The following is a 55,685-nucleotide window of genomic DNA, read 5'->3' as shown; positions in this document are numbered from 1 at the left end:
TAACTGACCCATTAATCAGTCCAATTCACGGTGACTTTAACGGTCTTGCGAAGATCACTCATTTTATTGGAACACATGATATTTTATATCCAGATGCACTAAAGCTTGATGAAAAGCTAGCAGAACAAGGAATTGATATGAAGACCTTTGTTTATCCAGAAATGCTGCATGTATTTATCGTCATGCCAATCCCTGAGGCACAAGACGCTCAGGAAAAAATCATTCAGGTGATAAATAGTTAGATTCTCTTTTCACATATCAAAATGCTCCGACTTGAATATTTGAAAGCTTTGCGAAATGGGCTGCTTACTGAAAGCAGTCTTTTTCCATTCAACATGACATACATTTAGAATGTCAATCCGCCTCAGATTAAATATTCCTTAAATTCCAATTTTTGTTTACAACGTGCAGATTTCTTATTAATATGATACATATTTGGTTCTTCACCGGTTCATAAAGGAGAGTGACATGATGAGTGCTTTTTTTCTACATCCCATGGCGCTGATCTTATTTACATTGCCTTTGTTATCTTTGATATGGGGGATTGTTGGCTACTGCATCTTTAAGCGAGTTTACATCGTTCTTATCATCACATTTGCAGTCTCCACTATTTTCATATTTGCCTATACTGGGTTTGACATGTCAAATATGTATTGGGTCGTGGTGATGACCTTTTTATGCATGTGTACCTCTGTCATCACAAAAATCATTCGATATATGTATGGCCGCTATAAAAGAGCATAACGAAAAAGCTGATGGTCACAAAAATCAGCTTTTTTGTATCCATTCATTTCACCTTCAAGAACGCCCATTATCTGAAGTTTGGTTATATTCAAAACGAGCATAGAAGGGCGAAGGGGACACAATGCACACATTTAATCTTACTCCAAAAGATGTAGAGTTAATAGACGAAGCAAAAAAGAAGATTACGAGCCTTTATGAAGAAGATAAACACCATGTAGGAGCCGCTATCCGCATGAAAACAGGAGAAATGATCTCGGCTGTCCATATAGAAGCCTATATCGGACGGGTAACGGTTTGTGCAGAAGCCATTGCAATTGGCAGCGCTTTATCGAATGGCTATAAAGATTTTGATACCATTGTCGCTGTCCGACATCCATATTCAGATGAAGTTGATATACGACCTAGACTTAGCAGGCAGAGGGATGCATCAGGCATCAAGCGTTCTCTTTATAGCATTCCAAATAACTGAAAAATTGCTCCACAAAAACAGCCCCATGTATGTTCTCCATATGCGCCGTGTTAAAAATATATTGTTCCATATGCTCAAGCTTGCGCAGTCTGCGTACCAGTACTTTGCGATCCTCGTCAGAAAGATGACGGTCATTATTTATCTTCGTCAATGCAGATTTGACACGCGCGGAGATTTCTTCAACATATAGATGGTTTTTGGATGCTGGCGGAATACATTGCGATAGGTCACAGCCTTTAAAACAAACACCATCAAGGGTGCAGTTTTCAAAATTGGCAATCAGCTTTTGTTTACCATTTCCCTCAAACGTTATATCACCAGCTTACCGGTAAAGGTACAATTTACGATATTCGCTGCTTGTAAAATGCGGTCATTAAACCTGCATTTATAAAATGTACAGTTGATAAACGCAGCATTTTCCAATGTCATTCCTCTCATATCACAGGAGGAGAATTCGCAATTCGTAAAAACAGCCTCTTCTCTAGCAATCCCAACAGAGCGCAAATCAGAACGAATAAACGTACAATGCTCAATCGTACTACCTGCAAAAAATCTCGCATTCGTCAGATCACACGTATCAAATATAAGATGACGCAGGTGACAGCTCCAAAATATAGGTGAATGAACATTCGAGTTGTTGATCGTCGTTCCGCTTATTGTTTCATGTTCATACCTGACAATATCAGAAAATATTTCGTTGTCTACTGACATTCCAGACTCAAGCCTTTTCATGGTGATCACCTATCATTTCTTCAGAATCTTTTCCAATTCAGTTTCACTAAGCGGTTGGCACTGACAAGTTATTATATCATAAAGCTAGAAACATAAAGAGAGCGGTCATCGTTTTGAAAAGCGCTTATATCACAATGTGTATTTCACATTCATTTTAAATCATGAAGGGGGAACAAAAGAATGAAAAGGTATGACGCATTCCCAGAACCAATCGGCGGCTATACTGCCGGACGCACACAGATGGATTTTGAGTACACGGCATCTGATCACTCAAAAAGAGAACTGACCGCATTTGTATACTATCCGTCTGATAGCAATGAAGGGAAGACCCCATCAACGTACATGTTTCCTGAAGTATACGAAATGCTGCATGACCAGCCGCTTGTCACTAAGTATATGAAGGAAAAGGATTTTTTCTCTATCGATATCCAAACGTATTGTTACGACGACCTGGCTCTTTCCGGGAAGGAAAAACGCTATCCAGTATTATTTTATGTTTGCGGCGGGGGCGGTTCTCCAGAATGGGGGACAGTGATCTGTACAGACCTTGCAAGCATGGGGTACGTTGTCGTCAGTATCGGTCATCAGAATAGCACGATGTATAAGTGTAAAGATGGGCGTCTGTTTAATGTATCAAAGGATTTTTCAGATGCCATTATGGCGTTTTCTGAAGATCCAGAAATGATGGCGCTGGCTGGTCAGATGACGATGCGGCCTGACGATGAAACTGCCATTGAGACATGCCGTAACGTCCTTACACTGCCAATACTTCATCAGTTAACTAAATATAGTGAATTACAGGCAGAGGATGTAAGGTATGCAGCCAATTATCTTTACAAACTAGACTCCGGGGAACTTAATTCCATCTTTAATGGCAGATTGCAGCTTGACGCCGGCATGGGCATAGTCGGACATTCTTACGGAGGGCCTACGACAGCAATTGTTTGCCGGGATGACGACCGATTCGCCTGCGGGATTGGCTTCGATAGCGGTGCATTCGGTCTTCTTGACAGCGACCTAAAAAAACCCTTTTTGCTGCTGTTTTCTGAGCCTAACTATCATATGAATGCGATCATTGGCGCTAACAATAGCATGGAAACCTATTATTTCTCTGTTGACCATGCTGCACATTTAGATTATTGCGACATCCTGTTTACCGGTGTAAACGAAGAACTGAGAGGCGAACGCGATGCGATGGAGATGAGGAATCTTGTCACAGACTATACGGGGACCTTTTTTGATCATTACATTCTGCAAAAGCCTGTACATGTGGAAAGTCTGTCATACGATGGCGTGGACTTGATTAAGAAAACGAGCAGAAAGTGATGACCTGATGGTCTCATGTCTATTGCATGGCTGACAGGTTCTCCATGGTAGAAACTAAGAAGGATGATTTTTTATTTGTTTCTATCTCATTTTTCTCAGGATTCTCCGTCCATATTTTCCATATGAATCCGTCTTCCTCATTTATACTTTTCGCTAAATCAGAAAACTCTTTTGCCATTTCATCACCGAAAGGACCCTTCATCTTAAAATCTATCTGTAATAAATATGCCATCGTCATTCTTCTTATGTTGAAGTTGTTCCCCGAGCACTTCTTTCCTTTGATATTGCTCTCGCGGAAGTTCCTTCTCCATAAAAAACCGTACATCTGATGGGTCAACTTGCAGGATTAATTGGACTTGTTGTTCTAATGGCGGATTGTGTTTAGGTTTTTTAGCGATTGAATTGCTTTCGAAGAACTAGGCATGAGACAGCGAATACTGCGAAAGCGCCCGCTGATCCAGCAGTAAACACCAGCTCAAATTGTTCTGGTTTGGACTTGAATAACAAAGGGACAGAAAGAATGAGAGCAGCACCACTAAAGCCCAATCCTAATATCAACGTTGCCAATAATTTATTCATAGAAACACCTCTTACACTCAGAATTAGAACAATGGAAACGACTGATTTCAAGAATCATCGTTAGGATTCGACATCCTTTCACATTCCTAGTTGGAGTGTATCATATGATGGCGGACGATTGGTTTCTTTTCATTAAAACGCACAATCGTGAAATAAACTTTTTAAACGAACGGTGTTCGTTATAATATAAATGTGATGTGGCTTTAAACGATTTCCATAAGAAGAGGAGATGCATACGATGATCGCATTCCTTTCATCCATAGCCTGAAAGAAGAAATGTTTGCAGGTGATACCGTATCAATGGAACGGTTCAGGTGGGGAATTGAAGTCATTTTGTATGGAATCCAGCAAGAAATCAATTAGAAAGGAGCACAAGCAAAAAGCAGTCAATGGCTGCTTTTTTTATATTTTCTCAACTTTTTCAACATGTATAAAAAAATCTATATATTGTTTTTATATATAAAAAATTATATAATCTAGTGGAATAAACAAATGAGGTGCTTAGGCATGGAAAATACGAAGAATTTATTAGAGAGCTATATTCCTTTAGCAAAATCTACTGCAAAAATGTTTGGACCAAATTGTGAAATAGTTATTCATGATTTAACGAACCCTCAAGCATCTGTCATGTTTACAGTCAATCATCATGTGACAGGAAGAAAAATCGGTCAATCATTTGATCATTTGGTAAAGACTGTTTTACAATCCGAAGATTTTAAAGAAGATTACCTTGCTGGGTATACATTTAAAACCGAAGACAACCGTACCATTCGTTCTTCGACTTCATTAATTCGTGATTCGAAGCAAAAGGTGATCGGGGCATTCTGTATCAATTTTGATGTTGAAGCATTGAATCAAATGCAGCAATTTATGGATACTTTTCTTTCTACAAAAGTTGAAGTTCAAGAGAATGAAACCACATCAAATGATGATCTTGAAAATGTGGAAGGAATAGTAGATCAATTGATTCAACAGATCATTCAAAATAGTGTTCACCCAGTCATGAAACGCCATGAAAAAATTGAATTAATAAGGTTCATGGATGAAAAGGGAATCTTTTTAATGAAAGGTTCAGTTGAGAAGGTCGCATCTATGTTAGGTATTTCTAAAGTCACCGTCTATAGCTATTTGGATGAAATCAAACATAAATCGAATGAAGGGGAAACGAAATGAAAAACATCCTTGAGGTAGGGAATCTAAAATCCAACGGACATTATGCATTCGCAACCATTCATCAAAACACGGTCTATGTTTCAGGACAATTTGCCATCAATCCCGAAACGAGAGAAAAAGAATTCGGCCCCATTGAAGAAGAGACATTACAAGCGCTTAAGAATGTGGAGATGATTGTAGAAGCAGCCGGAAGTAAAAAAGAAAAGATTTTGCGTATGACATTATACATTTCTGATATTGAACTATGGGATAAAGTAGATGCGGTTTACACTGAATTTTTCGGTGAACATAAGCCAGCACGTACTGTTGTACCAACGAATGAATTAAATTTTGGTTTCAAAATTGAAATTGATGCTATTTCTTATATTTAGAATATTTTTTTGCCCACGATATATAAAAAAGTATATTTCATATAAAAAATTATTCAAGGGGGCTGATGATTGATGAATCAATTGATTTGTAACCATTGCGGGAAAAGGTATGAGATAACACCAACTTTATGGAAATGTGATTGTAACGGCGTATTAAACCTGGTGAAAGATACCCCTAAAATAAATATTGCGGCTTGGGATCACTACCCAAACTCATTATGGCGTTATGTTGAAACCATGCCATTTTCAAAAGGTTCTAAGACTTGGGAATCTGTGACAATGGGTGAAGGTCAAACTCCGTTAATCGTTTTAGATCCTAATGAGCCAAACACTTATGTAAAAGTTGATTATATGATGCCTACACTCTCCTTTAAAGATCGAGGAGCTGCTGTTTTAATGACAAAGGCAAAGGAATTAGGGGTATCAAAAGTCATTGCGGATAGCAGCGGGAATGCAGGAACGGCGATTGCCGCTTATGCAGCTCGTTGCGAGATTGCATGTGACATCTATCTAAGCGATGAAACATCACCTAAAAAGATCGCTCAAATAAAAGCCCATGGAGCAACGGTTAAAGAAATTCGCGGTACACGAGAGGATATTGCAGCCGCGGCGCAAAAAGCAGTAGACGCCGAAAACGTTTTTTATGCAAGCCATGTGTATCATCCTTATTTTTTTGAAGGAACAAAAACATACGCCTATGAAATCTATGAACAAATAAAAGGAGCACCTGATGCTTTAATCATTCCGGTTGGAAATGGTACTCTCCTTCTAGGTGCGTATTACGGTTTTAAAGAGTTATTTGAAAATGGTTTGATTCATAAAATACCGAAAATCATTGCCATACAAGCGAAAAACTGTGCTCCTCTCGTGAAAGCTTATCAAAATGAAGAAGAATCAGCATCGCCTGTTACGAATACAGGGACCTTAGCAGAAGGGATAGCCATTGCTGCCCCGGCCCGCTCCAAACAAATTCTAGAAGCTGTACAAGATACCAATGGTACATTTATAGATATTGAAGAAGAGGAGATATTGAATGCACGCTCTAAACTAAGTGAGAAAGGATTTTATGTGGAAGTGACATCTGCAGTCAATTTTGCTGGCTACATGAAATATAAAAAGGAATCAAAAGAAACAATCGTCATACCTCTTTGTGGCGCAGGAATTAAATCAAAATAACCCGATATGACTAATACAACTTGAAATCGGAGGAATGTTTCATGGGATTGGATTTTACTCATTGCGAAGCACATTGGTCATACAGTGACTTCCATGATTTTAGAAAAAGATAAGTAGCTTGTATTGGTATGAATTTAGATGATATGGAGGGGTTTGGTGGGGAAATACCCTTTAAAAACTACCAGGATGACATCATTCCATTGCTGGAACAACCAGATTCTGATAGTTACTTATCACCAGATGTTTGTCAGACCGTTGCTGCGAGATTGCGTCAACTGATCCGCCATTGGCCAGATGATGATATAGATAAAATGAACGCTCTTTATCTAGCAGAGGGAATGGAACTAGCGCATCAACAAAATGAGATATTGGGATTTATATAGAAGAGGATATATGGCAGATCTTCAATATAAATATGAAGGGTATCTCAAGAGAGATGCTCTTTTTCTTGCCTAAATGTACAATCCCTTTTGCCCAAAAGTACAATTTTACTTCACTATTTCATTGCGTAGAATAAAGAGGTGAATATCATGAATTCAATGAAAAAGGAGTAAGTGAATGGCTAAATTTTTATATAACTTAGGAAACTTTGCTTTTACTAAGCCTAAACGAATGTTAATCGGTTGGTTACTTATTTTAGTAGCTGTAGTTGCAGCAACAATAGGGACAGGCGTTTCATTTAATGGAGATATGTCGATTCCAGGAACAAAATCTGAAAAAGCGATGGATCTCTTGGAAAAGAAGTTCCCAGCAGGTGATGATGAGGGAACAATTCGTCTGATATTTAAAGCACCTAAAGATGAAACATTAGAAGCAAAGAAAGTGAAAGATAAAATTAATGAGACGATAAAAGAAATTAAAAAAGATAAAGCAGTTAAGCAGGTGACCGATTTATATCAAAACTTTACGATAAGTAAAGATAAGAAGATAGGATATGCGGATATTACGTATCGAGTGAAAGCGGATAAGGTAAAGCAATCCTCAAAAGAGAAAGTATTAAATAGCATTAAGATTTCAAGAGATGCCGGCATCCAAACAGAATTAGGCGGCTCCGTCGCATTCTCTGAAATTGAAATAGGTGGGATTTCTGAAATCATAGGGATTGTCTTCGCCTTCTTGATTTTAGCCTTTACATTTGCTTCACTTTTGGTCGCAGGATTACCAATATTGACGGCTGTGATTGGGTTAGTAATAGGTGTTATGGTCATTTTAATCACCTCAAACTTTGTAGAAATGTCTGCATTTAGTCTCACATTAGCGGTGATGATTGGTCTTGCAGTAGGAATTGATTATGCACTGTTTATCATTTCAAGATATCGACAGCTGTTAGCAGAAGGCTACAATTTGAATGAGGCTGCTGCTAGAGCAGTAGGTACCGCAGGAAGTGCTGTATTATTTGCGGGCGTCACTGTTATTGTTGCATTATGTGGACTTGTATTAGTTGACATACCATTTCTAGGTATCATGGGCCTTGTGGGAGCCTTTATGGTCCTATCTGTTATGCTTGTTTCTCTCACGATTGTTCCAGCTATACTAGGGCTTCTTGGAGATAAGGTGAGTCCTTCTAGGAAAAATAAGTTATTTTCTAAATTACAGCCAAAAAAAGAGAAAAAAACAATGGGCTGGGGAAGATTTATTCAAAAGCATCCGGGTAAAATAATGATAGGTGTCATTTTATTGACAGGATTGGTAAGCTGGCCAGCACTTCATATGGAGCTTGGTCTTCCGGATAACGGTATGAAAGGCAAAGAAACAACTGAACGTAAAGGATACGATCTTTTAGCAGAAGGATTTGGCAAGGGGTTTAATGGACCACTTGTTGTTATCCTAGATGCCTCTCAAGCAGATAAAACGATGAAATCCAAGTCCATCGAGGAATCATCAAAATTGTTAGAAAAAATGGATGGTGTCAAACAAATCACGCCGGCGATACCTAATCAATCAGGTGAGTACGCCATGTTAACAATCTTACCTAGAAGTGGTCCGGAGGATAAAGAAACGAAGCAATTAGTGAAAGACATTCGAAATGAATCGAGCGTAACTGACACAAAGTTTCTTGTGACAGGTTCTACTGCCGTGAATATAGATATTTCAGATAGACTCAGTGAAGCATTACCGAAATTTGCAGGAGTCATTATTGGATTTGCTTTAGTGTTAATGATTCTTGTATTTAGATCATTCCTTGTTCCATTAAAAGCTGTACTAGGGTTTTTAATGACATTAACTGCTACATTAGGTTTTGCTGTCTTTGTTTTACAGGATGGACACCTTGCCCAATTGTTTGGAATACCTGCAGCAGGTCCTCTGTTGAACTTTATGCCTGTACTAGTAACAGGAATATTATTTGGTCTTGCAATGGATTATGAAGTATTTTTAGTTAGTAGAATGAGGGAAGAATTCCTTCTATCTCAGGATGCAAAGAAATCTGTTATTTCTGGATTACAGCATAGTGGCAGGGTTGTAACTGCAGCAGGCTTAATTATGATTTCCGTTTTCGCAAGCTTTATTTTTGCTCAAGACTTGATTATTAAAACAATGGGATTAACATTGGCATTTGGGGTTTTATTCGATGCATTTGTCATTAGAATGACCTTTATCCCTGCTTGTATGATGCTATTAGGGCGTGCAAATTGGTACTTACCTAAATGGCTGGCACGATTGCTTCCGCATATTGATATTGAAGGAGAGTCAATTGCCCAAAAAGAAAAGAAGATTATATAATTTATTCTTTTTAAAATGTTAAAATTCTAATACCGCCATTGCCTCTTTAAAAGGCGGGCGGTATTTTTCGTGTTATGATGGGATTTGGAAGGTGAGCGTTTATGGGTAAAAAACGGATAGACCCATTTAATGAAATGATATATTCCCGAATTCCCACGTTATTATGGGGCATTCTTGTTTATGCTGCAGCGATGATTTTTCAGTTTTTAACAGTATCTTTATCGCTTTCAAGTTTGTTTTTTTCTGGCCTTTTTGCAATTCATCTGATTTTTCATTGGTGGTCATATTATTGGTTCCAGAAGAAGCCTTGGATTTATTTCTTCATACAAGGAATCGTTATTCTACTTTGTGTTTTAGCCATGCCAGCTGCCTCTCCTGTGATTTTAATTGGTCTTTTACCGATCATAATTGCTCAGAGCATTGGTGTATACTATCATACATTAAAAATTATTTTGACAGGACTTTGTTTTTATGTGCTTTTTTTTCTAGCTCTTATTTTGGCTAATGATACAGATGATCTGACTGTCTACATTCCGATTTTATTTCTTATCCTTATTGTGGTCGTTGCATACTCTATCTTATTTTTTAGACAAGTAAAGGCTAGAATTCGAACTCAAACGTTCCTAAAGGAACTCGAACTCGCACATCAGCAGGTGGAAGAGTTAACCCTTGCTAATGAGCGTCAAAGAATGGCGAGAGATTTACATGATACCCTTGCGCAAGGGCTTGCAGGCATTATTATGCAATTGGAAGCTGTTCAAGCACATTTAGAGAATCAAAATACCGAGCGTGCTCAAAGCATTATCAAGGGCTCAATGAGCCAAGCGCGAAAAACATTAGGTGAGGCACGAATGGTGATTGATGACCTTCGGAAGGATCGTCATGATCAATCCGATTTAACCGAAACAGTGAAAAATGAAGTAAATCGATTTACGACAGCAACGAATATCCCAATTCGTACAAAGATCTCTGTACCTCAGAATATGTCGCCTTTTTTTATTGAACATACAGTTTACATGATAAAAGAATGCTTAACGAATGTTTCAAAACATGCCAAAGCAAGCCAAGTCGAGTTAGTAATGGTACAACAAGGTGATCACATCCATTTGGAAATAGCAGACAATGGAGTGGGATTTGATGAGAAAAAACGAGAATCCACTTTTGGACATTACGGAATCATTGGTATGTCAGAACGTGTTCGGCTGCTTGGTGGAGAGATCCATTTGAAAAGTAAAAAAAATGAAGGTACACAAGTAATAGTGAACATACCTTTGAAAAAGGAGTAAATACAGTGTCTTATCGAATTGTGATTGTTGATGATCATTATGTTGTGAGAGAAGGATTAAAATTAATTCTTGAAACAGACGAAAGATTTGAAGTAGTTGGAGAAGCAGAAGATGGGGGAAAGGGGATAGATGTCATAAAAGAAAAATCCCCAGACCTTGTATTACTTGACCTCAACATGCCTATGATGAGCGGGCTTGATATGCTTAGAGAAATGCAGACTCTTCAAATAAAAGTTCCCGTACTCATTCTCACTACTTATAATGAAGAGAAATTAATGATTCAAGGGTTACAGCTTGGTGCAAAAGGCTACCTCTTAAAGGATGCCAGCAGAGAAAACTTATTTAATACAATTGAAGCGGCCATCAGAGGAGACATTTTACTTCAATCAAATGTGGCCTCAAAGGTATTTGAATCAACCGTACACAAAGAACCTCAAGAAAAATTGAAAACAGACAACCACTTGCTTACCGAAAAAGAAATGCTCGTTTTGCAAGCAGTAGCTAGAGGGTTTCGGAGTAAGGAAATTGCATTTGATATGGGAATTTCCGAAAGAACTGTAAAAGCACATTTAACAAACATTTATCAAAAACTAAATGTGACATCAAGAGCTGAAGCAATTAAAACATCAATAGAATTAGGAATCATTCATTTTTAGAATCATTCTCTTCATAATTGAAATGATCAAAAGAAACAAAAAAGGGGCCATTAAAGTGAAGCTGTCGATAAACTCGGCAGCTTTTTTATGAGGTATTGAATAGTGAGTTCAGTGGTGATAAAAGCAGACCTGTTGAAAGTGAAGCAGCTTTTTTGAAATCTATGGATGAGCTGATGCCTATATTTGAACAAGAAGGCATCAAGTTAAACATCCAATCTCATCCTAATGATTTTATCGAACTAAACACTGAAGCCATTCGTATGATTAGAGCATTAGATAAAGACTGGATCAAATTAGTCTATTCTGTTCCCCATGCTTTTTTCTATGATGATGGGATTGGTGATGTCGCAAAACATTTAGAGGAAGCTGGAGATCTTCTTGCCCACGTATAAATGGCGGATACCCTCAATCATAAAGCAGTTTTGGATTGCGCTATATCATAAATCCACCTGATGCAAATGTAACCATTCATCAACACTTAAATCCTGGGGAAGGGGAAATTAACTTCGGCGCTTTGTATCGTAAATTAAGAGAAATGAAGTTTGATGGGATTGTCACAAATGCGGTTTTTGCTTATCCAGACCGTCCTGAATGTTCGAATGAGATTACTTTAAAATCGATTAAACAAGGTTTGCATATTTAAAGTTTTGCTGAGAGCCTATTTGAGGCTCTTTGTTTTGATGTTTGAGGAGAAAGCTGCTGAGAAAGCATTTTAAACAATCTTAGCTTTCTTCCCAGCCTAACTATTTCATTTTCATTTGTTCTTCCCCCCAATAGCAAATCGCATCTAATACAGGGATCAATGATAATCCCTTTTCCGATAAACTATATTCTACTTTTGGAGGCACTTGAGGATATTCTTTACGATGAATTAACTGATCTGCTTCAAGCTCTTTTAGTGTATTGGTTAATGTTTTAAAAGAGATTGCCCCAAGCATTCGTTTCAACTGATTATAGCGAATAGGAGCATTGTTTGCATATAAAGCATACAGTACCGTCATCTTATATTTCCCACCAATTAATGATAAAGTGTACCCAAATCCAGTTTCTTTTAGATCAACATGAGCTGTAAAGGATTCTTTGGTCATTTTACACTCTCCTTTAGGTTAGTATCGCACTTTAATTACCGTACTTGTAGTACGTTATAGCATACAATAAAATGAATGTACATCAAAATATGATGAAAATAACAAAAAAGGGTGAATGAATCATGAAAACAATTGTCTATGCACATCCTTGGGATGGAAGCTATAATCATGCCATTTTGACTTCCATTACAAAAAATCTAGAAACAAAGAGAGAACCATTTCAAGTGATCGATTTATATAAAGATGGGTTTAATCCCGTTTTTTCAGCTGAGGAATTGAAGTATTTTCATAAAGGAGAAACGCCTGATCAATTAGTTAAGGATTATCAAAAGAAATTAAGTCAGTCAACTGAATTAATATTTATATTTCCTGTCTGGTGGTGGGATTTACCTGCAATTTTAAAAGGATTTATTGATAAAGTCATGTTAAGAGGTTTCGCATTCTTGGAAGATAAAAACACTGGGGCTTTAAAAGGTTTATTGACAAATATTAAAAAAACAACCGTGATCTCAACATCTACAACAGATAAGGAGTATATAGAATCTGAAGGTGGGAATGCGATTCAAAGCGTTTTTATTAACAGAACTCTTGCTGACTTGGGAATTAAAAATGAAGACACCAAATGGATTCATTTTTCGAGAGTTAACTTAACAACAGATGAAAAGAGGAAAGTATTTTTAAACGAAATATCCCAAAGTATTTAATTTACTGTAGCAGCCAATAAGGAAAGGCACAACCTTTACGACCGATCTAATTGAGAAGGTGGTAGAGGTTGTGAAATTAAATATCGACACTCAAATATGTATTCTTATTTCTTAGTTTACATAATATATATTCTAGGAAGTTAAACTGACAATGAATTTCTTTTGTCTCATAATTGAGTATACTTATCTTATTGAGACAAAATAGAAAAAATCAAAATCCAACGTTATTCGCCAGATTTTGATTCTTCAAGATATTTAATGATTTTCGCAGGATTTCCGCCAACCACCACGTTTGCTGGAACACTTTTTGTCACAACGGCACCAGATGCAATGACAGCATTGTCGCCAATTGTGACACCTGGATTAATAATAGCACCGCCGCCAATCCATACATGGTTTCCAATGGTGACTGGTTTGCCGAATTCAATGCCTTTTGCACGTTCTATCGGATCAAGCGGGTGTCCAGCCGTATAAATATGTACATTCGGACCTAATAAACAGTGGTGTCCAATGGTAATTTTGCAAACGTCTAATAACACTGCATCAAAATTCGCAAAAAAATGCTCGCCAATCTCGATATTGTATCCGTAATCGCACTGCAGTCTTCCTTCAAAAACGACATCATTTCCGCAAGCACCTAATAATTCCTTTAAAATGGATGTTCTTTTTTCTTGCTGATTGGTTTGCTGATATGCGTATGTCAATTGTCTTGCTCTTTCACGATCTGCGATCAGTGTTTGGTCACTAGATACATAATGTTCTCCTTGGATCATTTTTTCCTTTTCACTTTTCATGTTGATCTCCTCCTCCCTTCTATTTATACCGATGCGATATGATTACATCCTACCGCTCCCTTTATGTTTATTTTACCTTCTCATCAGAAGAATTGGGAAGGACTGATTTCTTTTGACTAGAATTGACCTTGTTCCTCCAGCAAGTTATTTACGAATCAGCAAGTCTCATTTATAATCGAGTAGATTTGTTCAATAACATATATATCTTTAAATGTGAGGGATTAGATGGAATTAAAGTGGTATAAAGCAATTATTGTGATCTTTACGATGTCTGGGATCTCCATTTCTACATGGTTTTCACGAACACCGGAAGTGAGAGATTTATTACAAGCAAACACAGGAACAATGGGACTTATTTTACTCGGTTTATCGGTTGGTTCAATTGTTGGGCTCGTTCTTTCAAATGTATTCGTCCGCAAAAAAGGCGGCCGAGTGGCGATTGTGATCAGTGCTTTTTTGATGTTCCTTGGATTTACTACTCTTGCCATTGGTTCAACGCTCTCTTCTATCTTTGTCGTCACTTCTGGTCTTTTTCTTTTTGGCGCAGGCTCTGGCATGTGTAATGTGGCGATGAACTTAGAAGGAACAGAGATTGAATACAGCATCAAGAAAACCATTCTGCCTATATTGCACGCTTCCTTTAGCATTGGGACTTTAATTGGAGCAGGTGCTGGTATTCTTTTTATCCATCTAGGCATCTCTGTATTGATACACCTTCTCGCTATTGCCCTTCTGCTTTTCCTTAGCATATTGATTTGTACACGGTTTATTCCGCACGGGACAGGAAAGGATCAGCATGAGAAACAGTCCGATACAGTTGAGCCTACTCAAACGGCATGGCTGAACAAACGAACGATATCTCTTGCGATGATCGCTTTATGTCTTGCGTTTGTCGAAGGCTCGGCCAATGATTGGATTCCACTTGCAATGGTGGATGGCTACCAAGTTTCACATTCCATGAGTACAGTCATCTATGCTTTGTTTTTGTGCGGCATGATTAGCGGAAGACTGATCAGCGGACGTTTGATCGATCGCTTTGGCAGAGTGCTATTGCTAAGAGTTGCGATTTTATCAGCAGCTGCCGGCCTATTCTTAGTCATTTTGAAGATTTCACTTGTTGTATGTATGATATCGATCTTTTTATGGGGACTTGGCGCATCTTTAGGCTTTCCGCTGACCATTTCTGCAGCTGGCGATGATAGCCGGTACGCTGTCAAACGCGTTAGTATTGTGACCTTATCTGGTTACACAGCCTCCCTTTCCGGTCCTCCTATTTTAGGGCTGCTTGCCAATCAAGTTGGACTGCTTCATGCCTTTATTTTTGTTCTATTTGCCATATGTATTGCAGGAATCTTTACTAAAGCTGTAGCAAAACCACATTCATTACAAGCCACTAAAAGTGTCTGATCCTTGATCATGGCACTTTTTTTAAATTTAAAAAATAAAATTGAAACCTTTCATGAAGTGAAACAGTCCTATAGATGTCATGATGTTTATCGATTTTTTAAAGAGGGAAAGTAAAAAAATAAGACTTTTCAAATAACTGAAAACGTGGTAAGATCATGAAAATAACCAGGAAGGGGTGAGAAAAATGAAAAAAAATATGCTATTAAAATTAGGTGTTTTATGCATAGCACTTGCAAGTTTTCATTTGTTCTCAATGCCTCATTCCGTTCAGGTATACCATCATGCTAAGGTGGTTGCCGATCAAGAATCACATGAGATGAAAATCGCTCAGACAATGGGCGATGAAAAGAAACAAAAACATGTGAGCGCAGTATTTGCCGCATTTACAGCACTGCTGATTATTGGCAGTATGACAGCTGGATTTGCACGCATCACTCATACTGATCGATTTGACCGGAAAAAGAAGCATTTACTTGCAGTGTTCTATCAATCTTCTTATTTCCGACAAGCTCGTGTTTAACCCAACCATCTAAATCAAAACAAAAATTGGGAGGTTTTACACGATGTTATTTTTCTTAAGAATTTTCATTCTAGGTCTTTTCTCTGTCACTTCACTTTCTCTTTTCGTCTACCAAGGAATTGAAGTAGTGCACGCCATTACAAGCATGTTTGGCAACCACGAAAGCTAAAAGGCCCGTATATAAAAAGAAACCCCCTGCCAGTCGCAGGGGGTTTTCGTTTGCTTATTTATTATCATCTGGTGCAGGTTCAGGTGTCAGAAGGACATGAGTCACTTCTCCCTGCTCTTCTTCATCTACAATAAATGATCCATTGCTATAGCGGTCATTTGCTCTTAAAGTAGAAATATCAAGCGGAATCGTTGTACCTTTTTCGGTATCTATCTCAAGTGTATCGTGTAGCGCTGCAGCGATCACAGCCACAATACGGTGCGGGTTTTTCTTTAATTCTCTCAGCATAAGAACTCCGCGTTTTGCTCTTGATGTTTTATCAAATTCAGAGAGGTTCATTCGCTTTACAGCCCCTCTTTGTGTCGTGAGCACAAGGACATCGTTTTTCGGATCAATGATCTGGCCAGAGACTACCTCGTCCCCTTCCTTCAAGTTGATTCCTTTAACGCCGGCCGCTCTCGGTCCAACAACACTTACTTCTTCTTCATCAAACCACAAACCGTAACCATTTTTCGTTGCAATAAACAATTCCTGCTGTCCTGTTGTGACATGAACATCGACGAGTTCATCGTTACCTTTTAGGTTTAAGGCAACAAGCGGTTTCGAATAACGCTGCGCTTTATATTGAAGAAGCTCTGTTTTCTTCACCATTCCGCCTTTCGTAAAGAATAAAAGATATGATGTTTCATCAAATTCTTTTATTGGAATGGCTTTTTGGATTGATTCCTCGCGATCAATCGAAATGATATTCGTAATATGCTGCCCCATGTCTTTCCAGCGTATATCTGGCAGCTGGTGAACAGGACAATAAATGTAGCTTCCTTTATTCGTAAACAGCAGAAGAACATCCGTTGTATTCATTTCAAACTGATGAATCAAACGGTCAGTATCCTTCATGCCAAAGTCCTTACCGTTAGAGGCAGCATAGGAGCGCTGGCTTGTTCGTTTGATGTAACCATCCTTCGTGACTGTCACATAAACATCCTCTGATGCGATCATCACTTCAAGGTTAATCTTAATTTCTTCGATTTTTTCCTCAATAACGGATCTTCTCTCATCAGCATATGTCTTTTTGAGCTTTTTCAGGCTGTTTGTAATGACCTTCAGCAGCTTTTTCTCGTTCGCTAAAATGTCTTCAAGCTCTGCTATGCGCACATCTAGCTCTCTTGCTTCGTCTCTTAATTGCGTAATATCTGTATTCGTTAAACGATATAACTGGAGTGAAACAATCGCTTCTGATTGTGCTTCTGTAAAGTCATATTTCGCCATCAAGTTGTTCTTTGCATCACGCTTATCATTAGAGGAGCGGATTGTGGCAATGACTTCATCTAAGATGGAAAGTGCCTTAATTAAGCCGTCGACAATATGGTGGCGTTCCTTCGCTTTTCGAAGCTCGTACGCTGAGCGGTTCGTCACCACTTCTTTTTGATGGGCAATATATGCATCTAGTACAGTGGTGAGCGTCATTAAGGTCGGTCTTCGATTATGTATCGCTACCATATTAAAGTTATATGGGATTTGCAGATCTGAGTTTTTATATAAGAAATTCAGCACACCATTTGCATCTGCTTCTTTTTTCAGCTCTACTACGATTCGAAGCCCAGTACGGTCTGTCTCATCTCGGACCTCTGAAATGCCTTCTACTTTTCTTTCAATTCGGAACTCGTCCATCTTTTTGACAAGGTTCGCCTTATTCACTTCGTAAGGAATTTCTGTGATCACGATTTGCTGGCGTCCGCCGCGGATGGTTTCAATCTCCGCTTTGCCTCGAATCATAATCTTTCCTTTTCCTGTTTCATACGCCTTCTTAATACCGTCTACACCTTGAATGATACCGCCTGTTGGGAAATCTGGCCCTTTGATGACCGTCATTAAATCCTCAACCGTACAATGCGGCTGTTCGATTCGTTTAATAACGCCATCAATGACTTCTCCCAAGTGATGCGGCGGGATATCAGTGGCATACCCTGCTGAAATCCCTGTTGATCCATTCACGAGAAGGTTTGGGAACATCGCTGGTAATACAACGGGCTCTTTACTTGTATCATCAAAGTTTGCGACAAATTCGACCGTTTCCTTGTCTAAGTCCTTTAAAAGCTCTGAAGCAATAGCAGACAGCCTTGCTTCCGTATAACGCATGGCAGCAGGCGGATCACCATCGATACTCCCGTTATTCCCGTGCATCTCAATCAGTACATTTCGTACTTTCCACTCCTGACTCATTCTTACCATCGCTTCATAAACAGATGAGTCCCCGTGCGGGTGATAGTTACCAATCACGTTACCGACTGTTTTAGCGGCTTTACGGAAGTTTTTATCCTGCGTATTTCCTTCTGCATACATCGCATATAAAATTCTTCGTTGTACAGGTTTTAGTCCATCACGTGCATCTGGAAGCGCCCGGTCTTGGATAATATATTTACTATAGCGGCCAAAGCGGTCGCCGATTACTTCTTCTAATGGTAAATCATGAAATCGTTCTTGTTGTGCCATGTTTAAACCTCCTCAGCTAGCGACAAGTTTTCATTTTCAAGAATGTTGCTTTCCTCATCAAGTCCAAAGGCGACATTCTTCTCAATCCATTTACGGCGTGGTTCTACTTTGTCACCCATTAGAGTTGTGACGCGGCGTTCCACACGTGCAGCATCATCAATTTTGACTCTGACAAGTGTTCTCGATTCTGGATTCATTGTCGTTTCCCATAGCTGGTCGGCATTCATTTCACCTAACCCTTTGTAGCGCTGAATCGTGTACCCTTTTCCAACTTTCTTCAAAACGTCATCCATTTCTTCATCAGACCATGCGTACTCAATGATTTCTTTTTTCCCTGAGCCTTTGCTGACTTTATATAAAGGCGGGAGTGCAATAAACACTTTGCCATGCTCAATCAGCGGCTTCATATAGCGGTAGAAGAATGTTAAGAGAAGCACTTGAATATGCGCTCCATCCGTATCCGCATCTGTCATGATCACGATTTTGTCATAATTGATGTCTTCTACATTAAAATCGACACCGACGCCTCCACCAATTGCATGAATAATGGTGTTGATTTCTTCGTTTTTGAAAATATCAGCAAGCTTTGCTTTTTCTGTATTGATGACCTTTCCGCGCAGCGGCAGCACCGCCTGGAATTTACGGTCACGCCCCTGTTTTGCTGACCCGCCCGCTGAGTCACCCTCTACTAGGTATAGTTCGTTTCTTGCTGGGTTTCTAGATTGGGCAGGTGTTAATTTTCCGCTCAGCGTGGCTTCAGACTTTTTCCGTTTCTTGCCGCTCCTTGCTTCTTCACGGGCTTTTCTAGCAGCCTCTCTTGCCTGCTGCGCTTTAATCGCTTTTTTCACAAGAAGAGTGGCTGTTTCCCGGTTTTCTTCAAGGAAATACGCAAGTTTTTCAGAAATAACAGCATCAACAGCTGAACGTGCCTCACTTGTCCCAAGCTTTCCTTTTGTCTGCCCTTCAAATTGAAGCAGCTCTTCAGGAATTCTGACAGAAATAATAGCAGACAGTCCTTCGCGAATATCAGTGCCTTCTAAATTTTTGTCTTTTTCTTTTAAAAGAGCGACTTTGCGAGCATATTCGTTAAAGGCTCTCGTCATGGCCGTTTTGGCACCAGACTCATGTGTTCCGCCATCTTTTGTTCTGACGTTATTAACGAAGGAAAGGATATTTTCCGAATAGCCATCATTAAATTGAAAAGCAAAATCTACTTCAATGGACTGATGCTCTCCTTCAAATGAGACGACTTCACTCAGAACATCTTTTTCTTCATTTAAATAAGCAACAAAGGCTTCAATGCCTGTCTCATAATAAAACGTTTCTTGTACATCATGCCGTTCATCGATCAGCTCTATTTTTAACCCTTTTAATAAAAAGGCAGATTCTCTTAAACGCTCTGATAATGTATCGAAATTATAGGTCGTGACACTGAACATGGTAGGGTCCGGCTTAAAATGAATCAGTGTTCCCGTTTTTTTGGATTTTCCAATTTTTTCGAGTGATGTGACAGGTTTACCGCCGTTTTCAAACCGCTGATGATAAATAAATCCGTCACGTTCAATTGTGACAGTGAGCCATTCTGACAGCGCGTTCACAACAGATGCCCCAACTCCGTGAAGTCCACCACTTGTTTTATATCCGCCTTGACCAAATTTTCCGCCTGCGTGCAAGACCGTTAAAATGATCTCAGGTGTCGGTTTTCCAAGCTTATGCATACCAGTAGGCATTCCACGCCCTTTATCTTGGACGGAAATGCTGTTATCTTTATGTATTTTGACAATGATATGATCTCCATGGCCAGCGAGCACTTCATCGACAGAGTTGTCTACAATCTCATAGACAAGGTGATGAAGACCGCGCGAATCCGTAGATCCAATATACATCCCTGGACGTTTACGGACCGCTTCAAGCCCCTCTAGCACCTGAATAGAATCATCGTTATAATCTACTTGCTGCTTTTTAACCAAATGCTTAATCCCCTTTCACTAACAAACATAACCGGCTAATCATCAAATGATCTCTCTAGATTTTAATGATGATCATGCTGCTCATTACTGTCCACTTTAATAAGCTGCATCATCACCATGCATGTGTAATTCACCAATACATGCTCTTTTGCACAGTTATGAGAATCATTCTACATTCTGCAATCAGAACTAGAAGTCCATTATAAACAAGACTGTTTCATAAGCCAAATGCAATCATATGATGGTTTTAGCAAAACAGAACAAATGTTCTATATTGATCTTATCGCTCTTTTTCTCGATATGCAAGGCCGCCGATATGTCCCTGTCGCCTTATTTTATCGCTTTCTTTCAGAATCGCAAATATATTTCTGCAACAAAAAAGCAAAAATCCTTGAAAAACCAAGGATTTTTGACGATTTAATGAGTTTTTGTCATCGCATGAGCCACCTTGATACATAAATCCATGATGGCGACCTTGCCATTTTCCTCAATCAGCCTTTTCGCTTCTTCGTGATATATGCCTTGCTGCGCCCAAAAAACAGGTGCGTCTATTTCGAGAAATTCTTCTGCCACCTCTGGTAAAAACTCTGAACGTCTAAAGACATTGACGATATCAACAGGCTCTTTTATATCTTTTAAAGAAGCGACTGCTTTCACACCGAGTGCTTCATCGATCGTTGGATTCACTGGGATAATCTCATACCCGGCATCCTGCATTGCTTTAGACACCATATAAGACGTCCGGTGCGGCTGATCTGATAATCCAACAACAGCAATTCGTTTACTGCTTTTTAATATACGGCCGATTTCTTCTTTCGTAGGATTGTTCATCAAGACACTCCTTTTCCTCCATTTTAGCGAATTTCTGCTTAAAAACAAAGCCGAATCCATCTGCTTTCGATTTTTTCAAAAAAAGTTCCCCATGTTTTTCACAAGATCATGTTAAAATGTAAGACAAGAGGGAGAATATAAAGGAGTTATGCAGATGTTAATTGCTTTGATGTTTATTTTGGCTTATCTTCTCGGCAGTATTCCATCCGGTCTCATTGTCGGGAAAGCTGCAAAGGGTATCGATATCCGTGAACATGGCAGCGGAAACCTAGGTGCGACGAATGCATTTCGTACACTTGGCGTAAAAGCAGGGTCTATTGTGATTACTGCTGATATCCTAAAAGGGACGCTTGCTTCAGCTTTACCGTTTTTCATGCAGCTGGACATCCATCCCTTATTAGCAGGAGTTGCTGCTGTTATCGGTCACAGCTTTCCTGTCTTTGCAAAATTTAAAGGGGGAAAGGCAGTCGCTACATCAGGCGGTGTGCTGCTATTTTATGCCCCATTCCTATTTATCACGATGATCGCTGCTTTTTTCTTATTTTTATACATTAGTAAATATGTTTCACTATCATCTATGCTGACCGGGATCTATACATTCATTTACAGCATTTTCACCAAAGACCTATTCTTAATCATTGTTGTTGCCGTTCTTGCTGGCTTTGTGATCTACAGACACATCGCCAACCTCAAACGAATTCTCAACAAAACTGAACCGAAAATCAAATGGCTCTAGCCGTTTCATCCATTTAAATATGTGGTAAAAGTAAAGAAAAGCTGTTTTTGCATCCTGCATTTTAAAAACAGCATGACTTCAAAAAGGGGCGATCACATTGAAATTAACGATAAAAGAAGATGCACTCAATTGGTACAAGAATGAATTAGATTTAGAAAAAGGTGATCAAGTTCGCTTTTTTGTGAGATATGGCGGGTGCAGTAATGTACAAAAAGGCTTTTCTCTCGGCGTTGCAAAAGATGAACCTCAAAATGCCGGCGCAACCGCTGAAATAGAAGGTATTACTTTCTTTATTGAGGAAAGTGATATTTGGTACTTTGACAACCATGATCTGCATATTGATTATAACGAGTCCGTGAAAGAACCAGAATTTCATTATGAATAAACAAAAAAGATACCTCATCCCTCGGGTATCTTTTTTGTTTTACACTTCAATATACAGCCCATACTCCTGAATGTTCCCTAAAGATCGTTCCTTTTGCAGAATTCTTTTTTGCGGCTCACCAATCAAGTCAAAATGAGGAAACCCTTCGCGGTCATGAATCCATTCTTTTTTTAGTCCATGTCTTTCTCCCCACTCAGCTAACCGCTTCATATCCTGACAGGCTGCTTTTGTGACAGTATTGGCATTTGGAAAACGGTCATCGAGCCAGTAGTGTGTTAAAAAAGCAATTTTTCCTTGCTGGACAGCTGATTTCCAAGCGTTTAAATCACTTCGTTTAATACCAAAAGCCATCAATTAAACCTGCTTCTTCGACTGTTCATATACTTTATGCCAGGCAGGAAAGGCTTTTCTAAATTGAATAGGTCTAAAGGTGTCTTTATCCACACATATATGTGAAGTTGTCCCTGTAATCGCTGTTTGTCCATCAGGTTTTTGAATTTCATAGCCATACACCGTTTTGACACCATTATATTCTTCAATCCATGTATGAACGGTTGCTGTTTCACCATACAGCAATGGTTTTTTATATTGAACCTGCAAGTCTATAACAGGTGCAAGAGCACCGTCTGCTTCTAGCTGCGCATAGGAAAACCCTAATTCTTTAATCAATGCTGTTCTGCCGACTTCCATCCAAATTAAATAATTGGCATGATACACGATGCCCATTTGATCGGTTTCTGCATAACGGACTTCTATTTCTTTTTTGGATACATACACGTTTTCATCGCTCTCCTATCAAAACCTAAGGTCTGTCTCTGCCATTTTACCACATTCCAAATGGTTCTTCTAAAAAGAGGCAATAAAATAAACCAGGAATCCCTGGTTTATTCGGTATAGCCATTCTTTCTTGCCGCTTCTTCGTCCTTGATCTCAGAACGCATCGCGTCAATACTCATTTTGCGGTTTTCGTTTTTTTGTTTGATCATTTGCTTTTCTGTCTCTGTCGAAACGGACATCGCTGCCTCAGATTCATCGATATTGTCAAGTGTATTCTCGATCATATCTTGCAGCTTTTCAACATTATCAGAACGATCATCTGGATTGGATTGATAGGACTTGTCATTCATCATGATTCCCTCCTTATTCGCCCTTCGTCTGTATCACATCAGGCTGTTCATTTGATTTATTATGCATCTTTTTACCTTTATTCCGTTTGTATGCTACAGGTTTTGTCCCTAAATGGTCTGGTGTAAACTGCGCTTGTTTATCATGCTCTCTACCCATTATTCATCCCTCCCTCTTCTTTAGGATGAACGAAAACGGATAATTCATAACTTATTTCTGTCTAAATCGCTCTTCCAACTTTTCTTCAAGCTGGTTTAAAAATTCCTCATTGCTTAATAATTCTTTTTTATTTTCAAGCACAAGCTCTTCAAATGTGCGTCGTTTTCTTCTTCTCATTCCACTCACCTCCATATATGTATGATTACATTTTCGCCAAAACATTTAGAAAATAAGCAAAAGAGCTGAATCATTATAGATCCAGCTCTTTTTCAATTTCTTTTTTTGTCAGCATTTGATGCTTCACAGACATGATGCGTCCTTTTTCATCTAATATGTATGTCGTTGGGTATGAAAGCACCTGATATCTTGCTTGAATGCCTTTTTGGTCCAATAAAACAGGAAAGCTCACCTTTAATTCTTTTGTGAATGCTGCCACATGTTCCACACTCTTTTCAGTGGTCGTTAAATTCACTGCTAGTACTTCAACTTGGTCATTTTCGCTCCTAATCGCGTCTAAATCCGGCATTTCCGTCCTGCACGGCTTACACCATGTCGCCCAGAAATTGACGAGCACCTTTTTCCCTCGGTAATCAGATAACGAGGCGGTTTTGCCGTCAAGGGTTTTCAGTTCAAAATCAGGGGCTTGGTCGCCTTTTTCAAGGCCGATTGCGGGCTCTTTTGGCCCAAATAAATTCCACGCAAGTAAACCAATCAACACAAGTAAAACAGCGCTTGCCATTCCTTTTTTCCACATGATTGATCCTCCACTATTTTAAAAAAGAAGAGAAAGCTGTTGGATCGCCTTCTCTTCTTTGCTGTATTAGTTGCTTGCCAATTTTTCGCGAAGTACCATTTGAAGGATACCGCCATGACGATAGTAGTCAATTTCGACTTCACTGTCAAAGCGAACCACCACTTCAAACGTTTTCTCGTTTCCATCTGTGTCAATTGCTTTCACAGTGACGAGATCACGTGGACGAACTGTTTCGTCAACATGAACTTCAAATGTTTCTGTTCCTGTTAGACCATGAGTTTCTGCACTTTCTCCATCTTTAAACTGCAAAGGAAGTACGCCCATGAAGACTAGGTTACTTCTGTGGATACGCTCAAAGCTTTCAGCTAGAACAAATTTAATTCCAAGAAGGTTTGTTCCTTTAGCAGCCCAGTCACGTGAAGAACCCATTCCGTAGTCTTTACCTGCTAAGATCGCAAGACCTGTTCCATCCTCTTTATAACGCATGCATGCATCATAAATCGATGTCACTTCACCAGTTGGCCAGTAAGTTGTATAACCGCCTTCTGTTCCTGGTGCAATTTGGTTCTTAATACGGATGTTTGCAAAAGTACCTCTCATCATGACATGGTGGTTACCACGGCGAGATCCATATGAGTTAAAGTCTCTAGGCGATACGCCTCTTTCTTGCAAGTATTTGCCCGCCGGTGTGTCCTTACCAATCGCTCCAGCAGGAGAAATATGGTCAGTTGTGACAGAGTCACCGAACTTCGCAACGACGCGCAAGCCTTTAAGCGGTTCAACTTTACCAGGTTCAACTGATAGGTTTTCAAAGAATGGCGGGTTATCAATGTATGTGGAATTTTCATCCCATTTATACAATGCATCATCCGTCGTTTTAATTTCATTCCAGCGTTCGTTGTTGTCAAAAACAGTTTCATACTCTGAACGGAATAGCTCAGGTGTGACAGTGCTTTTAACGACGCTGTTGATTTCATCCATTGATGGCCAAATGTCATTGAAATAAACGTTCTCGCCATTTTTATCGACACCGATAGGATCTTTTGTTAAATCAATATTCACCGTACCAGCAAGTGCATAAGCCACAACTAATGGTGGAGATGCAAGGTAGTTCCCTTTCACAAGCGGATGAATACGACCTTCAAAGTTACGGTTACCTGATAAAACAGAAGTGATCAGCAGATCATTTTCAGAGACTGCATCTTCAATTTCTTTCTCAAGCGGTCCGGAGTTTCCGATACATGTTGTACAGCCATATCCAACAATGTTAAATCCGAGGTCTTTTAAATATGGAAGAAGTCCCGAATTCACAAGGTACCCTGTTACAACTTTAGAACCCGGCGCTAGTGACGTTTTCACGTAGTTTGGCACTTTCATACCGAGCTCACTTGCTTTCTTCGCAACAAGACCTGCTCCGATTAACACGTATGGGTTCGATGTATTCGTACAGCTCGTAATCGCTGCAATCGCAATCGCCCCTGTCTTCATCACAGCTTTTTCACCGTTTGCAAGGTTAAATTCGATTTGTTTATCGAGCTCTGATTTATCTAAGCCAAACCCTTGGTTACCAGCTGGGCTTTCGATGTGTTTATGGAACGTCTCTTTCATTTGAGAAAGTGGAATCAAATCTTGTGGACGTTTAGGACCAGATAAGTTTGACTCAATTTTAGAAAGATCAATTTCCACAACATCAGTAAAAATTGGTTCTTCTGCATCTGGCGTATAGAATAAGCCATTTGCACGAGAATATTCCTCAACGATATTAATTTGCTCTTCATCACGTCCAGTAAGGCGAAGGTAAGCAAGCGCTTCTTCATCTACTGGGAAGAATCCGCAAGTAGCACCGTATTCTGGCGCCATGTTCGCAATGGTTGCACGATCTGCTAACGGCAATTGTGCAACACCAGGTCCGAAGAACTCAACGAACTTGTTCACTACGCCTTTTTCACGAAGGACTTGTGTGACTTTTAATGCTAGGTCAGTTGCAGTTGTTCCGTTTGGAAGCTCTCCAACTAATTTAGCACCAATCACTTCTGGTACTGGGAAGTATGAAGGCTGACCAAGCATACCAGCTTCCGCTTCGATACCGCCAACGCCCCATCCAAGTACACCGATACCGTTAATCATCGTTGTATGAGAGTCAGTTCCAACTAATGTATCTGGGTAAGTGATGATCTCTCCATCTTCTTCAATCGCATGAACAACACTTGCAAGATACTCTAAGTTCACTTGGTGAACAATTCCTGTTGCAGGTGGGACAGCTTGATAGTTATTAAACGCTTTCTTTGCCCAGCTAAGGAAGTTATAACGCTCTGCGTTACGTTCGAATTCTAAATCCATGTTAATGTTTAATGCATCTTCAGTTCCAGCTTTATCAACTTGTACTGAGTGGTCAATAACAAGGTCAACTGGAATTTCAGGGTTGATTTTATCCGGGTCCCCGCCTACATCTGCCATAGCTTTTCTTAAAGAAGCAAGGTCAACGACTGCTGGTACACCCGTGAAGTCTTGTAAAATAACACGAGAAGGTTTAAATGGAACATCAATTTCTTTTACCTCAGCAGTTCCCCATTTTGCCAAGTTTTCAACATGTTCCTTCTTGATCACTCTACCGTCTACTTGGCGAAGCACTGATTCTAAAAGTACCTTAATGGAATAAGGCAGCTTAGAAACATTTCCGATTCCTTGTTTCTCTAGTGCTTCTAACGAATAATAGTGATATGTTTTCCCATTTGTCGAAAACGTTTTTCTAGATTGAAAAGCGTCTTGTTTAGCGACTTGCTGCTGTTTCGACATGTCCAAAATCCCCCTTTTGATGATCAAGATCAATTTCAATTCTCAGAAAAATCGTCGTATTTCACCACAATTTTCTCACAATTTCATCTTAAAACAAATTCATACATAAGTAAATAACAATGCTTTTATTAAATTCAATAAGTTTAACTTATCATTAGGAAATGATTACTCTTCATAAACGAAGCGGGGTGGGCTCATACTACAAATGAGGTGATAGAACATGACAAAACGCAAAGCTAATCATGTCATTAATGGCATGAACGCAGCCAAAAGCCAGGGGAATGGCGCAGGCTATACGGAAGATGATCAGCTCGTTTTAACAGAAGAACAGAGGCAAAACAATAAAAAACGTAAAAAGAATCAATAAGAAGGAGCCAAACCTCATGACGAATAAAAACACAGGGAAAGACATCCGTCAAAACTCTCCTAAGGAGCATCAAGGCGGTCAGCCTGAGCCGTTATCAGGCAGTAAAAAAGTGAAAAACCGCAACCATACAAGACAAAAGCACAATTCTCATCATGATATGTAATTATTCCCCTCTCATCCCGTGACCACACGGGATGTTTTAGGTCTTTCACACATTTCCATTTTCATCATATGATTTATTATGAGATGTGATGGAGGAGTGTTTATGGAGAATGAAAAGCAATCGAATTCCTCTGATTTTATTGAAATAGATGATTGGCTCAATGTTTTAATGGATGATCCATTTGCCTGGTATGATGAACACCTCCCAATTGATCTTTATGAAACAAGCCGTGATTATATTATCGAAATTGATGTCTCCACCTTATCGATTACTGATGTAAAGCTGACCTTCGCTGGACATGAGCTGACGTTAACTTACACAGTACAACATCCAAATGGTGAAGGCGAACAGCCAATTGAAAAAAGCGTGATGCTCCCTTTTTATTTAAACGACAAAGACATTGAAACAGATTATGAAAACCGAATCATATCGATAAAAATTAAAAAATGTTCCGACCATCCAAACGGTGCATTTTCCTTTCAAATCCCGCACTTCAAACATTAAGAGCCCACCTTTATATAGGTGGGCTCTCTTCCCGTTCGTTTCAAGTCAATACCTTTTGCGAACCACCATGGCCAAATAGTAGAGTCGCTATATGATAATGTATTCTTTTTCTATTAATTGGTTTGGGTCATTCTAGTAAATGGGCGGCTATCAATGAAAAAAGCCGTTTATAGAGATCATAGACATACATTTTTGTTATTTTCTTCTATCCTCTCTTCATGTAATATAAAATAGAGAGATAAGGGGTATAAGGAGTGAGAACATGTTAAGCGGCTGGTTTTTGTGGTTCATTTTATTTTGGGGTACAGTGATGATCGGATTACTCGCAATCGGTGGCTTTTTTATGTTTCGTAAATTTTTAAAACGATTGCCAAAGGAAGATGGGAAATCAGAGCTTGATTGGCAGGATGAATATATTCAAAAGAGCCTTCACCTATGGCGGGATGAGGACAAACAGCTGTTAAATGAACTCGTATTACCTGTTCCAGAGCTGTTTAGAGATGTTGCCAAGGAAAAAATAGCGGGTAAAATTGGTGAGCTGGCATTAAAAGAACAGGCTGCTAGCATTAATTTAGACTTAATCATTCGCGGCTACATTATGGCTACACCAAAGCGGGATCATAAGTTTTTACTGAAGCGCCTTCAAGAAAAAAACATTGATCACTCGCCATATGAATCGTTATTAAAATAACCTCCTTTTTAAAGGAGGTTTCAGCATGTAGACAAACCCTCGCATTCGGTCAGTTCTGCGCGCCGATGCTCACGAATGTCAAATTCGCTCCGCAAAGGTAGTTGTCCTTTCGAGACTGCAAAGGTTTTCTATCACGCTGAATAGAAGACAAAGGGCTAAAATAAAAGATCATTTTAGCCCTTTGTCAATAATATGTAACCTCCTTTTTAAAAAGGAGGTTTAATTCATTTGAATCTGCTGCGGATCTAATTGTTTAGACAGCTTTCTAAACGATAAATACATGGCAACCCGCCAAGGCACGATCATGCCAAAGGCAAGAATCCAAAACATCCCGCTTAATGAACCATAATCAATAGAAGAACTCAAGATGGTCTTCATCCCAATACGAAGGACAAGAAGTCCAATGAGAATGAACACAAAAGCTTTCGACCGTTTTAAGTAGATGTCGTTACCTCTAATTTCAAACTTCGATGTTTTGATTAAAAATATGGAAAAAAACATCCCCACTGTGATCGCTTCTAGAAATTCAGCTCCAGTTACCCGAAACATCGGAACAAAAAACATCAGTGCACCAGTGCTCATGAAAATAGGAGGTAAAATAATTTTTTTCGCAGTTGCAGGTTTTGCAGATGATTTAATGCGAATAAACATGACGGCCACCGCCATACATACCGCAATTATAGAAGAGATCAAGATCATCATATCAAATCATTCCTTTATTCTTTAAGGTCAGCCTATGTATAATATACTCCAATTGACGAAAAAAAACCATTCGCCGCGACTGTAGAAAACGATTTCAAAAGCCTGTAAAGCCGCCAAACAATGATGAGAACATGATGATAATCCATGTCAGAAGATCAAAGAACAGCAAAATCCCTACCACAATCATAATGATTCCGCCAATTCGCATGATGAGCTGCTGACGTTTTCTGATCCACGCCATTTTCGTAATGAAAAAGGAGAGAATAAAAAACGGGACGGCAAATCCGAATACATAGGCAATCATATACATAACCGCCGACTCAGGATTGTTACTCGCCAGTGTGATGACAGCAGATAAAATAGGTCCTGTACAAGGTGTCCATCCAGCGGCAAAGCCCATTCCGATGAGAATAGATCCAAAAAAACCAGCAGGACGATTTTTGAACTGGATTCTCTTTTCGCCCATGAGAAAAGACGGCTTGAATACACCAAGCGTCATAAAACCAAAGAAAATAATGAGGATGGCTCCAATTTGACGAATCGCTTGATGATAATCATTAAAAAACTTCCCGACAAACGATGTCCCAAAGCCAATCGCAATAAATATAATAGAGAACCCAACTAAAAAGAATAAAGTATGAAGCAGACTTCTTCTTCTCAGCATCACCTTCTCCGATTTCACTTCATTTATACTAACGCCCGTAATATACGATAAAAACGCTGGATAAAGCGGCAGACAGCACGGTGAAATAAAAGAAAGAAATCCTGCTCCAAATGCTAAAAAGTAATTCAAATCTGTCAAAAGAACACCCCCCTTCTTACAATATACAATAAGAGATGACAAAATCATTTCATTTTTTTTACATCACTTCAATAAAGATGGTCTATTTTCTTAAAACCTTATATAATTTAATTTGACATCAAGATAATGAATCCTTTAAATTTGAAAATAAACCTTAAAATGGATATAATAGAATCGATTCTTTTTATCAAGATTTGCATGAAAGGAACATGACTTTGGTAAAAACATCATTATTAACTCAAATCGAAGAAAAAAGAGAAGAGCTGATGAAAGTTGTCTTGCATAATGGGATGACATCAACAGTGACCATCGAACATAGCCAGCAGCTAGATCATCTCCTCTTACAATATCAACGACACTTACACTCAAACTCAGCCAACTAATCATACTTCATGATATCAATCATGCCGCACAATTATTAGAACAGTTGATATGGTGACCATAAACGAAACAAAAACCTCTGACATAGGGGTTTTTTGTTTTTTCACATGCTGCTTGACGCCATAATAAAAACCACCTTCCCTGCTTCATTCATGCAAGTACAGTGGTTTTAAGCGTCTGATGAAGGTAAATTGAATAAAGAAAGGACAACGCTTGTCCATCCTTTATAACCATGTTCCATCTATGATCATAATATCGTACGTATTATTTCGCTTGGTTGTTCATGGCTTTCATCATTTGATTGATTTTCTTCTGGGACGGTTTCATGCCCATTTGCATCATCATCATTCGAAGCATTTGTTCATTAATCGGTGGATTCTTTTTCAAATAGCTCATCATATACTTACGAGCAATAAAGAATCCGAGTGCAACTCCTGCAAGCAGTGCAACAACGCCTACAAGGATGACAACCCATAAATCCATAATTCTTCCTCCTTCATGTTGTCTCGTATAAAGTGTACTAAACAAAAGGCTATTATACAACATTTCACGTTCAATTTTATTTTTTTAAACAAAATTCCTCACTTTTACTGGATTAAGCCACCCGTGTTTTTTTGAACTAAAGTCCATCGCAAGAAAACAAGGGCTGATTTTTCTCAGCACTTCAAAAAACACCGCTTCTGCCTCATAACTTCCAGTGGCAGACATTTGGATATACCGGTCTTTTATAATAAATGCTGCAGTTCCTTTTCCATCTGGTAAGGAGGCGCTGTAAATCGAGCCTATTTGTGTATAGTGAATGTTCGTTAAGTTATTCATTAGACGCTGGTGCATATGAAAAGCAGGGATTCGTTTCGTCACATAATCCACTTGCTTCACAAGCATTACAAGCTCATCGTCAGTGCGGTTCGTCCAATGTAACGACTCAAACAAATGAAACAAAATCGATTCTCTGCCAAAATAGTGATGCGCAAATTCATCCTCAATCCAATAAATATAATAATGACGTTCCATGTCTATCCCTTCCTTTCACATTTCGTCAATCTCGTTTATTGCTTGTATTATACAAAAATGTGAAAGAAAGAATTGTCTATATATGAAGCAAGAAGAAACTAGTTTTGTCAAAAAAACAAGAAAAAAGAAAAAAGTTTGCAGAGCGGATGAAAATGCTCTGCAAACAGATAGCAAAAAAGCATGATGCTTGGAGTTCGTTTATTTATTCAGCTTCGCTTTCACACGGCTGACTACATTGCTGACAGTAAAGCCGTATTTCTCGATAATGGTTTCTCCTGGTGCAGAAGCACCAAATTTATCAATTGCAATCACGTCACCATCAAGACCAGTGTAACGCTCCCAGCCAAGTGAAGCACCCATTTCAATCGCAATACGTGCACGTACTGCTTTAGGAAGAACGGATTCTTTGTATTCGTCTGACTGCTGATCGAAGCGATCCCATGCAGGAAGGCTGACAACAGACGCGCGGATACCTTCTTTTTCAAGTGCCTTTTGTGCTTCAATGGCTAAACCAACCTCAGATCCTGAAGCGAGTAGAAGTGCTTCTGGCTGTGCATCAGCTGCTTCAACCACAACGTATCCACCTTTTTCTACTCCCTCATATGCCTTCTCTGGAGCCTGGTCAATCGTTGGAAGGTTTTGACGAGTAAGAACTAGTGCTGTCGGTTTATCCGTTGAAGATACAGCTAGTTTCCACGCTGCAGCTGTTTCATTTCCATCTGCTGGGCGGATAACGGAAAGGTTAGGCATCGCACGCAGTGAAGCAAGTTGTTCAACCGGTTCATGCGTCGGACCATCTTCACCAACAGCGATACTATCATGAGTAAAGACGTAAGTGACTGGAAGTCCCATTAAGGCAGCAAGACGAATTGCTGGTCTTAAGTAATCTGAGAAAACAAAGAACGTTCCGCCGAATACACGAAGACCGCCGTGAAGTGCCATACCATTGAGCGCTGCACCCATTGCAAACTCTCTGACACCGAACCAAATGTTTTTGCCTGCATAATTATTTTTACCGAAATCATCCGTGTTTTTAATCGTTGTTTTATTTGATCCAGCAAGGTCAGCAGACCCGCCAATAAAGAAAGGTACTTGCTTTGCAATGCCATTTAACACTTCGCCAGAAGATGCGCGGGAGGCAAGGCTTGAACCTGCTTCATAAACAGGAATCTCTTGATCCCAATTTTCAGGAAGCTTTCCTTCAATCGCAAGCTTCAGCTGTGCTGCCAGCTCTGGATATTCTTTTTCGTATTGCGCAAACAGTTCATTCCACGCTGCTTCTTTTTTCTGTCCAGCGTCTTTGACAGCTTCTTTGAAATGATCGTACACTTCAGAAGGTACATGGAAATCTTCTTCAAACGTCCAAGAGTAAGCTTCCTTCGTCAGCTTTGCTTCCTCGCTGCCAAGCGGTGCACCATGCACACCAGACGTTCCCGCACGGTTTGGCGATCCGAAACCGATCGTTGTTTTCACTTCGATTAATGTAGGTCTGTCTGTGCTTTGCTTCGCCTTTTCAATAGCAGCTGTTACTTCTTCGATGTTGTTGCCGTCTTTCACGTAAAGAACTTCCCAGTTCATCGCTTCAAAACGATTCTTCACATTTTCAGAGAATGAACGATCTAAATCGCCATCTAAAGAAATGTCATTTGAATCGTAAAGAACGATTAAACGGCCTAAGCCTAAATGACCAGCAAGTGAAGCTGCTTCAGAGGAAATTCCCTCCATTAAGTCTCCATCTCCGCAAATGCTGTATGTATAGTGGTCTACAACATGAAAGTTGTCTTTGTTATACGTTTCCGCAAGATGTCTTTCTGCAAGTGCCATTCCTACTGCCATAGCAATTCCCTGGCCTAGAGGACCTGTTGTCGCGTCTACGCCTTCTGTGTGTCCAAATTCAGGATGTCCAGGTGTTTTGCTTCCCCACTGGCGGAATTGTTTTAAATCGTCAATGCTCAGATTGTATCCGCTTAAATGAAGCATGCTGTATAGAAGCATAGAACCATGGCCTGCAGATAAAACAAAGCGGTCTCTGTTAAACCAATTTGGATTTTGCGGACTTACGTTTAAGTGATTCGTCCATAAAGCGTACGCCATTGGTGCAGCACCCATCGGCATTCCTGGGTGACCGGAATTCGCTTTTTCAATTGCGTCTATGGAGAGAGTACGTATTGTTGCAATAGATTTCAATTCAATCGTTTCCATATAAATCCCCTTCCGTATCTTGTGTACACCATTATCATAAATCTACTGTCCTTTTTTCACAACTATTTCACGCTGAAAAAGAAGGATTTTGTCACATTTAGTTTATCGATCACCTAAAAAGTTATGCAAATATGAAAAAAGACGAGAATATTCTTCCCATCTTTTCAAAATTCAAGAAATCACAGCCTTAATGAAGGTTCTGATCTTTTTCTCTTTTTAATTTTTCTGGTGTAACATCGTTTCCTTCAGGGTCCACGATTTTGACAGTTTTAAGTGTATTTTTCATAGAAGAACGAAAAGCTTTCAAATACTCTTCTCTCAACTGCTTTTGTTCTGTTTTTTCAGCGTCTGATAAACCGGTTTCTTTCGACTTTTTTGAAAGCTCATTTATTCTTGCAAGCTGTTCTTTAGAAATCATGACAAACTCCTTTAAAGCATTTTCTCTACATACTACTAAATATCAATCATTTTGACAACAAATCACGCTTTAGGTGGTAAGGCCTTTTTCATATTCTTGATACCTTCTATGCACTGTTGCTTTTGAAATGTCAAAACCTAATGCCTGAAGAGTTGCGGCAATTTCGGCGAACGTCATGTTATTTTTTCTTAATCGAACAATTTCTGAAATCGGCACTTCAATACGCTCACGGCCAGGTGCATGGTCCTGCTGCCTTAAATTTAGTTCGGGCTGATATCCGCGCTCAACAGCCCTTTTCATCCCCCGCTTGATTTTCAGGTTATGAATTTTCCGTTGGTACTCTTCGACGACTCCTACAATCTCGATGACCATTTCATCTGCTTCTGAAAGCTCAAGCTCTCCTCTATGAAACACGCTGTATACCTTTACCTTCTCTTTAAATAGACAATGAAGAAGCGCAATTTTTGCTTGTCCTCTTCCAAGACGTGTTTCATCTTGGATAAGAACGGCATCGATCGACTCTTCCTTCAGTGCAGCAAGCATTTCAAACACGCCATCACGATCTAGCTCATATCCACTTGCTTTTTCTTTGATGACTTTGACCACATTCATCTTGTGCATGGCAGCTAAAGCCAGCAGTTCTTCTTCTTGTCTTTTCAGCGAGGTTTCCTGCTCTTCTTTCACAGTGCTTACTCTCGCATAAATGATTGCGTTCATGTCTTCAATCGACCTTTCTACTGTACTGTTGCAAGCTGATATACGACTGGATGCTCTTTTTTCACGGGTATGACAAGAATGTCTCCAGGCTGGATTTCTGTTGAAGCAAGATCATTGTGTTCTGTTACCCAGTCAATAAATGCATTTTTGTCGATTGATTTGCTGTCATTTACTTGATCAGCTAACCCCCACAGAGTATCTCCTGATTGAACCTCTACTTTAACATATTGATTTGAATCATTATGGCTTGTGACTGCAATAAGTGAGAGAAATATGCCAACGATGAATGAGAATACCCCAATAAAAATAATAGATTCTTTTAACCTCATAATGTCATCTCTCCTAATAGAATGTGTGTTCGCTCTTTCTGTCTCTCATTATAAATACGAACAAACGTTTCTGTCAAACGTTTTTTCGAACCTATGTTTGTACTGTTAGGAAAAACATGCTATAATTTCTTTAAAATTGACGTTTTGAGGTGCAAAAGATGACGAAGCTATCAAAAAGACAACTCGATATCCTGAAATTCATCAAAGATGAAGTAAAAAGCAAGGGTTATCCCCCATCCGTCCGTGAAATTGGAGAAGCTGTCGGTCTAGCATCCAGTTCAACGGTCCATGGACATTTAGCTAGACTAGAAACAAAGGGCTTAATAAGAAGAGACCCGACAAAACCTAGAGCGATCGAAGTACTAGATGAAGAGGAAATGAATATTCCAAAGAGTGCTGTAATGAACGTTCCAGTCATCGGAAAAGTAACCGCCGGCCTTCCTATCACAGCTGTTGAGAATGTAGAAGAATACTTCCCTCTTCCAGAGACTTTTGCAGCACCAGACGAACAAGTGTTTATGCTTGAAATTATGGGAGAAAGTATGATTGATGCAGGTATTTTGGACAAGGACTATGTCATTGTGCGCCAGCAAAGCACCGCTAACAATGGAGATATTGTGGTCGCCATGACAGAGGAAGATGAAGCGACAGTGAAACGTTTCTATAAAGAAAATACACACTTTAGATTACAGCCAGAGAATCCATCAATGGAACCGATTATTTTACAGAATGTGAGTATACTAGGTAAAGTGATTGGCGTATTTCGAAATATTCATTAAAAAAAGCCGGTATTTCATCAGCAGCTGATGAAAACCGGCTTTTTCTTATGCACAAGAATATGCAAGAATACTTGAGCTTGGGAAGGAACCAAATGTAAAGTTCGGCCATATAAAGCCAGTTGTTCGGCCAAAAGGCTGTGAGGAAAGAACGAACATTAAAAATACTTGACCGTTTCTCAAAAGCACAATCGTCCATCTTCTATTACATCCCGCTGCAAATTGTACAGTTTGATGGCCTCCGCCAACACCTTGCCCCGATATAAGCGACTGCATACTTTGTGGCTGAGAGAGTGCTTGCTGATACTGGGAAATGATATGCTGCGGCGGTGCCGGCGGTGCTGAGTGTCCGCCTGAACCTTGCCCTGGCCAAGTACCTCCTCCTCCGATCGGAAACCCAGGAAACCCTCCACCTTGAGGAATACCAACAGATGGAAATCCTTGCATCTGCCTATCATATGAGTACCCATTATACACACCTTCATACGGATGATACATATTAAACACCACTTTCTTTAGACATTCATCACGATAGTATATGTCTTAAATAAAAAAGAGTGTTAAACGTCTAAATAGAAATTTTTCCAAAAGACGTTTCGTTCTTCTTTAGAACGGTTAAATAATGATTAAGAAGAAAAATAAAAAAATGAAAACTTTTTGTCTCCCTCAAACGTTATATAATTAGAAACAAAAGAAATAAAAAAACATTTAGATTTAATACTTGTAATATCGCTGTAATTATTGTAACATTTGTAACATAAGAAGTTTTCATTGAGAAAAGGAGGCAATCGCCTTGAAAAAATTATTTGTTTTATTAACTGCTATTATGCTTATGATCTCATTACAAACAACAACATTGGCCGCTTCCAAGAAATCAGCCGCTTTGACTAATAAAGAAGCGTTACATATTGCCCTTGATGCAAGAGAACATTTTTGGAGTGCAATGTCAGGCTACAAAATTAAAGACCATTCTAATGTCAAATTAAAATCATTTACCTATAAAGATATGACGTACAACTATCTTTCTAAAACATTTGATACAAAGAAAAAATTAAACAGCTACCTATCTCAAGTTTTCACTCAAGATGCCATCAAACATGGTTTAAAAGATTATCAGTTCATTGTTCATAAAGGCAAAATGGCTGTTCCAGTCGGTGATGGAGACAACATGCTCAATTGGGAAAAAGCCACACCTAAACTTGTTTCTAAAAAACAAACGGTCCGCACATATGAATTTACTGTCCCAACACTTGATGGACGCAAAGTAAAACGAACTGTTACGTACGAAAAAGTACAAAAAAATTGGAAAGTCACACAAATTGACGCTGTCATCTAAATTAAAAACCAGGCCATTCATCGGCCTGGTTTTTATATTGAAGAAAATTCAGTCATACGGTCCAGCGCGTGAGCAAGTGATGATGCTGTGCGAAATTCATTAAAAGGAAGCCCAAGCTGCACTGCTGTTTGGGCAATTTCTGGTCTAATCCCTGAAATGGTCGTCTCTACTCCAATTAACCGAAGTGACGTGACAAGATCAAAGATTTGATGAGCCACCATTGTATCAATAATGACCACACCCGATAAGTCAATACATAAATGCTGAACACCTTTTTGCGAGCACTGATTTAGCGTATTTTCTAAAATAATCTTTGCTCTCGCTGTGTCAATGTCACCTACTAAAGGCAATAACGCAATCTGGCTTTTTAAGACAATCACCGGTGAGCTCAATTCGTAAATCATATCTCTTTGAGCCACGAGTTTTTCGGTTGTATTTTTCACATATTGCTGGATAAACACATGGATTGAAATATTAAACGCTTCGGAAATTAAATCATACCAATAAAAGATGCGGTCAATATCAATGTCATCTTGACGCTGTTTGATAAATTCTTTTAAGTAATGCAGAACCACTCTTTGATTGGACATGTATTCTCTCACGACATAATCTAATGGTGTATTTAAATGCTTTGGGTCACTGGCTAAATCCTCAGACCATTTTTTAAATTCAGTATGTAAATACGTCTTATCTTCAATAATAGCTCGTATAAAATGCTGGTAATAATCTTGATTCTGCCGTTTTAGCTCTGCTATGATGCTGGAATCTGTTGAACGATATATGGATTCTGGATCATCGTCCTCAATTGATTCATACCATGTTTCAGTCAGCTTCTCTGCATGCTGCATAAAAAAATCATATAATGCACGGTTCTTATCCATAAGCAAATGTCCCTTCACATTTTCTTCTTGTCAGTCTTTGTACCTTATAAATTGATTGTACCACTGAATCTTTTGTACCTGCTAGCTCGAATAGGCTCTGATGATAAACAAAAGAGCCCCCACTCTAGGGAGACTCTTTCCGATTTATTTCACAATGAATAATATTCTTTTCCCATCAGGAAACCCGCTGATTTGGTGCCCGACCCATGAGCCTGCTCCCCTATTATCGGATGGACTGACATATTGTACGCTTGCGCCTTTTCCTCCCTCAAGACAAACCGCCATTGGCCATTCATCCCGGTCAAAGCCAGGTTTTGTCGGAATTCCTTTTAATGATTCTTGCCTGCGGGCATCTGCTCCATTTCGGTCAATGGTACACACATCTGAATGCCCTTTTCGAATGGCTTCTTGAATATGACTGCCTGTTTCAGGGTACCTTTCCTTTGGAAATTGAACGACATGATCATATCGATCAGCCCCTTTTGCTGCCTGCTTCTCTCCAAATCCACCTAACAACGTGCCCATCCATATCACAAAACATAAGGCGACAGCAGCGATCCAGCCTCTTTTCATCTTCAAAAGCGCGTGACCTCCTCATCCATCTTCAGCATCATCTTGACTTAAAGGAAATGTGTCATTTTAATGTATGAGTGGTGCGCAGATGCCATGAGAAAAAAATGAGGAGGCTCTCAATCTCAAATCTCTCAGGTTAGAAATATGAATCCTATCAAATCGATTCATACAAAAAAGCTTGTCCCCTATGAAGGAAACAAGCTCTATTTTTATTGCGCTTTCGCATAGTTTATAAAATCAACAAAGGCAGCTGTCGCTTTCGGCCCGCCATTTATCGTTCCGTTTGAATACCCAGCGTTATGAACTCCAACGATTTGCTGGTTCTGATCCAGCATGGCAGAACCTGAATTTCCGCTGAATGTATCAATCGTATAGTACGCTAGATTAGTATCTTCTCTCGTCACAGGACCCGACATCTCCCACTGTGACACCTTGCCAGTCGATCTCATTTTATCACCAGGATATCCTGAGATTTTAATGGTTGTCCCAGTCAAGTTTGTCACCTGGCGGATGGATCGGTAGCCGACCGTATTGCCAATGTTCGTATCGGTTTTAATCACGGCAAAGTCATATTGGCTTGCACCAGTATTAATATATCCGCTTGGCACATAGAACTCAGTCATTTTTGCTGAACCGTTCACCGCAGTACTATCATTCATACCAGGATATACAGTCCCTTTCTCACTATAGCTTCTCGATGCCGTATTGTACACACAGTGTCCGTTTGTCAAAATTTTGTTAGGAGCAATGAGTGTTCCCGTACAGCTTGAGCCGCCAAATGTAATATAAGCAATCGAATTGTATGGTGCCACTCTTGTATTTGCTACTTTGGTTCTACCATCGTCTCCAATGACGACTTTCGTTTGAAAATCTTTTAAATATTTTGATAGTGGTTTTACTTTTTCGCCAACAGTAGAAGAAAGATCATCCACTTTGTCAAAGGATGAGGGGGCTTTCGTATCATTGTGGAAATCACTTGAAGAAATCACTTTACCATCAGAAGTCACCATGTCATAATCAGACGTTAGTACTGAATCCGATGCGGCATGGGCAAAACTAGGCACACCTAAAGCACCAAAAACGAGAAGAGAAGGGAGTAACATTTTCACCTTTTTCATTATATTCCTCCTTTATGTCCTATATCAAAAATCATATGATTGTTTCATATTGGAGTAAATGAGAGAATATTCTTATTTTTTACAAAATATTTCATTTCCAAATTAGGTGTTTTGTATCTTCCCAACCTTCATTCTATCGATCTCTTTCTATGAGAACAGAAAAAACCGCCTAATAGGCGGTCTTTCCTCTTTGTCAGCTCCACACATCTTTTACATATCTATTGTCATTTGCGAGGGCTTTCAGCCAATTTTCAGCTGTTTCCTTCGAGCATTGTTTCTCGTTTTGATAGAGATCGATCAGTGTAGCCTCTACATCTGGAGCCATGACTTTTCCGTCTCCGCACACGTACAGGTAAGCACCTTGATCAAGCAATTCGATCAGCATGCCGCCGTCTTCTTTCAACAAATGCTGGACATATACTTTTTGCTCATCGTAACGAGAATAAGCTCGATGGATATGGACAACTCCGTTTTGCGCTGCAAGCTGCATTTCATCAAAATACAGATCATCTTCCTGAGGGTGACGGCAGCCAAAATATAGGTGGGCTTCGCCTAGCTGCTTCCCTTCCTTCTGCCACACTTCTCTTGCCTGAACAAATCCTCTAAATGGAGCGATTCCTGTACCTGGTCCAATCATAATCATCGGTATGTCTGAGGAAGGGGGCAGCTGGAATCCGTCTTGCGCTTCATGCAGGAAGCAGGCTACTTCTTCCCCTTCTTTCAGACCACATAAATAGGTTGATGCGACTCCGGCATATTCTCCGCTGCCGCTCCATGCTATACCTTTGACAACTGCCACTGTGATACTGACTTTTTCTTCATCTACCTTTGGCGAGCTAGAAATCGAATAATAACGTGGCTTCAAACCTGGTAAAAGCGCCAAAAAGTGCACAAACGGCAGCTCACACGCTTCATATTGATCTAATAAATCCAGCATGGTTACTCGTTTCTTTAAGATGGCTTCTTGATATGCTTCACCAGCCATTTGTTCAAGTTCCACGCGGTGAGGCGGACATACCGTATGTGCTGCAAGCTCTCTTAGCTGTGTACGTGTCGCAGGCTCTTGAAGCTCAACATGCGAGGCGAGTAATTCTTTGATTGGAATCGGCTGATCTAATGGTAAATGACTTGCCTCTTTATCAGATGAAAGCTTAATGCGCTGCTCTGGATCTAGTTTAAAGCGGCGGGTCACACGTTGAACGAGTGCATCACTATTTTTCGGCACAATCCCGATATGATCCCCTTCTTTGTATGCTTTGTCAGCAGGCAATTTCAGTTCAATATGTCTTGTCTGCCGCGTGCTTGTTTCTGATTGTAATTCTTCATTTTTCAATACAACAGCTGAAAAGGCATCATATATTTTAGCTACAGGACGTTCCACTAGCTCATTAGTATAAGAAACTGATAGGTTTGGTTTTTCCTTCCCCTTTTCTTGGAAGGTGAGCTTAAATTCTTTTGCAAGCTGTTCGAAGACTGTTTTCTGGAAGATTTCTTTATCCTCATCCATATCACCGCCTGCATCACCTTCTCCTAAATCAGCTACACGTTTGGCTCCTTTTCTTTCTAGAGCTTCATCAATCAGACGGGGGATCCGCTGGTACGTACTCGCCCAATTTCGATCTCCGCATCCAAAGACCGCAAATATCACGTTTGATAAATCCTGCTCCTCATCCTGCGCCAGCCAATCCACGAATTGCTTCGCATTGTCAGGTGGATGTCCGTTGTATGAAGCGGTCACGATGAGGACAGCACCTGTATCTGGCAATTGGCGTGTAAAGTCATCAAGCGGCGCAGTGGTCACATCAAACCCTTTTGCTTTCCCGTCTTCAGCCAATTCGTTCGCTATTTGCTTTGCTGTGCCAAGGTTTGAGCCATATAAAACTAACAGTGGTGTACCATGACTCGCCACTTTTGATTCACTAGATTTAGTGCTTTTCTTCGGTTCTTCCTTCGGTGGTGCCATAAAGAATTGCTGCTTCCTTGGCCGCACTTTGATTTTAAAATCGTTAGGTTTAATTGTGAGAGATTCTTTTAAATCAAGCTCATAAGATGTGTGATCAATTAACTCTAAATTGTGCAGGACCATCGCGAGAACCATCGTAGCTTCATGCAGGGCGAACTGCATACCGATACATGCTCGCTGTCCATTCCCAAAAGGTTTGTAGGCATGCTGCGGGATTTTCTCAGGATGTGTAAACCGCTCTGGTTTAAATTCTTCAGCATCCTCGCCCCATACCGCTGGATCACGGTGTAATTTAGGGAGAAGAACAGAGACACTTTGATTCTTTTGAATCGGATATTTCCCCCCGATTACTGTGTCCTCTTTCGCATAAAGAGAGAACGTAGGCGCTGTTGGCCAAAGGCGGAGAGCTTCATTTAACACCATACGAGTGTAGCTTAGCTTTTGCACCTGTTTAAATGCCGGAAGCCCGCCCTGCAGCACCTCATCTGCTTCCTGGACGGCTTTCTTTAATTTCTCTGGATTCTTTAGTAAGAAATAAATTGCAAATGATAGCAGTCCGCTTGTTGTTTCGTGCCCTGCAATTAAGAAGGTGATGATTTGATAACGGATATTTTCATCGGATAAACGTTCACCTGTTTCAGGGTCCTCTGCATGCAGCATAAGAGACAGTAAATCATCGCCCGTTTTATCTTGTTTTCTTCGTTCCTGAATAATGTCATCTACTAATTTCTTCATAAAATCGACATGCTGGTCAAATTCTTTTCTTCTTTTGATCATCAGTTTATCTGCAATTGGCAATCGGCTCGACTGCTCCATTGCTTCATTTAAACCTTTCAGCATGCTGTCGATGAACGGATGCTGATTTTCTTTATAAAAGCTGTTAAAGCGAAAATCAAAACCGCAAAGGCCTATTGTATCTAAAGTCAGCTTTGTCATATCCTCAGCTACTTCAATTTCTTCATCACGGCCTGTTCTTTGCCATTTTTGCACAAGCTGTGTGGCAATATCGAGCATCATTTCATGATAGCCCTTCATGGCCTGCTGGCTGAATGCAGGCATCAAAATTTGATGAGCCTTTCTCCAGTTCGGTTCTTCTGTCCAGCTTGTAAATAGTCCATCCCCTGAAAATGCTCTAACTTTACTCAGACTAGTACCAATATATTTATCAAAACGGCTCTCGTCACATACTTCTTTGACAAGTTCATGGCTGGAAACAAAAATACTTGTTGCATTTGAAAATTCAAACTGAAAGATCGGTCCTAATTCATCTGCCAGCCGCCAAAAGGTTTGAGAAAGCTCTCCTTTTTTTATATGGGGAATATTTTTAAAAGGTCCGTATGTTTTTGGTTTTGGAATGATTGATGTTTGCTTCATATGCCCACTCCCTTTATTTCTTTTAAGATGCAACGCTGATGGCGCGCCATAAACATTGCTCAATTTCCTCCAAAAATTCAATCGTTGGCTCTATTTCTTCTGCAAGAATTTGTTTATGCAGCTGCACAAAAGCACCAAATACAATAGATAAAATGGTTCTGCCTGAGAGGTTTGGGTGAATCCCATCCTTTTTCCCTTCTTCAAAGATAAGGAATAGCTCATGTAACAAATGCTGCATTTTCTCTTTGCTCGTCTCGTCTAAGTAATGGGACCGTTTATCAATCTCTAAGAAATACAGCCCGCTTGGATTCTCCTTTGTAAACAAAACCAAGCAATAAAATACATGCTTAAAGTACGCCCGAATACTTAACTTTGGATCTGGACTGTTTGTGTTCATTTTTTCGATAAATGCCGAGAGGCTGCGCTGGTACAAAATATTGACGAGTGCCTCCTTGCTGTCAAAATAACGGTAAATGGTGCCCGCTCCGACGTTTGCTCTTTTTGAAATCATCGGCATTGTGGTGCCATCAAAGCCTCGTTCAATAAATAGTTCCAGCGAAGCCTTCATGATCTGTTCTTGTTTATCAGTCACTGCTGGCATTTCATCCCCTCCTTTTAAAATATAGGAATGAACGTTCATTCCGCTTGTGGCATATTATATTAATATTTTAATTTCATCTATTTATACTTAAACATACTTATTTTACTCCGTCACTACATTTTCTGAAAATAATAATAATTGAGAAATGATACCTAGTCACATGACATCCAAAGGACTTATAAAGATTGTCAAATGTGTGTCATGCAGGTGTCATCAGCACTACACATTCATTCCTGATCGATTGGGGAATGAATATGGTCGTCATATGTATCAATATATAAGCTTCCATTACTTGAACGGACAGCATAAACAATATCCTTTAAGGACAGCTGCCTTTTTTTAAGCTCTTCTTCTATCCATTGCTCTGTTAATTGATTTTCTTGTATGTTTTTTTGGATGAGTTTCCCGTCCATGATGACTTCAATCGGCATGTAACGCTCTGCCTTCATGAATAAATGAAGGTCCTTCCGCGTGACTTTTTCAAACGAAGGGTATTTTTTCACTGACATATGCCCATCTGTTTCAATCATTGCAAATTCAACTTCGCTAATATCAAAGATGTCTTTTTCTCTCAACTGCTGATTTAAATAATCAAGGGTATATCTCATCCCTTTCATATTTCCTTCAAGAATTTTTCCATTTTGTATGACAAGTGTTGGTTTACCCGCCATCAACCCTCTCATCTTCCGGCTTCTTAATGCAAGCAGGGAAATCACATAAATAATCATGACAAGTGACACAAAGGAAATCGTTGTGTGCTGAAGCGGGAGCGTTGTATTAAACGCCAGGTTCGCTGCAATTGAACCTAAACTGATGGCTGCTATAAAATCAAAAATATTCATTTGCGCAATGGTTTGTTTCCCTAAAAGACGTGCTCCTCCAAATAAAATCGCAAAAGCAAACATCGTCCGAAGAATGACTTCAATATGGTCAGGCATGCAAGTGTCCACCTTTCAATTGCATCAAAAAAGCCTTTTCCTTAGAAAAGACTCTTTGTTAGACTATGCATTTATTTCATCATTATTCAATTGGGCAGTACCGCTTTGTTCAAATTGTGATCGCAGTTCAATAATTGAGCTATTCCTCACATGATCTGCTTCTTGCTCAAGAAGCCATGTATAAAATCTTGCTTGCTCCGCTGTCTGCAAAGCCTGCATATATTTTTGCGAGGAACGCTTCTCTGCAACACGCTGCTTCATCCCGCGCATCTGCTTCCAGAATTGATAATAAGGGAGCTTGAGTTTGGTCATAAAGCCGCGAGCATCCTCAATGACATACCCCTCTTCTTTAATTGTGTTATCATGAGAGACTGCCTGATACCATTTATAAAAAGACGTCCAATCATGGAAAACAGCCACTTCCTGCTTGCAGGATATTCCAAGCTGTTCACTTAATCTTTTCACTTCAGCGAAAGGTGCTTTTTCATAGCTTAACTGCCGCTTCACAATATCAAGTAAAATGAGTTGATCTTGTTCATATGTGATAATATGTGGATCTTTTTCTGGCAAAATGACTTCAAACACAAGAGATACATGGTGGTCACGGACATATGATTTAATGTAATCAGCCTGCACGTCACTGAAGGTCTTTTCAAATAGCTCTTCGACCCATGAAGAATGCTGATTTTGTTTCACATGTGATGTATACGATTTGGATGTAAACACCAATTCATCTTCCATTTCATTATACCCAACAGTTCCTAAGTATCCATTTGCTTTATCATATACGGTGACAGGGAATTGAAGATGATTCACTAAATGCTGCATTCTTGTCTCCGGACGCTCATCAATGTTAAAAAATTTATTATAGCTTCTAGACACAATCTGCTTAGAAACCATATTGACAAACAAACCTCTTGCCTTCACATTCACATCATCCCACTGCCGTTCACTAAAAGCCTTTTTCGTAAAATTAAAAGATGAAATATGGTGCGGAAGTTTTAATTCCTGTACGTATTCATGCTGATCTAAATGAGCTAAAAAATCATCCAGTGAAATATCTGGCTGAACAGCAGCCGATTGTTTTTTCTCAGACGCTCTGTAGACTGGATTGTCTATTTCATGAGTCTCAATCCCGTCAGCTGTGATTTTCAACACCCGCAGCTGCCCCCCAAATTCAACCTGACCTTCTAGGTTATAAGACCTTTCCGCTGCGTGAATAGGCAGTCTGTATAAATTGCGATGCCCGTGAATTTGGATGATATCCAGCCCAGCCGTATTTTGAACAAATAAGTGATCAATATCATCTGAATATTCTCCTACGCCGTGAATGAGCTGCTGTGTTGAGACATGCAGAAGTTCTTCTGGCAAATGAGCGAGCCCGCCATGGGTAACAAGAAATGTCTGATCATGGTACGTAAAATAAGTAAGCTGATGAAAGGTTCTAACAAACTTTCGTACTTCCTTCAAATCAAAGTTTGCTGCTTCGATTTCAGGCACAGTATGACGATTAAACATATTGCTACTAACTTTTTCACCATGTGCAAACCGGTATAAATGCTGATCATGATTGCCTTCAATGACGATGACATTCCGGCATTCTCTATGGGCGAGCATCCATTCTAATACTTCTTTGTTTTCTATTCCTCTATCAAGCAAGTCACCTGCAAAAATATAAAGTTCGTTTTCTTTGATGTCTCCTTGCAAATAGGTGGTAAGTGCGGTGTAACAACCGTGAATATCTCCGAAAACATGAATGGCCTCATATTGATCAAAGGATCGAGGCTGATAAGTCATCACTTGCGGATAATCCTCCGGCTGCAAAACAGTCACCCATGATGGGACCTTTTCTGTTTTTAACCGCTCGTTCATTTGATACAAAACAGATTCCCGCACCACTTTGTGAGATTCACGTGAGCGATTTTGCAAAAGAGCTGTTTCAAGGGGTACCTGCGTGAAATCGACCACATACACCCTGTAACGATAAGATGTCGCTAAAGACTTATATTGAGAAATCGATTTACTTGAAATATGCGTCGCATCAATCACAGTAAAGTCTCCGCGCTCCATACGGGCTGTGAGTAGATCGAATAATAAAGACCAAACTTTGTGGTCATGCTTGCTTGAAATGTCTAGTTTCCCATTGACTGATAGCTGCGGCGGCTGAGTTAACAGCCGGATCTGATCCGCTGATAAAGTGTAAGGCTCTAAGCCTTGTTCTTTGATCCATGTTGATTTACCTACGCCTGGGAGACCTCGTAAAAGGACTAAAGTTCTCATATTGGTTCTCCTTTAATGAGTGATATTTTACCTATTATAGATAAATTATGGATAAATCTCAATCTTTTATTGATTATGGTAATATATAGGTAGAAAAGGAGGTTTTACGTATGTCTAATGGAAAGAATATGGCATTCAACATGGGAGATCTTCTATTTCAAGTGTTCTCTCTTCTATTCATTGCCTTTATTGTGACAATCATTGTCATCGCGTTTCGCATGATCAGAAGAAAACGAATGGAATTGAAAAAAATCGAGGCAAGATTAAACAAAGTAATTGAAAAAAACGATTTAAAAGAGTAAAAAATCCGGAAGCTAACCGGATTTTTTTGTTTTCATCACGATACCTTGACGCTGCTGCATCAAAAAGAAAAAGACGCCTAAAAGAACAAGCAGACCGCCAAGCATTTGAAGCAGTGTGACTTTCTCTCCAAGCAGCCATACAGCAAGGATCGTTGCCCCAACAGGTTCACCTAGAATACTCATTGAAATGGTTGTCGCATTCACATAGGTTAATAGCCAATTATTAATGACATGAGACATCGTGGGAATAATAGCGAGCAATAAAAAGATTCCCCACTCTTTACCCGGATAGCCTATAAAAGGGGTTTGCTGAAGCAGGTTGAATAAAATTAAAAAAAGACCGGCAAAACCAAATACACAAAAACTATAAATCCAATGAGATATTTTTCTTACAGCCTGTTGGCCTATTAACAAATAACAAACAACAGCGATCACACTTAAAAAGGATAAAATATCTCCTAAGATGGCTTCCTTGCTATGACCAATATCTCCCCAGCCTATCATGAGGGCACCAACAATCGCCCCACACATCGTTAATATTGCAGACATTGTTGTTCGTTCACGGAAAATGAGGAATCCGCCTAATAAGGACACCATCGGTTGTAGAGCGAGAATAATGGTAGAGCTTGCCACTGTCGTCAGCTTCAGGGAGCCAAACCACAGCACAAAATGGAGGCCTAAAAAGAATCCTGACATACATAAGAAAAACCAGTCTCTGCGCTTTATCGAGAGAAATTCTTTTTTTCTTGGCAAGATAAACGGCAGCATGAGAGCCGCCGCAAAAATCATTCGATACATACTTAAAATAGCAGCAGGTGCATTTGACCATTTCACAATGATTGCAGAAAACGAAATAGCAATAATTGAAATCACAAGCGGCAGTGCAATTGATTTCGTTTGAGCAGTTGTCTTGAGTTCCATTAGCAGCTTCCTTTACATCAGCAGTAGATGAGCAGTACATCTTATATGTCGTCATCTTACTATGTCCATTCACCTAGTGGCAAGATGATTTTTTAAAACTGGCGTCAGCTTATTGGATGAAGAAAGCTTTCATTACGAAAGCCTTCATTCATCATCTATTAACAGATAAACGGCCTGAACTGGACCATGAACCCCTACCACTAAATTCATTTCAATATCGGCAGAATTACTTGGACCTGATATAAAATGGATGGCGCCTTTCGCCTGCTCCCCCTCTTCTACTGAGCGATTAAGATCCGAAACAGCCTGAATCATTCGCGGAACAATCGAGCTTTTCTCTATACACACGATATACATCATCGGCAAAAAATGCAGCGCTCTCCCTTGACCTTGGTGGGATGAAAGGACAACTGTACCTGATTCTGCAAGGGTATAATCACTGAACACAACTGCATATTTCGCTTGTTCTGCCTGCCTTATGTTTTCTTCTCTTGATACATCTGTATTCCAGCAGGCGATGGAAATCCCTTCTTGTTGCAAACGGTCAAACATAGAGCGGAAACCATATTGTTCAAAGCGATGATCACGCGATGTCATCACAGCACCCTCACCATATTCTGTCATCAACAATCGTAATACCGAGGGGGCTTTCTCCGGTGTTGTTTCGACTACTCTTGTATGAATTTGCTGACATTGCTTTTTCAATTGCTTGACTAATTCATCTTTAGACAAACTTCCGTTTGTTTCCCACTGGACTTGATGCTTCCATGCCGGCCGTTGAATAGATGCAGATGGGCAAGAGTTTTTACCTAATTGATGCTGGATATGAGATAAAAACGACTCTCGGTGAGAAATGGTCCCCTTCATCACTGCTCCTCCTTTTGTCTCTTTTTAAACCAATCCCTGAATCTTACTTTATTTGGAGCTGGCAGATCACGAATATCTGTCCAATTCTTTAAAGGACCTATTCCTTTTGAAATTTGTCCGTTTGAAGCCATCCGATTCATCAGCACAGGGGCTGCTTTTGTTCCAAATTGATACACCCCAGGAGTCGATGCCCCCATGCCAAACATTTTCATCGCTATCATTTCAGCTTTAGGCGCTCTCCCCTCTTTTTCAACGATCACCTGTCTATGTTTAATCAATAACTCATGAAGTGGAATCTTCACTGGACAAGCATCCGTGCAGGCTGCGCACAAACTTGATGCAAAGGGGAGTTCTTGATAGTCATCATAGCCGCCAAGAAGAGGCGAAAGAACAGCTCCGATTGGTCCTGGATAAATTGAACCGTACGAATGTCCACCAACATGCCGATAAACGGGGCAGACATTGATGCAGGCTGCGCACCGGATACATTGGAGAACAGGCTGAAAGGCGGTTCCTAATATATTTGACCGCCCATTGTCCACAATGATCAAGTGGAATTCTTCTGGTCCATCCACTTCACCTTCTCCTTTTGGTCCCACAACAGAAATATAACTAGTTAATTTCTGGCCGACTGCGCTTCTGCACAAAAGACCCACAAGGACATCCAGTTCCTCCATCGTTGGGACAAGCCGCTCCATTCCCATAACGGCAATATGCGTCTTCGGTATAGCCGTGACAAGATCCGCATTCCCTTCATTTGTCACAAGGCAGATGGATCCTGTGTTGGCCACTGCAAAATTACAGCCGGTCACACCAATATCAGCTTCGAGGAATTTTTCACGTAAGATGGCTCTCACAAAACTCGTCATATCTTCAGGTGTTTCTGACATCTCATACCCTAGCTTCTCATGAAATACTTCCCGGATTTGCTCTTTCGTCATATGAAGAGCAGGTGCCACAATATGTGAAGGCGGTTCATGGTCATCCACTTGCAGAATATATTCACCAAGATCGCTTTCTACCACCTCACAGCCGATCTCTTCAAGCACTTGATTCATCTCGATTTCTTCTGTGACCATTGATTTTGATTTGACGACTTTTTTGGCTGCTTTTTTCTGTGCCACCTCTTGAATATATGCTGATGCCTCTTCCTTTGTTTTCGCAAAAAAGACATGACCTCCGCGTGCACTTACACTTTCACTTAATTGATATAAGTAGTCATCAAGATGCGTCAGCGTATGCTGCCGGATTTCCTCACCAAGCTCACGCCACTTTTCCCAATTGCCAAGCTCCTCGCTTGCAGTCAGCCGCCTTTTATACAGGCGTTCCTGTGCTGAGGAAACAGCACCTCTCATAACAGCGTCTTCTAAACCTTCCCCGATTCGTTCTTTAAAGGCCTTTTCTCCAATTTTCATACTCATGTGCCGTTCCCCCTCTTAAAGTCCGCGGCTGTTTAATACTTCTGCGATGTGCATCACCTGGATGGGTTTATCAAGACGGTTCAGCCTCCCGCCAATATTCAGCAGGCAGCCGCAGTCAGCACCAATGATATAGTCAGCGCCTGTCTCCTCTATGCTTTGTACTTTTTCGTCAACCATCTGCTCAGAAATAGGGGTCATTTTCACTGAAAAGGTTCCTCCAAATCCGCAGCAATTTTCTGCGCGGGGCAATGGTTTCATCGTCAAATCTTTGACATTTGACAACAGCGTAAAAGGCGCCTCCTTAATACGCAGCAGTCTCGTCATATGACAAGAGGTGTGATAGGCTGCGTTTCCTTTCAGGCTCGCGCCTACATCTGTCACGTGTAATATATCAACAATAAACTCTGTTAATTCATATGTTTTTGCGGCAAGTGCCTCAGCCTTGGCCGACCACACTCGGTCTTCTTTTAAAAGATGAGGATATTCTAAAAACATCGCCTTGCACGAACCTGATGGTGTCACAACATATTCAGCTGATTCAAAGGCTTTGATCATGTTTTTCGCTGCTTTGATTGTCTCTTTTTTATAGCCGCTGTTAAAGGCTGGCTGTCCGCAGCACACTTGTGCTTCTGGAAATTCCACTTCAACACCGAGTCTTTCCAATACTTCCACTGTCGCCTTTCCTACATTTGGCTGCATCGTGTCAACTAAACAAGTAACGAATAAATTGACTTTCATCCGCGAACTTCCCTTCTATTGCTGCATTTTGATTCATCATTCTGATCATCTGATGATTAAATAACAGGCCTTAATTTCATTTTAATCCCAAATTTCTGAAATTTCAACGAAGTGATTTGTCTAAAATTTGTACTTATGGTCTGTGTGACTAAATGAAAAAAACGCCCTTTTCGTAGGGCGTTTTTTGATGTTTATTTTGAAATCAATTCACGAATTCTTTCTTCAATAGGTGTTAACGACCGGCCTAGTAATGTTTCGAAATCTTCACTTTCGACAGCTAAAGCACCATCGCGTATGCCGCTTTGAATGGCTTTGACAAATGGCACTGCTTCTTTTGGTACACCATTTGAAGCTAAAAAGTCTCCAAATGTGTCTACATCTATTTTTTCTACTTTGATTTCTTTTCCACTCACCTTACTAACAATTTGTGCAAGTTCACTATGTGTCCGAAGCGGGCCTGACAGTTCATATATCTCCTGATCATGTACGGGAAGTGTTAACGCAGTTGCTGCCGCTTCGGCGTAGTCATTTCTTGTTGCCCAGCCAACCTTTCCTTCGCCAATAGGGCTTAAAAATGGTGCGCCGCTGACTGACGCCAGAATCGTATCTTTTTCGTTTTCAACATACCAGTTGTTTCTTAAAAATACATGAGGAATGCCAGAGGCCAAAATGGCTTCTTCTGTTTTGGCATGGTCATGTGCAAGGACAAGCTGACTCTCTCTTGCATTGACAACACTTGTATAAGCAATAAACCTCACATTTGCTGCTTTCGCCGCTTCAATTGCCGCTTTATGCTGCTCGACGCGGTCTCCATCCGCCGTTGAAATGATCAACAGACGGTCAATGCCTTCAAATGCTGATGTCAGGGTGTCTGGCTGAGTAAAATCTCCACGGCGTACATCCACCCCAGCATCCTTCAAATGTGCTGCTTTTTGCAGATTTCGAACACTGACTGCAATTTGTTCAGCCGGTACTTTTGTGAGCAAATGCTTGACGACGAGCGATCCAAGTTGTCCTGTTGCGCCTGTTACTAATAATTTCATTTGTTTGACCTCCTCATTTTTCGTTCAACGGTGATGTGCATACGTTATAATCAAAATGGTTACAACAAAGGTGTAAAAAAAGCTCCAATGTATGAGCTTTTTTATTCCGTCTCTGTCAATAATTGCTGAATTGTCACTTGCTTTAGGTGATTCTCAAGTGCAGCTTGTGCTTCTTTTAGTTCATGCCGAAGTCTCGTGTCCATCGCTTGACCAATCGGGCATGCGATGACGGGCTGATGAAAGTTAAATAATTCTTCATCCTCGCTTACATCCACAGCACGATACACATCTAACAGCGTAATGTCCTCAGCTGCTCTTTTTAAATAAGCACCGCCTACTCCTCGGCGAATCTCAATGAGACCCGCCCGTTTGAGCATTGCCATCATTTTTCGAACAATGGCTGGATTTGAATTCACGCTCTCTGCAATAAAATCACTAGTACACTCTTTTGGAACACCTGCAATAAATGACACAATATGAACAGCAATCGGATACCTGCTGCTAATTTGTTTCACAATCTTTCACCACCGTTGTAATCAATATAGTTACAATGAGTGATTTTGTCAATCAATAAACGGATTTTTCTTTCGATCCCAGTCCTCATATGTCATGATATCGTAGTCTTCTCCTGTATCAAGCTCAAGCGGCGCAATGCATTCAAGCAGATTCTCATCTGGGTCAAGAAAATAGATCGCTGCATGAAATTGCGGCGGATTATCGAGAACTAAAGGCTGCTTTTCTTCTGAAAAACCAAACATTGGGTGAATGCTGATGCCTCTTTCAATCAGCCAAGTCTTAATCTGTTCGATACTGGACGTTGTAATTTGAAAGGCAACGTGCCGAGTCGAGGGATGGTATGGAAAATTGTTCATATCTACTTTCCACAGGCCAAGCCAGCTCTTTCCTTTCTCAATCCATAAAAAAGCAACTCTTTCATTTTCATGAGCAAGTGTCAATTCCAATTTTTCATAAAACGCAATCGATGTCTTCAAGTCACTCACAGGTAAATGTGCTTCATATAAACCTTTCATCATCATCAAAATCACTCCTTCTCTACCTTCTATTCTGCAGGAGTTGATGATATTCTGCCTCAGCAAAACGATGTATTTTATCCCTAACATTAGTTTGAGAGACATTGTATGTTTGACCCTTTGCAGATGGGGGAAGATGTTCAAATAAAATAAAAGAAAGGAGCGGTCCATATGCCTTGGACGATGAACGATTATCCAGCTTCATTTCAATCATTAGACAACGTCATTCGAAAAAAAGCGCTTGAGATTGCCAATAAAATGATCCAGGAAGGATATGAGGAAAATAGAGCCATTCCAATTGCAATCAGTCAAGCGAAAGAGTGGAAAAAGAACGCAACAGAGAAAGAGGTAGAGAATTTTTCATCTCATGGTTCTGTCAAACCTTCAGAGAGCAGCAGCTCCGCAAGACCAGAGCTCATGGATCTTGCGCAGCATGTAGTGAAACACGAGGAAGGCTGGGCGATTCAAACAGAGAAAGCGAAACGAGCAAGTGAGGTCAAAGAAACAAAACAAGAAGCAGTTGACCGGGCAAAGGAGATTTCAGCTAATAAAGGAACTTCCGTTGTCATTCACCGAAAAGACGGGACGATTCAGGATGTGTTAAAGCCGCAATAAGACCGCTCGTCAGCGGTCTTAGCGTGTAGACAAACCCTCGCATTCGGTGTCAGTCCTGCGTGCCGGTGCTCACGAATGTTAAATTCGCTCCGCTCCGGTACTCGTTCCTTCCTAGACTGCAAAGGTTTTCTATCACGCTGAAGGAAAACAAAAGACTAAAATAAAGATCATTTTAGTCTTTTGTTAACAATTTAAGACCGCTTGTCAGCGGTCATTTTTATGCATTTTTTTCTTTTTTCGCTGGTGTTTTTCTTTTCTTAGGTGCTGCTTTTTTCGCTTTGGCTGGTTTTGATCGGTCAATCGAGGCCTGTAGTGCGGCCATCAAATCAGTCACATTGGCTGCAGGATCTTTTTTGCCTGTCGTTTCTGGCTGAACGGTATGTTCTCCAGATATTTTATCGCCAATTAAATTCATCAGCTGTTCTCTGTATTCATCTTGATATGCCGCTGGATCGAACGTTGTTGTCAGCTGCTCAATTAAAAGGAGCGCTGTATCTAACTCTTTCTTTACAATGTTCTCCTCTTGGGGGATATTCGGTACATCTGATACTTGTCTAATTTCGTCAGGGAAATGAATGGTTTCCATCAGCAAAATATGTTCATAGCACCTAACGATTGCTAATTGTTCCTTTGAGCGGATCATAATCTTTGCGACACCAATTTTCCCCGATTCCTCTAAAGCTTTTCTTAATAATGAATAAGCCTTCGCTCCGCCGGTATCCGGTGATAAGAAATAACTTCTTTCATAATAGATTGGATCAATCTCTTCAATTTTTACAAAATCAATGATTTCAACGGCTTTTTCTTCATTTTCTTTTCGCAGTTTTTCTAGCTCTTCATCTTCCAATTCAATAAATTTATTTTTCGCATATTCATACGCCTTGACGATTTGTTCCGGCGCTACTTCTTCACCGCAATTGGCACATACTTTCTTGTAGTTAATGGGCGTGTGACACTCTTTATGCAGCTGTCTTAATTTAATGTCTTTGTTCTCTGTAGCGGTAAACAGCTTGACTGGTATATTGACCAATCCGAAACTAATGCCGCCTTTCCATACTGTATGCATCTCGCTTCCTCCGTTCTTTTCTCCTTACTATGTAATGTTTTCATCAGACTTATGTATGTGATTGAAAATTTCATCCCACTCTAAGAACACATGATATAAGGAAGTGACATGCACAATGAAACCTATGCGATTAACACCTGCACATGATATACCTGCCGGTGCAGACTGGGTGTATGAATTAAAATATGATGGATTTCGGGCTATTCTTGTATGGGAAGAAGACGAGATTCGTTTAGAAAGCAGGACCGGAAAACGGCTAAATAAGCAATTTCCTGAAGTGATGGATCAATGCGAACAATTAAGAGACCAATTTGCTCCTTTTTTACCGCTGACACTTGACGGAGAATTGGTCTTTTTACTAAGTGAACAGCAAAGTGAGTTTGCGAA

At 40.0% G+C, this 55,685-nt stretch carries 66 protein-coding genes and 2 pseudogenes (2 of these 68 only partly in view); 28 read left to right on the top strand and 40 right to left on the bottom strand.

All coding sequences use genetic code 11. From position 1 onward, the window contains the following. From BAE31_RS05815 to BAE31_RS05805, 3 genes are all read left to right on the top strand, one after another. Positions 1–242, top strand: the 3' portion of a protein-coding gene (locus BAE31_RS05815) for an alpha/beta hydrolase fold domain-containing protein (RefSeq protein WP_076839746.1). 679 nt of this gene lie to the left of the window's left edge; only the last 242 of its 921 coding nucleotides appear in the window; its start codon lies beyond the left edge, outside the window; its stop codon occupies positions 240–242. Between the two features lie 229 nt (positions 243–471). Further along, positions 472–744, top strand: a complete 273-nt coding sequence (locus tag BAE31_RS05810) for a DUF2651 family protein (protein ID WP_076839744.1) — start codon at positions 472–474, stop codon at positions 742–744. Between the two features lie 121 nt (positions 745–865). Further along, the gene (locus tag BAE31_RS05805) at positions 866–1,213 is read left to right on the top strand and encodes a cytidine/deoxycytidylate deaminase family protein (RefSeq protein WP_083703975.1); all 348 of its coding nucleotides are present in this window, start codon (positions 866–868) and stop codon (positions 1,211–1,213) included. Between the two features lie 309 nt (positions 1,214–1,522). Here the strand turns inward: BAE31_RS05805 and BAE31_RS19905 are convergent, their stop codons facing one another. Then, positions 1,523–1,945 carry a pentapeptide repeat-containing protein gene (locus BAE31_RS19905; protein WP_249895843.1) on the bottom strand — a complete coding sequence of 141 codons (423 nt, stop codon included), beginning with the start codon at positions 1,943–1,945 and terminating at the stop codon, positions 1,523–1,525. 180 nt (positions 1,946–2,125) lie between these two features. On the opposite strand from BAE31_RS19905, the gene BAE31_RS05795 reads away from it, so the two are divergent. Next, the gene (locus BAE31_RS05795; RefSeq protein ID WP_076839743.1) at positions 2,126–3,271 is read left to right on the top strand and encodes an alpha/beta hydrolase; all 1,146 of its coding nucleotides are present in this window, start codon (positions 2,126–2,128) and stop codon (positions 3,269–3,271) included. An 85-nt stretch (positions 3,272–3,356) separates the two neighbouring features. Here BAE31_RS05795 and BAE31_RS19900 read toward each other — a convergent pair. Both BAE31_RS19900 and BAE31_RS05785 read right to left on the bottom strand, forming a co-directional pair. Continuing rightward, positions 3,357–3,503 (bottom strand): annotated as a pseudogene (locus BAE31_RS19900) (YdhR family protein); the annotation flags it as partial. Between the two features lie 158 nt (positions 3,504–3,661). Continuing rightward, entirely contained in the window at positions 3,662–3,850 is a 189-nt protein-coding gene (locus BAE31_RS05785) for a hypothetical protein (RefSeq protein WP_061109938.1), read from the bottom strand. Positions 3,851–4,357: 507 nt separating this feature from the next. Between BAE31_RS05785 and BAE31_RS05775 the strand changes: the two genes are divergently transcribed. The 8 genes and pseudogenes from BAE31_RS05775 to BAE31_RS05740 form a co-directional block, all read left to right on the top strand. Then, positions 4,358–5,023 (top strand): helix-turn-helix transcriptional regulator, encoded by a 666-nt coding sequence (locus BAE31_RS05775; protein ID WP_075623194.1) that lies wholly within the window; start codon positions 4,358–4,360, stop codon positions 5,021–5,023. Then, positions 5,020–5,394 carry a RidA family protein gene (locus tag BAE31_RS05770; protein WP_076839741.1) on the top strand — a complete coding sequence of 125 codons (375 nt, stop codon included), beginning with the start codon at positions 5,020–5,022 and terminating at the stop codon, positions 5,392–5,394. The genes BAE31_RS05775 and BAE31_RS05770 overlap by 4 nt, the downstream gene beginning before the upstream one ends. Before the next feature lie 72 nt (positions 5,395–5,466). Continuing rightward, entirely contained in the window at positions 5,467–6,570 is a 1,104-nt protein-coding gene (locus BAE31_RS05765; RefSeq protein ID WP_076839740.1) for a threonine synthase, read from the top strand. Between the two features lie 128 nt (positions 6,571–6,698). After that, positions 6,699–6,953 (top strand): hypothetical protein, encoded by a 255-nt coding sequence (locus BAE31_RS05760; protein WP_249895842.1) that lies wholly within the window; start codon positions 6,699–6,701, stop codon positions 6,951–6,953. Positions 6,954–7,128: 175 nt separating this feature from the next. After that, a complete protein-coding gene (locus BAE31_RS05755) occupies positions 7,129–9,291 on the top strand; it encodes an MMPL family transporter (RefSeq protein ID WP_076839738.1) in 2,163 nt (720 codons plus the stop codon). A gap of 101 nt (positions 9,292–9,392) precedes the next feature. Next, the gene (locus tag BAE31_RS05750) at positions 9,393–10,577 is read left to right on the top strand and encodes a sensor histidine kinase (RefSeq protein WP_076839737.1); all 1,185 of its coding nucleotides are present in this window, start codon (positions 9,393–9,395) and stop codon (positions 10,575–10,577) included. Between the two features lie 5 nt (positions 10,578–10,582). After that, positions 10,583–11,233 carry a response regulator transcription factor gene (locus BAE31_RS05745; protein ID WP_044334492.1) on the top strand — a complete coding sequence of 217 codons (651 nt, stop codon included), beginning with the start codon at positions 10,583–10,585 and terminating at the stop codon, positions 11,231–11,233. A 95-nt stretch (positions 11,234–11,328) separates the two neighbouring features. Further along, a pseudogene (locus tag BAE31_RS05740) lies at positions 11,329–11,876 on the top strand (sugar phosphate isomerase/epimerase family protein); the annotation flags it as partial. Positions 11,877–11,976: 100 nt separating this feature from the next. Here the strand turns inward: BAE31_RS05740 and BAE31_RS05735 are convergent. Beyond that, entirely contained in the window at positions 11,977–12,321 is a 345-nt protein-coding gene (locus BAE31_RS05735) for a winged helix-turn-helix transcriptional regulator (RefSeq protein ID WP_076839735.1), read from the bottom strand. Positions 12,322–12,443: 122 nt separating this feature from the next. On the opposite strand from BAE31_RS05735, the gene BAE31_RS05730 reads away from it, so the two are divergent. After that, entirely contained in the window at positions 12,444–13,025 is a 582-nt protein-coding gene (locus tag BAE31_RS05730; RefSeq protein ID WP_076839734.1) for an NAD(P)H-dependent oxidoreductase, read from the top strand. 224 nt (positions 13,026–13,249) lie between these two features. On the opposite strand, the gene BAE31_RS05725 is transcribed toward BAE31_RS05730, so the two are convergent. Then, the gene (locus BAE31_RS05725; RefSeq protein ID WP_075623231.1) at positions 13,250–13,819 is read right to left on the bottom strand and encodes a sugar O-acetyltransferase; all 570 of its coding nucleotides are present in this window, start codon (positions 13,817–13,819) and stop codon (positions 13,250–13,252) included. Between the two features lie 225 nt (positions 13,820–14,044). Between BAE31_RS05725 and BAE31_RS05720 the strand changes: the two genes are divergently transcribed. From BAE31_RS05720 to BAE31_RS20020, 3 genes are all read left to right on the top strand, one after another. Next, on the top strand, positions 14,045–15,226 hold the full coding sequence (locus BAE31_RS05720; RefSeq protein ID WP_076839732.1) for an MFS transporter: 1,182 nt from the start codon (positions 14,045–14,047) through the stop codon (positions 15,224–15,226). A gap of 184 nt (positions 15,227–15,410) precedes the next feature. Continuing rightward, on the top strand, positions 15,411–15,746 hold the full coding sequence (locus BAE31_RS05715) for a hypothetical protein (protein ID WP_041109243.1): 336 nt from the start codon (positions 15,411–15,413) through the stop codon (positions 15,744–15,746). 43 nt (positions 15,747–15,789) lie between these two features. Continuing rightward, positions 15,790–15,915 carry a hypothetical protein gene (locus BAE31_RS20020; protein ID WP_254966705.1) on the top strand — a complete coding sequence of 42 codons (126 nt, stop codon included), beginning with the start codon at positions 15,790–15,792 and terminating at the stop codon, positions 15,913–15,915. A gap of 54 nt (positions 15,916–15,969) precedes the next feature. Here the strand turns inward: BAE31_RS20020 and parC are convergent, their stop codons facing one another. From parC to BAE31_RS20015, 4 genes are all read right to left on the bottom strand, one after another. Continuing rightward, on the bottom strand, positions 15,970–18,408 hold the full coding sequence (parC, locus tag BAE31_RS05710; protein ID WP_041109241.1) for a DNA topoisomerase IV subunit A: 2,439 nt from the start codon (positions 18,406–18,408) through the stop codon (positions 15,970–15,972). 2 nt (positions 18,409–18,410) lie between these two features. Next, positions 18,411–20,378, bottom strand: coding sequence for a DNA topoisomerase IV subunit B (parE, locus tag BAE31_RS05705; protein WP_024425148.1), 1,968 nt, complete (start codon positions 20,376–20,378; stop codon positions 18,411–18,413). Between the two features lie 417 nt (positions 20,379–20,795). Next, positions 20,796–21,209 (bottom strand): CoA-binding protein, encoded by a 414-nt coding sequence (locus tag BAE31_RS05700; protein ID WP_034283453.1) that lies wholly within the window; start codon positions 21,207–21,209, stop codon positions 20,796–20,798. Next, positions 21,160–21,288 carry a hypothetical protein gene (locus tag BAE31_RS20015; protein WP_254966706.1) on the bottom strand — a complete coding sequence of 43 codons (129 nt, stop codon included), beginning with the start codon at positions 21,286–21,288 and terminating at the stop codon, positions 21,160–21,162. The genes BAE31_RS05700 and BAE31_RS20015 overlap by 50 nt, the downstream gene beginning before the upstream one ends. A gap of 75 nt (positions 21,289–21,363) precedes the next feature. On the opposite strand from BAE31_RS20015, the gene plsY reads away from it, so the two are divergent. Both plsY and BAE31_RS05690 read left to right on the top strand, forming a co-directional pair. Then, positions 21,364–21,945, top strand: a complete 582-nt coding sequence (gene plsY, locus BAE31_RS05695) for a glycerol-3-phosphate 1-O-acyltransferase PlsY (protein WP_024425146.1) — start codon at positions 21,364–21,366, stop codon at positions 21,943–21,945. A gap of 97 nt (positions 21,946–22,042) precedes the next feature. Further along, positions 22,043–22,330, top strand: coding sequence for a HesB/YadR/YfhF family protein (locus tag BAE31_RS05690; protein ID WP_056766600.1), 288 nt, complete (start codon positions 22,043–22,045; stop codon positions 22,328–22,330). Positions 22,331–22,369: 39 nt separating this feature from the next. Here BAE31_RS05690 and BAE31_RS05685 read toward each other — a convergent pair whose 3' ends face one another. From BAE31_RS05685 to acnA, 7 genes are all read right to left on the bottom strand, one after another. After that, the gene (locus BAE31_RS05685) at positions 22,370–22,681 is read right to left on the bottom strand and encodes a hypothetical protein (protein ID WP_041109236.1); all 312 of its coding nucleotides are present in this window, start codon (positions 22,679–22,681) and stop codon (positions 22,370–22,372) included. A 3-nt stretch (positions 22,682–22,684) separates the two neighbouring features. Continuing rightward, entirely contained in the window at positions 22,685–23,107 is a 423-nt protein-coding gene (locus BAE31_RS05680) for an acyl-CoA thioesterase (protein WP_024425143.1), read from the bottom strand. A 107-nt stretch (positions 23,108–23,214) separates the two neighbouring features. Continuing rightward, positions 23,215–23,457 (bottom strand): small acid-soluble spore protein Tlp, encoded by a 243-nt coding sequence (gene tlp / locus BAE31_RS05675; RefSeq protein ID WP_024425142.1) that lies wholly within the window; start codon positions 23,455–23,457, stop codon positions 23,215–23,217. 13 nt (positions 23,458–23,470) lie between these two features. After that, a complete protein-coding gene (locus BAE31_RS05670; protein WP_008357830.1) occupies positions 23,471–23,614 on the bottom strand; it encodes an acid-soluble spore protein N in 144 nt (47 codons plus the stop codon). Between the two features lie 51 nt (positions 23,615–23,665). Beyond that, on the bottom strand, positions 23,666–23,791 hold the full coding sequence (locus tag BAE31_RS05665) for an FbpB family small basic protein (protein WP_003211002.1): 126 nt from the start codon (positions 23,789–23,791) through the stop codon (positions 23,666–23,668). Between the two features lie 73 nt (positions 23,792–23,864). Then, positions 23,865–24,368 carry a TlpA family protein disulfide reductase gene (locus BAE31_RS05660; protein ID WP_041109234.1) on the bottom strand — a complete coding sequence of 168 codons (504 nt, stop codon included), beginning with the start codon at positions 24,366–24,368 and terminating at the stop codon, positions 23,865–23,867. Positions 24,369–24,434: 66 nt separating this feature from the next. Continuing rightward, on the bottom strand, positions 24,435–27,164 hold the full coding sequence (gene acnA / locus BAE31_RS05655; protein WP_076839730.1) for an aconitate hydratase AcnA: 2,730 nt from the start codon (positions 27,162–27,164) through the stop codon (positions 24,435–24,437). 220 nt (positions 27,165–27,384) lie between these two features. Between acnA and sspO the strand changes: the two genes are divergently transcribed. The 4 genes from sspO (at position 27,385) to BAE31_RS05635 (ending at position 28,889) form a co-directional block, all read left to right on the top strand. Continuing rightward, on the top strand, positions 27,385–27,531 hold the full coding sequence (sspO, locus tag BAE31_RS05650) for a small acid-soluble spore protein O (RefSeq protein WP_034283440.1): 147 nt from the start codon (positions 27,385–27,387) through the stop codon (positions 27,529–27,531). 16 nt (positions 27,532–27,547) lie between these two features. Next, positions 27,548–27,694 (top strand): small acid-soluble spore protein P, encoded by a 147-nt coding sequence (locus BAE31_RS05645; protein ID WP_003211331.1) that lies wholly within the window; start codon positions 27,548–27,550, stop codon positions 27,692–27,694. A 102-nt stretch (positions 27,695–27,796) separates the two neighbouring features. Further along, positions 27,797–28,198 (top strand): Hsp20/alpha crystallin family protein, encoded by a 402-nt coding sequence (locus BAE31_RS05640; RefSeq protein ID WP_024425138.1) that lies wholly within the window; start codon positions 27,797–27,799, stop codon positions 28,196–28,198. A gap of 262 nt (positions 28,199–28,460) precedes the next feature. After that, positions 28,461–28,889, top strand: coding sequence for a DUF2621 domain-containing protein (locus tag BAE31_RS05635; protein WP_024427086.1), 429 nt, complete (start codon positions 28,461–28,463; stop codon positions 28,887–28,889). 219 nt (positions 28,890–29,108) lie between these two features. Here BAE31_RS05635 and BAE31_RS05630 read toward each other — a convergent pair whose 3' ends face one another. Together BAE31_RS05630 and BAE31_RS05625 are read right to left on the bottom strand one after the other, a co-directional pair. Beyond that, the gene (locus BAE31_RS05630; protein ID WP_024425136.1) at positions 29,109–29,591 is read right to left on the bottom strand and encodes a CcdC family protein; all 483 of its coding nucleotides are present in this window, start codon (positions 29,589–29,591) and stop codon (positions 29,109–29,111) included. Between the two features lie 94 nt (positions 29,592–29,685). After that, positions 29,686–30,393 (bottom strand): cytochrome c biogenesis CcdA family protein, encoded by a 708-nt coding sequence (locus BAE31_RS05625; RefSeq protein WP_056766594.1) that lies wholly within the window; start codon positions 30,391–30,393, stop codon positions 29,686–29,688. A 209-nt stretch (positions 30,394–30,602) separates the two neighbouring features. On the opposite strand from BAE31_RS05625, the gene BAE31_RS05620 reads away from it, so the two are divergent. Then, complete coding sequence (locus BAE31_RS05620; RefSeq protein ID WP_369810454.1) at positions 30,603–30,776, top strand: aspartyl-phosphate phosphatase Spo0E family protein; 174 nt, start codon at positions 30,603–30,605, stop codon at positions 30,774–30,776. A gap of 262 nt (positions 30,777–31,038) precedes the next feature. On the opposite strand, the gene BAE31_RS05615 is transcribed toward BAE31_RS05620, so the two are convergent. The 6 genes from BAE31_RS05615 to yneA all read right to left on the bottom strand — a co-directional run bounded on the left by BAE31_RS05615 (position 31,039) and on the right by yneA (position 35,454). Continuing rightward, the gene (locus BAE31_RS05615; RefSeq protein ID WP_003212379.1) at positions 31,039–31,257 is read right to left on the bottom strand and encodes a YneF family protein; all 219 of its coding nucleotides are present in this window, start codon (positions 31,255–31,257) and stop codon (positions 31,039–31,041) included. An 84-nt stretch (positions 31,258–31,341) separates the two neighbouring features. Then, positions 31,342–31,788, bottom strand: a complete 447-nt coding sequence (gene sirA, locus BAE31_RS05610) for a sporulation inhibitor of replication protein SirA (RefSeq protein WP_024425134.1) — start codon at positions 31,786–31,788, stop codon at positions 31,342–31,344. Between the two features lie 198 nt (positions 31,789–31,986). Beyond that, entirely contained in the window at positions 31,987–33,990 is a 2,004-nt protein-coding gene (tkt, locus tag BAE31_RS05605) for a transketolase (RefSeq protein WP_041109228.1), read from the bottom strand. A gap of 187 nt (positions 33,991–34,177) precedes the next feature. Continuing rightward, entirely contained in the window at positions 34,178–34,408 is a 231-nt protein-coding gene (locus BAE31_RS05600; protein WP_024425132.1) for a DUF896 domain-containing protein, read from the bottom strand. Between the two features lie 69 nt (positions 34,409–34,477). Further along, positions 34,478–35,125, bottom strand: a complete 648-nt coding sequence (locus BAE31_RS05595) for a YneB family resolvase-like protein (protein WP_024427081.1) — start codon at positions 35,123–35,125, stop codon at positions 34,478–34,480. A 17-nt stretch (positions 35,126–35,142) separates the two neighbouring features. After that, on the bottom strand, positions 35,143–35,454 hold the full coding sequence (gene yneA / locus BAE31_RS05590) for a cell division suppressor protein YneA (protein WP_076839728.1): 312 nt from the start codon (positions 35,452–35,454) through the stop codon (positions 35,143–35,145). Between the two features lie 158 nt (positions 35,455–35,612). Here yneA and lexA point away from each other — a divergent pair, with 158 nt between their 5' ends. Continuing rightward, a complete protein-coding gene (gene lexA, locus BAE31_RS05585) occupies positions 35,613–36,233 on the top strand; it encodes a transcriptional repressor LexA (RefSeq protein WP_034283422.1) in 621 nt (206 codons plus the stop codon). A 45-nt stretch (positions 36,234–36,278) separates the two neighbouring features. On the opposite strand, the gene BAE31_RS05580 is transcribed toward lexA, so the two are convergent. After that, entirely contained in the window at positions 36,279–36,728 is a 450-nt protein-coding gene (locus BAE31_RS05580) for a hypothetical protein (RefSeq protein WP_041109226.1), read from the bottom strand. 295 nt (positions 36,729–37,023) lie between these two features. Here BAE31_RS05580 and BAE31_RS05575 point away from each other — a divergent pair, with 295 nt between their 5' ends. Further along, positions 37,024–37,566, top strand: a complete 543-nt coding sequence (locus tag BAE31_RS05575) for an IseA DL-endopeptidase inhibitor family protein (protein WP_041109224.1) — start codon at positions 37,024–37,026, stop codon at positions 37,564–37,566. A 32-nt stretch (positions 37,567–37,598) separates the two neighbouring features. Here the strand turns inward: BAE31_RS05575 and BAE31_RS05570 are convergent, their stop codons facing one another. From BAE31_RS05570 to BAE31_RS05540, 7 genes are all read right to left on the bottom strand, one after another. Then, on the bottom strand, positions 37,599–38,447 hold the full coding sequence (locus BAE31_RS05570) for an STAS domain-containing protein (protein WP_041109222.1): 849 nt from the start codon (positions 38,445–38,447) through the stop codon (positions 37,599–37,601). 144 nt (positions 38,448–38,591) lie between these two features. Beyond that, complete coding sequence (locus tag BAE31_RS05565) at positions 38,592–38,972, bottom strand: NucA/NucB deoxyribonuclease domain-containing protein (protein ID WP_044335941.1); 381 nt, start codon at positions 38,970–38,972, stop codon at positions 38,592–38,594. A 257-nt stretch (positions 38,973–39,229) separates the two neighbouring features. After that, positions 39,230–40,138: a trypsin-like serine peptidase gene (locus BAE31_RS05560; protein WP_041109218.1), complete on the bottom strand. Its 909-nt coding sequence runs from the start codon at positions 40,136–40,138 to the stop codon at positions 39,230–39,232. A gap of 193 nt (positions 40,139–40,331) precedes the next feature. Next, on the bottom strand, positions 40,332–43,475 hold the full coding sequence (locus tag BAE31_RS05555) for a bifunctional cytochrome P450/NADPH--P450 reductase (protein WP_076839727.1): 3,144 nt from the start codon (positions 43,473–43,475) through the stop codon (positions 40,332–40,334). A gap of 22 nt (positions 43,476–43,497) precedes the next feature. Then, positions 43,498–44,076, bottom strand: a complete 579-nt coding sequence (locus tag BAE31_RS05550; RefSeq protein ID WP_041109214.1) for a TetR/AcrR family transcriptional regulator — start codon at positions 44,074–44,076, stop codon at positions 43,498–43,500. Positions 44,077–44,303: 227 nt separating this feature from the next. Next, positions 44,304–45,014 carry a DUF421 domain-containing protein gene (locus BAE31_RS05545; protein ID WP_076839725.1) on the bottom strand — a complete coding sequence of 237 codons (711 nt, stop codon included), beginning with the start codon at positions 45,012–45,014 and terminating at the stop codon, positions 44,304–44,306. Between the two features lie 63 nt (positions 45,015–45,077). Next, the gene (locus tag BAE31_RS05540) at positions 45,078–47,294 is read right to left on the bottom strand and encodes an RNA ligase (RefSeq protein ID WP_076839723.1); all 2,217 of its coding nucleotides are present in this window, start codon (positions 47,292–47,294) and stop codon (positions 45,078–45,080) included. Positions 47,295–47,404: 110 nt separating this feature from the next. On the opposite strand from BAE31_RS05540, the gene BAE31_RS05535 reads away from it, so the two are divergent. Next, the gene (locus BAE31_RS05535) at positions 47,405–47,596 is read left to right on the top strand and encodes a hypothetical protein (protein ID WP_024427071.1); all 192 of its coding nucleotides are present in this window, start codon (positions 47,405–47,407) and stop codon (positions 47,594–47,596) included. 12 nt (positions 47,597–47,608) lie between these two features. Here BAE31_RS05535 and BAE31_RS05530 read toward each other — a convergent pair whose 3' ends face one another. The 7 genes from BAE31_RS05530 to BAE31_RS05500 form a co-directional block, all read right to left on the bottom strand. Next, positions 47,609–48,517, bottom strand: coding sequence for a DMT family transporter (locus BAE31_RS05530; protein ID WP_076839721.1), 909 nt, complete (start codon positions 48,515–48,517; stop codon positions 47,609–47,611). Between the two features lie 144 nt (positions 48,518–48,661). Beyond that, positions 48,662–49,384 carry a LutC/YkgG family protein gene (locus BAE31_RS05525; protein ID WP_076839719.1) on the bottom strand — a complete coding sequence of 241 codons (723 nt, stop codon included), beginning with the start codon at positions 49,382–49,384 and terminating at the stop codon, positions 48,662–48,664. Further along, entirely contained in the window at positions 49,384–50,805 is a 1,422-nt protein-coding gene (locus BAE31_RS05520; RefSeq protein ID WP_076839718.1) for a LutB/LldF family L-lactate oxidation iron-sulfur protein, read from the bottom strand. Before BAE31_RS05520 ends, BAE31_RS05525 begins: the two co-directional genes overlap by 1 nt. A gap of 15 nt (positions 50,806–50,820) precedes the next feature. Then, positions 50,821–51,543 carry a (Fe-S)-binding protein gene (locus tag BAE31_RS05515; RefSeq protein WP_076839716.1) on the bottom strand — a complete coding sequence of 241 codons (723 nt, stop codon included), beginning with the start codon at positions 51,541–51,543 and terminating at the stop codon, positions 50,821–50,823. 191 nt (positions 51,544–51,734) lie between these two features. Then, positions 51,735–52,586 carry an SDR family oxidoreductase gene (locus tag BAE31_RS05510; protein WP_076839714.1) on the bottom strand — a complete coding sequence of 284 codons (852 nt, stop codon included), beginning with the start codon at positions 52,584–52,586 and terminating at the stop codon, positions 51,735–51,737. A 101-nt stretch (positions 52,587–52,687) separates the two neighbouring features. After that, on the bottom strand, positions 52,688–53,101 hold the full coding sequence (locus tag BAE31_RS05505) for an Rrf2 family transcriptional regulator (protein ID WP_075623256.1): 414 nt from the start codon (positions 53,099–53,101) through the stop codon (positions 52,688–52,690). Positions 53,102–53,149: 48 nt separating this feature from the next. Continuing rightward, complete coding sequence (locus tag BAE31_RS05500) at positions 53,150–53,623, bottom strand: VOC family protein (protein ID WP_076839712.1); 474 nt, start codon at positions 53,621–53,623, stop codon at positions 53,150–53,152. 165 nt (positions 53,624–53,788) lie between these two features. On the opposite strand from BAE31_RS05500, the gene BAE31_RS05495 reads away from it, so the two are divergent. Beyond that, positions 53,789–54,232 carry a DUF2188 domain-containing protein gene (locus tag BAE31_RS05495; protein WP_076839711.1) on the top strand — a complete coding sequence of 148 codons (444 nt, stop codon included), beginning with the start codon at positions 53,789–53,791 and terminating at the stop codon, positions 54,230–54,232. Positions 54,233–54,449: 217 nt separating this feature from the next. Here the strand turns inward: BAE31_RS05495 and ku are convergent, their stop codons facing one another. After that, positions 54,450–55,298 (bottom strand): non-homologous end joining protein Ku, encoded by an 849-nt coding sequence (gene ku / locus BAE31_RS05490; protein WP_076839709.1) that lies wholly within the window; start codon positions 55,296–55,298, stop codon positions 54,450–54,452. Between the two features lie 115 nt (positions 55,299–55,413). Here ku and BAE31_RS05485 point away from each other — a divergent pair, with 115 nt between their 5' ends. Further along, a protein-coding gene (locus BAE31_RS05485) for a DNA ligase D (RefSeq protein ID WP_076839708.1) crosses the window boundary here: on the top strand, positions 55,414–55,685 show its start. The gene runs 1,561 nt beyond the window's last position; the window shows 272 of its 1,833 coding nt (coding positions 1–272); it begins with the start codon at positions 55,414–55,416; the stop codon falls past the right edge of the window.

Origin of the sequence: Bacillus sp. I-2, assembly GCF_001974945.1 — a bacterium.
Taxonomy (GTDB): Bacteria; Bacillota; Bacilli; order Bacillales; family Bacillaceae; genus Bacillus; species Bacillus safensis.
Note: the sequence above shows the minus strand (reverse complement) of the source record. Positions and strands in the feature narration are given on the sequence as shown.

What these genes read in the sequence shown, in the direction of transcription:
- BAE31_RS05810 (WP_076839744.1), top strand. Translation starts at nt 472, where the DNA reads ATGAGTGCTTTTTTTCTACATCCCATGGCGCTGATCTTATTTACATTG.
- BAE31_RS05805 (WP_083703975.1), top strand. Translation starts at nt 866, where the DNA reads ATGCACACATTTAATCTTACTCCAAAAGATGTAGAGTTAATAGACGAA.
- BAE31_RS19905 (WP_249895843.1), bottom strand. Translation starts at nt 1,945, where the DNA reads ATGAAAAGGCTTGAGTCTGGAATGTCAGTAGACAACGAAATATTTTCT.
- BAE31_RS05795 (WP_076839743.1), top strand. Translation starts at nt 2,126, where the DNA reads ATGAAAAGGTATGACGCATTCCCAGAACCAATCGGCGGCTATACTGCC.
- BAE31_RS05785 (WP_061109938.1), bottom strand. Translation starts at nt 3,850, where the DNA reads ATGAATAAATTATTGGCAACGTTGATATTAGGATTGGGCTTTAGTGGT.
- BAE31_RS05775 (WP_075623194.1), top strand. Translation starts at nt 4,358, where the DNA reads ATGGAAAATACGAAGAATTTATTAGAGAGCTATATTCCTTTAGCAAAA.
- BAE31_RS05770 (WP_076839741.1), top strand. Translation starts at nt 5,020, where the DNA reads ATGAAAAACATCCTTGAGGTAGGGAATCTAAAATCCAACGGACATTAT.
- BAE31_RS05765 (WP_076839740.1), top strand. Translation starts at nt 5,467, where the DNA reads ATGAATCAATTGATTTGTAACCATTGCGGGAAAAGGTATGAGATAACA.
- BAE31_RS05760 (WP_249895842.1), top strand. Translation starts at nt 6,699, where the DNA reads ATGAATTTAGATGATATGGAGGGGTTTGGTGGGGAAATACCCTTTAAA.
- BAE31_RS05755 (WP_076839738.1), top strand. Translation starts at nt 7,129, where the DNA reads ATGGCTAAATTTTTATATAACTTAGGAAACTTTGCTTTTACTAAGCCT.
- BAE31_RS05750 (WP_076839737.1), top strand. Translation starts at nt 9,393, where the DNA reads ATGGGTAAAAAACGGATAGACCCATTTAATGAAATGATATATTCCCGA.
- BAE31_RS05735 (WP_076839735.1), bottom strand. Translation starts at nt 12,321, where the DNA reads ATGACCAAAGAATCCTTTACAGCTCATGTTGATCTAAAAGAAACTGGA.
- BAE31_RS05730 (WP_076839734.1), top strand. Translation starts at nt 12,444, where the DNA reads ATGAAAACAATTGTCTATGCACATCCTTGGGATGGAAGCTATAATCAT.
- BAE31_RS05725 (WP_075623231.1), bottom strand. Translation starts at nt 13,819, where the DNA reads ATGAAAAGTGAAAAGGAAAAAATGATCCAAGGAGAACATTATGTATCT.
- BAE31_RS05720 (WP_076839732.1), top strand. Translation starts at nt 14,045, where the DNA reads ATGGAATTAAAGTGGTATAAAGCAATTATTGTGATCTTTACGATGTCT.
- BAE31_RS05715 (WP_041109243.1), top strand. Translation starts at nt 15,411, where the DNA reads ATGAAAAAAAATATGCTATTAAAATTAGGTGTTTTATGCATAGCACTT.
- BAE31_RS20020 (WP_254966705.1), top strand. Translation starts at nt 15,790, where the DNA reads ATGTTATTTTTCTTAAGAATTTTCATTCTAGGTCTTTTCTCTGTCACT.
- parC (WP_041109241.1), bottom strand. Translation starts at nt 18,408, where the DNA reads ATGGCACAACAAGAACGATTTCATGATTTACCATTAGAAGAAGTAATC.
- BAE31_RS05700 (WP_034283453.1), bottom strand. Translation starts at nt 21,209, where the DNA reads ATGAACAATCCTACGAAAGAAGAAATCGGCCGTATATTAAAAAGCAGT.
- plsY (WP_024425146.1), top strand. Translation starts at nt 21,364, where the DNA reads ATGTTAATTGCTTTGATGTTTATTTTGGCTTATCTTCTCGGCAGTATT.
- BAE31_RS05685 (WP_041109236.1), bottom strand. Translation starts at nt 22,681, where the DNA reads ATGGCTTTTGGTATTAAACGAAGTGATTTAAACGCTTGGAAATCAGCT.
- tlp (WP_024425142.1), bottom strand. Translation starts at nt 23,457, where the DNA reads ATGAATGACAAGTCCTATCAATCCAATCCAGATGATCGTTCTGATAAT.
- BAE31_RS05670 (WP_008357830.1), bottom strand. Translation starts at nt 23,614, where the DNA reads ATGGGTAGAGAGCATGATAAACAAGCGCAGTTTACACCAGACCATTTA.
- BAE31_RS05665 (WP_003211002.1), bottom strand. Translation starts at nt 23,791, where the DNA reads ATGAGAAGAAGAAAACGACGCACATTTGAAGAGCTTGTGCTTGAAAAT.
- BAE31_RS05660 (WP_041109234.1), bottom strand. Translation starts at nt 24,368, where the DNA reads ATGTGGAAAAAAGGAATGGCAAGCGCTGTTTTACTTGTGTTGATTGGT.
- acnA (WP_076839730.1), bottom strand. Translation starts at nt 27,164, where the DNA reads ATGTCGAAACAGCAGCAAGTCGCTAAACAAGACGCTTTTCAATCTAGA.
- sspO (WP_034283440.1), top strand. Translation starts at nt 27,385, where the DNA reads ATGACAAAACGCAAAGCTAATCATGTCATTAATGGCATGAACGCAGCC.
- BAE31_RS05645 (WP_003211331.1), top strand. Translation starts at nt 27,548, where the DNA reads ATGACGAATAAAAACACAGGGAAAGACATCCGTCAAAACTCTCCTAAG.
- BAE31_RS05640 (WP_024425138.1), top strand. Translation starts at nt 27,797, where the DNA reads ATGGAGAATGAAAAGCAATCGAATTCCTCTGATTTTATTGAAATAGAT.
- BAE31_RS05635 (WP_024427086.1), top strand. Translation starts at nt 28,461, where the DNA reads ATGTTAAGCGGCTGGTTTTTGTGGTTCATTTTATTTTGGGGTACAGTG.
- BAE31_RS05630 (WP_024425136.1), bottom strand. Translation starts at nt 29,591, where the DNA reads ATGATGATCTTGATCTCTTCTATAATTGCGGTATGTATGGCGGTGGCC.
- BAE31_RS05620 (WP_369810454.1), top strand. Translation starts at nt 30,603, where the DNA reads ATGACTTTGGTAAAAACATCATTATTAACTCAAATCGAAGAAAAAAGA.
- BAE31_RS05615 (WP_003212379.1), bottom strand. Translation starts at nt 31,257, where the DNA reads ATGGATTTATGGGTTGTCATCCTTGTAGGCGTTGTTGCACTGCTTGCA.
- sirA (WP_024425134.1), bottom strand. Translation starts at nt 31,788, where the DNA reads ATGGAACGTCATTATTATATTTATTGGATTGAGGATGAATTTGCGCAT.
- tkt (WP_041109228.1), bottom strand. Translation starts at nt 33,990, where the DNA reads ATGGAAACGATTGAATTGAAATCTATTGCAACAATACGTACTCTCTCC.
- BAE31_RS05600 (WP_024425132.1), bottom strand. Translation starts at nt 34,408, where the DNA reads ATGATTTCTAAAGAACAGCTTGCAAGAATAAATGAGCTTTCAAAAAAG.
- BAE31_RS05595 (WP_024427081.1), bottom strand. Translation starts at nt 35,125, where the DNA reads ATGAACGCAATCATTTATGCGAGAGTAAGCACTGTGAAAGAAGAGCAG.
- yneA (WP_076839728.1), bottom strand. Translation starts at nt 35,454, where the DNA reads ATGAGGTTAAAAGAATCTATTATTTTTATTGGGGTATTCTCATTCATC.
- lexA (WP_034283422.1), top strand. Translation starts at nt 35,613, where the DNA reads ATGACGAAGCTATCAAAAAGACAACTCGATATCCTGAAATTCATCAAA.
- BAE31_RS05580 (WP_041109226.1), bottom strand. Translation starts at nt 36,728, where the DNA reads ATGTATCATCCGTATGAAGGTGTGTATAATGGGTACTCATATGATAGG.
- BAE31_RS05570 (WP_041109222.1), bottom strand. Translation starts at nt 38,447, where the DNA reads ATGGATAAGAACCGTGCATTATATGATTTTTTTATGCAGCATGCAGAG.
- BAE31_RS05565 (WP_044335941.1), bottom strand. Translation starts at nt 38,972, where the DNA reads ATGGGCACGTTGTTAGGTGGATTTGGAGAGAAGCAGGCAGCAAAAGGG.
- BAE31_RS05560 (WP_041109218.1), bottom strand. Translation starts at nt 40,138, where the DNA reads ATGAAAAAGGTGAAAATGTTACTCCCTTCTCTTCTCGTTTTTGGTGCT.
- BAE31_RS05555 (WP_076839727.1), bottom strand. Translation starts at nt 43,475, where the DNA reads ATGAAGCAAACATCAATCATTCCAAAACCAAAAACATACGGACCTTTT.
- BAE31_RS05550 (WP_041109214.1), bottom strand. Translation starts at nt 44,076, where the DNA reads ATGCCAGCAGTGACTGATAAACAAGAACAGATCATGAAGGCTTCGCTG.
- BAE31_RS05545 (WP_076839725.1), bottom strand. Translation starts at nt 45,014, where the DNA reads ATGCCTGACCATATTGAAGTCATTCTTCGGACGATGTTTGCTTTTGCG.
- BAE31_RS05540 (WP_076839723.1), bottom strand. Translation starts at nt 47,294, where the DNA reads ATGAGAACTTTAGTCCTTTTACGAGGTCTCCCAGGCGTAGGTAAATCA.
- BAE31_RS05535 (WP_024427071.1), top strand. Translation starts at nt 47,405, where the DNA reads ATGTCTAATGGAAAGAATATGGCATTCAACATGGGAGATCTTCTATTT.
- BAE31_RS05530 (WP_076839721.1), bottom strand. Translation starts at nt 48,517, where the DNA reads ATGGAACTCAAGACAACTGCTCAAACGAAATCAATTGCACTGCCGCTT.
- BAE31_RS05525 (WP_076839719.1), bottom strand. Translation starts at nt 49,384, where the DNA reads ATGAAGGGGACCATTTCTCACCGAGAGTCGTTTTTATCTCATATCCAG.
- BAE31_RS05520 (WP_076839718.1), bottom strand. Translation starts at nt 50,805, where the DNA reads ATGAGTATGAAAATTGGAGAAAAGGCCTTTAAAGAACGAATCGGGGAA.
- BAE31_RS05515 (WP_076839716.1), bottom strand. Translation starts at nt 51,543, where the DNA reads ATGAAAGTCAATTTATTCGTTACTTGTTTAGTTGACACGATGCAGCCA.
- BAE31_RS05510 (WP_076839714.1), bottom strand. Translation starts at nt 52,586, where the DNA reads ATGAAATTATTAGTAACAGGCGCAACAGGACAACTTGGATCGCTCGTC.
- BAE31_RS05500 (WP_076839712.1), bottom strand. Translation starts at nt 53,623, where the DNA reads ATGATGATGAAAGGTTTATATGAAGCACATTTACCTGTGAGTGACTTG.
- BAE31_RS05495 (WP_076839711.1), top strand. Translation starts at nt 53,789, where the DNA reads ATGCCTTGGACGATGAACGATTATCCAGCTTCATTTCAATCATTAGAC.
- ku (WP_076839709.1), bottom strand. Translation starts at nt 55,298, where the DNA reads ATGCATACAGTATGGAAAGGCGGCATTAGTTTCGGATTGGTCAATATA.